The organism is Burkholderia sp. BC1 (genome assembly GCF_052683555.1).
Map to the genome: position 1 here is coordinate 1 of NZ_JBQYLP010000010.1, position 56,097 is coordinate 56,097.

The window sequence follows — 56,097 nt, forward strand, 5'->3', positions numbered from 1 at the left end:
TCGGCTACGTCTGCGATGACCGCCGAGCCGAATAAATCAGCGTTTCCCTAGTTGCCGCCGTTGCGCATATCGCTGGTGTCGCGGCTGTCGTCGCCGGTGCCCGAGCCGTTGCCGCGCGCGAGACGCCATGCGATCGCGCCGAGCATCGCAACAGCGACGATCAGCGCGCCCCACAGTACGTAGCGGCGCGTCGCGTCGGTATCGATGTCGACAGGTGCCGGCGGCGGCTCGGCCACTGGCAGCGCCGCGCCGACGCGCGCGGGCCGGACCTCCGGTGCCAGCCCGACCAGCAGCGCGTCGCGCGTCACGGCGGTCGACGCGAGCGACGCATTGCCGACGCCGAGCGTAAACGGCGGCGCGCCGCGCGCGACGAACGTCAGTACCGCCGGATGCCAGCCGACCGCGATCGTCGGCTGCCCGCCGCCGAGCCCGCCGTTGCGCATGTCGACGACGAGCCGCCATGCGCGATCGGTATTCGCGGCGAACGTCAGCGGCGGATTGCGCTGCTCGCCGCCGTTGCGCTGCAGCCGGAACAGCACGGCAGTCGCGACATCGCGCCAGGGTGCCTGCGGCGTCGCGCGGCTTTGCAGCGTCGCGCGCGCGACGGTGTTCGGCTGCGGCAGATCGATGCGCACGCGGTCGACCGGATACGCGCCGTCGGTATCGAAGCGGTACGCGCCGCGCACGTCGTCGGCCTGCACGTGCACCGCGTTGCGCCATTGGCGCGGCACCGCCGCGGCATCCGTCGCGGACGGATCGGACGGGCGCGTTTCGACGTCGATCGACGCGATCTCCGGCGCGCCGTCGAGCCAGTTGAGCCGCAGATAGCGCGGCCGCGCGCCGTCGAGCGCGATGCGCTCCTGCACGAGCAGATCCGCGCCCGTGCCGACCTTCAGCAGCTGCGTCTCGCCGAGCGGACGCCACGTCCGCAGATCGTCGCTCGTATCGACGGCGACGCGCCCCTGATAGCTGTCGTCGCGCAGATGCACGAGCAACGCATCGGGCTCGCCGTCCGCATGCGACAGATCGACCAGATCGCCGCCGCGCTTGGCGGGAGCCGGCGCCGCGACGGCCGCGCGCAGCGCACCGTCGGGGCCGACCGACACGCCGAGCGGTGCGCTGTCGCGCGCTGTGCGCGACGGCGGCAGCGCGAACCAGTGCACGGGCGCCCGCGACGGCGGCGCGGCCGGCGCCGCGGCCGCGCGTGCGTCGAGCGCATACGGGACGGGCTCGTCCGCGCCGTTGAACACGCGTACGTCGCCGAGATCGTCGCGCCGGCTCGCCGCATAGACGGCCTGCGGCACCGTGAGCTGGTAGTACGCGGCGCTGCCGTCGAGGTCGAGCGCAAACCGGTGTGCGACGCGTTCGGCGGGCGTCGCGGTGTCGGCCGTCGCGAACGACGTCGACAGACTCAGCGCAAGCAGGGCGGCGAACGGTTTCATCGCGTGTCTTCCCGATGGGCCGCGGCCTTCGGCGGCAGCGGCGAGAAATAGCCGATCAACAGCAGCAGCACGCCGATGCCGATGAACGACACGATGCGTTCGATGCCCGTCACGTGCGACAGATCGAACACGAACAGTTTGACGACCGTCAGCGCGAGCAGCGCCGCGCCGACGAACCAGAGCGGGCGCCGTCCGCGACGCGTCGCCCAGATCATCGTCGCGAGCGCGCAGAGCGTCCAGTACACGGAGACCGAGGCCTGCACGCGCATCGACTCGACCATCGGGCCGGGCGCGTAGCGCACGCCGGTCCAGTGATGCAGCGTGCGCAGCAGCAGCGCGTTGAACCACAGGAACACGGTCGCCCCGATCGCATAGTCGACGGCGCGTGAGCGCCACGCGATGCCGAGCGCCGTCAGCCGGCGCAGCCATACGGCGACGGCCGCGAACGCGACGCCTTGCGCGACGTCGAGCGGATTGAGCAGCGGCAGCCAGAACAGCGGCGCGGCGTCGCCGTCGCTCGTCACGCTCGCGATGCTCCAGAGCCACAGCAGCGCGGCGAGCGGCGTGGCGCCGCCGATCTGATACGCACGCGCAAAGGCGGCGACCGGCCAGCGCAGCCGCGCGCCGGGTCCCGCGACGAGCAGCAGCAGTGCACCGAAGCCGTATGCCCACGCGCTCCAGCTCCATGCGCCTTCGGGCACGAACGCGCGCAGGCGCCAGAACCCTTCCAGCGCGCACAGTCCGCACAGCGTCCAGAACATCAGCGTATGCAGCGGCGCGATCGCACACGTCTGCGCGCGCACGATGCGATCGGGCGCCGAGGCGGTGGCCGGATCGCCGTTCACTGCGCCGCGCGACTCGCGCCACAGCAGCACGTAGCATGCGATCACGGCGATCGGCCACGCAAGCGCGCCGATCCCGGACAGCGGCGCTTCGTACAGCGCGTACGCGTACACCGCGAGCAGCGCGAGGGCCGGCGCGAGCGCGAGTGCGGGCCACTCGGCGATCGGCCATGCGAGCCGGCGACGGAGAATATGCGCGAGCGATGCCGTGCCGGCCGCGAACAGCACGATCGCATCGACGACGAAGCGATCGCGATGCGGATCGACGAGGCGCGCGGCGTACGCGAGGATCTCATGCACGCCGCCGCCGATCCACCACAGCAGTCCCCACGCGGCCGCCGCGATGCCGATCGCCGGCATCCACGCGTGCCACGCACGCGCATCGTCGCGGCCGTGCAGCCACCAGCCGGTGAACACGCCGGCGAGCGCGATCAGCAGCATGGCGACATACACGCTGTTCAGCACGGGCAACGCAGCGGCATCGTCGCGGACGAGCAGGCCCACGCACAGCGCGCCGGCTGCCGCGAGCTGCATCAGCAAGCCGAAGGCGAACCGCACGATGCGTTTCTCGCGTACCGCGAGCCAGACGAGCGCCGCACCTTCGAGCGCCCAGGCGGAACTCGTCGTCGGGCCGGAGAACGCGAGCGGCACCGCGAGCGTCGCGAAGATCACGGCGAGCGCGAGCATCGATTCGAACAGCAGCCCGAGCCGCGCGCGCCGCGGCGCGAGCCATGCGGCAACCGCGACGTAGAACGCCGACAACGCGACGGCGCTCCACGCGAGCGCGAACGGAACGTCCGCGACGAGCGCCGCCTGCAGCGCGGTCGTGACGAGCGGCGTGCCGAACACGAGCGTGCCGTCCACGTAGTGCCGCAGCGCAAGTTCGCGCCGCACCGCATACAGCAACGCGATGCCGACATACATGAGGAAGAACAGCACGAGAAACGGCTCGGTGCTGGCGAACAGCGCGGGGCGGTACGACATCGCGCCCCATAGCGAGCCGATCGTGAACGTGAACACGAAGCCGAGCAGGTTCAGCGGACGCCACGCCTTGAACCACGCGATCGCGAAGATGCCCGCGTTCAGCAGCGCGTAGTAGCCGAACAGCGCGACATGGCTGCCGTGCCCCGTCGACAGCAGCACGGGCGCGAGAAAGCCGCCCGCGCTGCCCATCGTCGCGAGCGACATGGCGTTCTGCCGGATCGCGAGGAACGCGCTCAGCGCGCAGATCGCGACCATCAGCGCAAAGGCGGCGCCGACGGGCAACAACTCGTAGCGCTTCGTCGCGGCGAACACGGTCAGATACAGCAGGCCGACGCCGCCGCCCTGCAGCACGAGCCCGTAAGCGGCGCGGCGTGCGCGCAGCCGCCAGCCGAGCGCGAGCAGCACGGTCGCCGCGAGCGCGGTGCCGGCGAGGCGGAATTCGATCGGCAGCAGATCGTTGTCGGCCGCGTACTTGAGCAGGAACGCGACGCCGAAGAACAGCACGACGATCCCCACGCGCACGACCGTATTGCCGCCGAACAGCCAGTCGCGCGCGGCCTGAAGCGCGCGGGCGGCGAGGCCCGGTTCGCGAGGCGTCGGCGTCGCGGCGGTGCGGTCGGGCTGCGTTGCGGCACTCGCGGCACGCTCGGTAGTCAGGGCAGAGGCAGGAGCGGGTGCGTGCGCAACGGTTTGCGCGCGCGTGCTTTGCGCGGCCGCGGTGATCGGCGTTGCGGCGATGGTCGGCGACGGCGAGACGGGTGCGACGTCGTCCGCTTCGGAAGGCGATGCAGTGGACGACCCGGCCGGCGCCGCATCTTCGAAGCGCTCCAATGGCGCGCTCGCCTTCGCACCGGAAAGTTGTTCGCGCAACGACGTGAGCTCGCGCGTGAGCGTATCGACGGTGGCTTCGAGGCGCGCGACGCGCTCGGCGAGCGTCGAGGCAGGCGGTTGCGCGTGGTGCGCGCCGAAGTGCTCGGGCGCGGCGGCGGCGCGATCGTCGCGACCGCGCCGTTTCATCAGGTGACTCAGATAGAAGCCGGCGGCCGCGCCGAGCAGCGCGCCGGTTTCGAGCGACACGTTCTCGATCAGGGCGACGATGCCGCCCACGATGAAGCCGATTGCGGCAAAGGCCCAGTTCATCGCCTCGTTCCCTCTCTCATATCGTTATCGTCCTTCGATCGCTACGCATGCGGATCGAGGCGGTATGCTGCATCCGGCAGGCGAACCGGCATGCGGCGTGCTGCGTGCGCTCGTTGCGTCGCGGCGATCGCGCCGCAGCCGCGCCTGAGCGGCGCGCGTATCGCGGACGCACGCATCGCCGTACGAACGGACTTCACGGCCCGAAGCGTTCGCGCCGTCATGGCGGCCCGCGGGTTTGCCCGGAATGTATCACAGCGGCCACCCGCGATTGCCGCGCCGGCCGCGACGCGCGCGCGGCCTTTTTGCACGGTCATGCTTTTATCCGCGGATACGGCCGATCGGACGTGAAATTGTCGTAAAGCGACGTTCGGGCGAACGCGCCAGTTGCAAAACGTCGTCAGACGAATCGTGCGCTGCTGCGCACAAGCGCGTACGCGATCGCCCGTCGCTGCTGGCGCAGCGCGTTTTGCATCGCCGCATTCGGACGCCGCGCCGCCTGGCGCGAGGCCCGGCGCGGCCGCGGGCCGTGTCGTATTTGCGCAAGCGTTTGTCGTAATTCGTCGGCAGGCCCGGGTTTTTTCTGGCAACTATGTAGGCACGCTGTGACACGCGTGAGTCCCCGCTACACGAGGAGAAGGTTTCGATGGATGCCCCCAAGGTCGTAGTCGAAGGTCTGTGCAAGGTGTTTGGAAGCAACCCGCAGCAGGCGCTCGACATGCTCGCTGCCGGTGCGACGAAGGACGAGGTACTGAAGCGCACGGGCCAGGTTGTCGGCGTGCATAACGTATCGTTCGACGTGCAGGAAGGCGAAATTTTCGTGCTGATGGGCCTGTCCGGCTCCGGCAAATCCACGCTGATCCGCCTCGTGAACCGGCTGGTCGATCCGAGCGCCGGCAAGGTGCTGATCGACGGGCTCGACGTCGCGTCGGCGCGCCGCTCGGCGCTCACCGCGCTGCGCCGCAAGGACATGAGCATGGTGTTCCAGTCGTTCGCGCTGATGCCGCACCGCACCGTGCTGTCGAACGCCGCGTTCGGCCTCGAGGTCGCCGGCATGGCGAGGAAGGAGCGCGAACGGCGCGCGATGGAGGTGCTCGAGCAGGTCGGCCTCGCACCGTTCTCGCACAAGCTGCCCTCCGAGCTGTCGGGCGGGATGCAGCAGCGCGTGGGCCTTGCCCGCGCACTGGCCGTGAACCCGTCGCTGATGATCATGGACGAGGCGTTCTCCGCGCTCGATCCGCTCAAGCGCCGCGAAATGCAGGACGTGCTGCTTCAGCTGCAGAAGGAACAGCGCCGCACGATCATGTTCGTGTCGCACGATCTGGAGGAAGCGCTGCGCATCGGCAACCGCATCGCGATCATGGAAGGCGGCCGGCTCGTGCAGGTCGGCACGCCGCAGGACATCATCGCGAACCCGGCCGACGACTACGTACGCGCGTTCTTCGACGGCATCGACACGAGCCGCTACCTGACGGCCGGCGACCTGATGCAGACGGGCGCCGTGCCCCTCGTGTCGAAGTTCGACGCGGCCAACGTCGCCGCATCGCTGAACGGCAGCGCCGAATATGCATTCGTGCTCGACGCCGAACGCAAGATCCGCGGCTTCGTCACGCGCGACGCGATCGGCAGCACCACGCCGGCGCTGCGTCCGATCGAAAGCATCCGCCGCGACGCGTCGCTCGAGCACGTCGTCGCGCGCGTGGTCGCGAGCCCGAACGCATTGCCCGTCGTCGACGACGACGGCTGCTACTGCGGTTCGGTCGACCGCGCGCTCATCCTGAAGGCCATCACGCGTTCGCGAGGCTCCCATGTCTGAAATGATTCCGCTCGGTAGTTGGGTCGACCAGTCCGTTCATTACCTGCTCGACCATGATGCCGCGACGTTCGATGCGGTCGGTCGCGCGATCGAAGGGCTGGCCGCACTGATCGAGCACGGGCTGCAGGCCGTGCCGATGTGGCTGATGATGGCGTTCTTCATCGGCATCGGGCTGTGGCGCGTGGGCTGGCGCTTCGCGCTGTTCACCACCTTGTCGCTGCTGCTGATCTTCGCGACCGGCTTCTGGGATCAGACGGTGATCACGCTGGGTCTCACGCTGTCGTCGACGATCATCAGCCTCGCGCTCGGCATTCCGCTCGGCATCTGGGCCGCGAAGAGCAAGTGGGTCGCCGCCATCGTGCGTCCGATCCTCGACCTGATGCAGACGATGCCCGCCTTCGTCTACCTGATTCCGGCCGCGATGCTGTTCGGTCTCGGCCGCGTGCCGGGGATCCTCTCGACGGTGATCTTCGCGATGCCGCCGGCCGTGCGTCTGACGAGCCTCGGCATCCGCCACGTGAACCGCGAGATCGTCGAAGCCGGCCAGGCATTCGGCTGCACGCCGTGGCAGCTGCTCTACAAGGTGCAGTTCCCGAACGCGCTGCCGTCGATCATGCAGGGCGTGAACCAGACGATCATGATGGCGCTGTCGATGGTGATCATCGCGTCGATGGTCGGCGCGGGCGGCCTCGGCAACGACGTGCTCGCGAGCATTCAGCGTCTGGACATCGGCCTCGGCTTCGAAAGCGGTCTGTCGGTCGTGCTGCTCGCGATCATTCTCGACCGCATCACCGAAAGCTTCGGCCGTGCGCCGGGCGCCGCGCGGGCACCGCTGTTCGCCGGTCTCAAGCAACTGTTTCGCGTGAAGGCCGCGCCCGCGCAAGCCTGATCGCCCGGCGGCGGGCGCCTCGTCCCGCCGCCTTTCCCTCGTCCAGTTCCTGCTCCCGCGGTTCGCGCCGCGGGGCAGGTTTCGTGCAACCTCTCGATAGGAGAGCGATGTGACGTCCGCCGCCGCTGTCGCGCCCGCCGCCTGCGTTTCACCGGTTTCGTCCCTCGCACACTTCGGTTTCCTGACGCTGCCGAACTTCTCGATGATCGCGTTCTCGAGCGCGGTCGAAGTGCTGCGGATGGCGAACTACGTCGCGCGCGAGGATCACTACCGCTGGTCGATCTATTCGCTCGACGGCGCGCCCGTGCACGCGAGCAACGGCATCGCGGTGCGGCCCACGCAGGCGCTCGACTACACGCGCCTGCCCGACGTGATGATCGTGTGCGGCGGCATTCGCATCCGCGACGTCGTCGACGACGTCGCGCGCGACACGCTCGCCGCGCTCGCCGAACGCGGGCTGCCGCTCGGCGGCATCTGCACCGGCGCCTATGCGCTGATGTCGAGCGGGCTGCTCGACGGCTACCGCTGCACCGTGCACTGGGAAAACCTGTCGGCGCTGCATACCGAGTTTCCGCAGGTCGGCTTCGCGGACGAGCTGTTCGTCGTCGATCGCGACCGGCTCACCTGTACCGGCGGCACCGCGCCGCTCGACCTGATGCTGAACCTCGTCGGCATGCGTTTCGGGCAGCAGCTCGCCGCGCAGGTGTCCGAGCAGTTCATCCTCGAACGCATCCGCAGCTCGACGGATACGCAGCCGATTCCGGTCGATGCGCGCGTCGGCTTCTCGCGCGCGGAGCTGATCGAGGTCGTGCGGCTGATGGAGGCGAACATCGAGGAACCGCTGTCGCTCGAGGAGCTCGCGCGGCTCGTGCGGTTGTCGCAGCGGCATCTGCAGCGCATGTTCAAGGTGTATCTGAACGTGTCGCCGACGCACTATTACCTGACGCTGCGACTGAAGCGCGCGCGCGATCTGCTGCGCACGACCGACGCGTCGATCGCGCGCGTGACGACCGTGTGCGGCTTTCATTCGCCGTGCCACTTCAGCAAGGCCTATCGCGCGCAGTTCGGCCACGCGCCGAGCTACGAGCGCCGGCTGCCCGGCCGCTGACGGCTTCAACACCATCCGCGACGCCGCCGGGATCGCGGCGCGCAGTGTCCATCAACGATCCCGCACTCGTGCAAACAGCATCACTTTGAGGAGAAGACAGATGAAGCGCCTATTGATCGCAGCGGCATGTGGCGTCGGGATCGCCGCCGCGCCGGTATCGGCCGTCTACGCGGCCGATCCGCCGGTGTGCAAGAACGTCCGGTTCGCGGACGTCGGCTGGTCCGACATTGCGGCGACCACGGGCCTCGCGTCGACGATGCTGCAAGGTCTCGGCTACAACCCGACGAAAACGATCGCGTCGGTGCCGATCACGTTCGCGGGCATCAAGAGCAAGCAGATCGACGTGTTCCTCGGCTACTGGTCGCCGACGATGGACCCGATCATCCAGCCGTTCACGAAGGCCGGCACGATCAAGGTGCTCGCGACGCCGAACCTGACCGGCGCGAAATACACGCTCGCGGTGCCCGACTACGTCTATCAGGGCGGCCTGAAGTCGTTCCAGGACATCCAGAAATACGCGGACAAGCTGAACGGCAAGATCTACGGGATCGAGCCAGGCAACGACGGCAACGCGCTGATCAAGAAGATGATCGACACGAACCAGTTCGGCCTCGGCAAGTTCAAGCTCGTCGAGTCGAGCGAGGCGGGGATGCTCGTCGAGGTGAATCGCGCGATCCGCGACAAGCAGTGGATCGTGTTCCTCGGCTGGGAGCCGCACCCGATGAACGTGCAGATGAAGATCGACTATCTGACCGGCGGCGACGACGTGTTCGGCCCGAACTACGGCGAGGCGAAGGTGCTGACGGCCACGCCGCCCGACTATGCGCAGCGCTGCCCGAACGTCGCGAAGTTCGTGTCGAACCTGCAGTTCACGACGTCGATCGAGAACCACGTGATGGTGCCGATCATGAACAAGGAAGACCCGAACAAGGCCGCGAAGGAATGGCTGAAGGCGAATCCGCAGTCGCTCGACAAGTGGCTCGCCGGCGTGACGACGATCGACGGCAAGCCCGGCCTGCCGGCCGTGAAGGCCTATCTCGGCGTGCAGTAAGCGGCGCGCGCCGCTGCTCGGGCATCGCCGGGCAGCGGCCGTGCGATACCCCCGCGAGTATGGCGGCCGACGCCGCCTGCGCGGGGTTTTTTTCGTCGGGACAATCGCGCGCGGCGCTACGTCGTCGCCGCCGTCACGCGAACCGCACGCAATAGACCGGCGGCAAATGCGCGGACACCAGTTGCCAGCGATCGCCGCCGTCGTCGGACGTCCATAGCGCGCCGGTCGTCGACGCCATCGCGAGCCGCGTGCCCGAATCGTCGACGGCGAGCCCGTGCCGGTACACGAGGTCGTACGCGGGCGCGGGCGGCAGGCCGTTCGACAGCCGCTCGAAACTGCGGCCGCCGTCGCGCGTGCGCGTGACGACGAATTCGCCGTTCACCGGAATCCGGCACGCATCCTTGACGGCCGGCACGAACCACGCCGTGTCCGGATCGTGCGGATGCACGGCGACGGCGAAGCCGAAGCTCGACGGCTGCGCTTCGATGCGCTGCCAGCGCGCGCCGCCGTCGGTCGAGCGGAAGATCGCGCAGTGATGCTGCGCCCACAGCACGTCGGGCGCGGCCGCGCACTGGACGACGCGGTGCGGGTCCTGCACGTTCGGTTCGCCGCGCCGTTCGGGCGGCATGTAGTCGGCTTCCATCCCGTCCGCGGTGACGCGCCAGCTCGCGCCGCCATCGTCGGTCTGCCAGACGCCGCCGCACGAAATGCCGACCGTCACGTGACGGCTGTCGCGCGGGTCGACCATCACCGAATGAATGCCGGGCGCGTCGTAGCCGCCGCCGAACCATTCGGGGCGCTCGGGGCGGTCCCACAGCGCGCGGTTCAGCACCCACGAGTCGCCGCCGTCGTCGGAGCGGAACAGGCCGCCGGGAATCGTGCCGGCCCACAGCACGCCCGGTTCGTCGGCGCCGCCGGCTTCGAGCGACCAGATCTGCTGAAGCGTCCACGGCGGCTGCGGCGGCGCGGGCGATGCCGCGTCGCCGTCCGGATCGGCGGCGGCGCTCGCATGCGCATCGCCGTTCGGGCGCGGTGCGTCGGTCGGCTGCGGCGGATAGACGGGCACCGCGCATTCTTCCCATTCGGCCGCGCCAGCACGGCGACGATGCAGCTTGACGCCGAAGTGACCGAGATTGAGTGCCGCATAGAGCGTGCCGTCGCGCGGATCGGCAAGCGTCATGCCGACCGGTTCGCCGGCGAAGTGCGGATCGCCGAGCGTCCAGCGGCCGTTGCCGTCCGCATGCAGCACGAACAGGCCCTTGCGGGTCGCGACAAGCAAACGGTCGTTCATCGATGTCTCCTGTTGACCGGCGCGCGCTGCATGGCGGCGCCGCGTCGTTCGTTTCGTCGTTCGTTCTGCGCGGCGGACGTCAGCCGCCCGACAGCGCCTGCACGACGTACACGCGGCTGTCCGCGGCGAGCGCGTCGGACAGCCGCTGCCGGTCGCGGATCGGCCGGCCGTCGATGAACACCGCGAGATGCTTACGCAGCGCGCCCTGATCGTCGACGATATAGCCGCGCAGTCGCGGCTGCTCGCGGAACACCGCGTCGAGCGCTTCGCCGAGCGAACGCGCGTCGACGTCGCGCTCGGGCGTCTCGATATGCCGCTGGATCGACGCGGCGAAGAACAGATGCGCCATGACGGGACACCGGAAAGTGGGGCGGACGGCGCGACGGCTGCGCCGGTTCTGTAGTGTAGGCGATCGGTTTGGCGCGACCGCATTGCGATGCAGCATCGCACGCGGGCCGCGGGCGTACGCTTACGCGTACTTGTCGCCGACCGCGTCGCGCACCGGATGGGTGTCGTAGACGATTTTCATCCGCTCGATCAACCCCGCTTCGTCGAATTCGAATACGTCGACGCATTCGAACGTGACGACCGAGCCGTCCTTCAGTCCCCAGTCATAGACGAAATAGCCGGTCGCGCGACGGGCGCCGGTGGTGCTTACGCAGATGTCGATCGGCGTGATGCGGCTCTGCCCGGACGCCGCCGCGACCTTCTCGAAGAACGGCGCGGGCGCCATCCAGCCGAGAAAGGGCGAATAAATCTGCGCATCGGGCGCGAACAGCGCGCAGATGGCGGCGACGTCGCCGCGTTCGAGCGCTTGCAGATAGGCGCCGATCTGGCGCGCGTAGGTGGAAGCGGGCGACGGGGCCATTCGTGTTCTCCGTTGTGTGGCGACGAGTCGCGCTGCGTTCGGGGTGAAGCACGCGTGCGCACCACGATAGCGATGCGCGGATGCCGACAAAGCGGCAGATTCGCCACGCCGCTCTGCGTTTTCTGCATGGTCGTGTGGCGCTGCCGAGAAAGCATCTCACGTCGCACGACACGCTACACCGGAATCGACCCGCCACGCAGCCGTATCCCGAGCCGCACGATGCCGATCACCGCATTCGACAACCACCTCAGCATGCGCGGCATGTCGCGCCGGCGAATGTCGAGCAGCAGCACGATCCGCACCTCGTCGCTGTCGTTCCATACCTCGTGCTCGAACGTGTCGTCCCACAGCAGGAAGCGGCCTTCGTCGAGCCGGTATTCGCGGCCGTCGACCTTCAGCACGGCGGCCGGCGTGCCGTCCGCGCGACGCGGCATCGACAGCACCAGATAGCCGCGCAGGATCCCGCGAAACGGCCCGCGATGCGGCGGAATGTGCTTGCCCGGTGCGAGGAACGACAGCGACGCGGACAGCACGTCCGGCGACGTCGCGACGATCGACGCGACGGTCGGGCAGCGCGACAGGTTGCGCGGAAACGGCTGCCCGTAGGCCTGCATGATGAACATCCGCCAGTCGCGCGCATCGTTGGCCGAGATGTCGTGCTGCTCGCGCATGATCTCGTGGAAGCGCGGAATGCGCGGCAGGTCGCGCGCGACCGCGAGCGCTTCCGCGCGGATCGCGCGCCACGCGCGCACGAAACGGTCGGCGTCGGGGAAGGCCGACGCGTCGAGCACCGCGCCGCCGTCGATGTGGCGGTCGTATAGCCGGCGCAGCAGGCCGGCAGCGTAGTCGTAGGCAACGGACATGTTCGAGCGGCGCTCCACGAAGTGCCGTCAGTCTGCCCCAGACGCGCAAGGGGACGGTTACGTCAGGTTACGCCGGCTGACGAATGAATGACAGCGGCCGCGTGCCGCAGCGAAAAAACAGGATGGCACCGCATCGTGCGCGCCGAGCGTGCGGCGCGGGAATAAACGGCCACGCTCCGCCGTCGTACGGATGCAGCACGTCGTCTCGTCGACTTCTGAAGGAGCGGAACATGAACACGGATGGATGGATCGTCGCGCTCGTCGCGGCCGGTGCGATCGCGAGTGGGGTGACGCCGGCGCGCGCGCAGTCGCCGATGCGTATGCAGGTCGCGCAGCTCGCGCGCGACGCGGATGGCGTGCAATCGATGGCGCCGACCGCACGGATGCCGGAAGCGAACGGCGATACGGCGATCGGCGGCGATGCCGCGGCCGCGTCGGAAGCGGGCGGCCCTTCGGCGCTGCCGGCGGGCAAGCGGCCGGCGGCGTGTGTCGGTCCCGAAAGTTTCTGCACGCTTTACTTCGGCAGCTGATGCGGCACGTGCGCACATGAGACGCGCATTCCCGAGCGGATGCGCGTCACGCAAAACCTGAGGAGTTCACGATGAAAACCTTGATCGCTCTTTTGACGACGACGGCTACCGTCGTCGTTCAGTCCGCCTTCGCGCAGCCGACCGCGCCGTTGACGCGCGCCCAGGTGCGCGACGAATTGATACGTCTCGAAGCAGCCGGCTACGATCCGTCGAGAGGCGACGACGGCACCTATCCCGCCGATATTCAGGCGGCCGAGGCGAAGCTCGCGGTTCAGGCGCAGGCCCAGGGCGAGACGCAACGACGGATCGCCGCGTCGGCCGACGACGGTGTCGGCGCGCCCGCACGGATGACGAACTAGCGCGTTCCTGTGTGCGGGCTGCGCATCGGCCGCCCGCATGTCGCGGCCGCGCGTGCGATGTGCGTGGGCCGCGCATGCGCTTCGGGCCGTGCCGCGCACCGCGCACCACGGCGCCGAAGCGCCACACCCTCAGCGCCGTTCGTCGTCGATATAGCTGCGAATCACGTCCGCGAACGATGCATCGCCTTTCAGACCGAGCGCATGCGCGCGCGTCGTGTCCCAGCGGCCGGGCCAGCTGCCGACGATCTTCTCGACGCGTTCGTCCGGCACATGACGGATCCGCTTCACGACTTCGTCGCCGGCCACTTCGCGCAGCGCCGCGATCATCTCGTCGACCGACACCGAAATGCCGGGCAGGTTGATCACGCGCTTGTTGCCGAGTTGCGCGGCATCGAGCTCGCAACCGGCGACCAGCGCGTCGATCGCCGCGCGCGGCGACAGCAGCCACAGCCGCGTCGAGCCCGGCACCGGGCAGACGCTTTCCTCGCCGTTCAGCGGCTCGCGAATGATCCCGCTCGCAAACGACGAAGCCGCCGCGTTCGGCCGGCCGGGCCGCACGCTGATGGTCGGCAGACGCAGCACGCGGCCGTCGACGAACCCGCGTCGCGCGTAGTCGCACAGCAGCAGCTCGGCGATCGCCTTCTGCGCGCCGTACGACGATTGCGGATTCAGCGCGGTATCGTCCTGCACGACGTCCGGCAGCATGCCGCCGTACACGGCGACCGAGCTCGTGAACACGAGACGCGGCCGATGCCCGCGCGCGCGGCACACTTCGAGCAACGTGCGCGACGCATCGAGGTTGATGCGCATGCCGAGATCGAAGTCGGCTTCGGCTTGCCCGCTGACGATCGCCGCGAGATGGAAGATCGCGCCCGTTTGTGTGTCGATCGCGCGCTCGAGCACGGCGCGATCGGCGATGTCGCCGACGATCGCGCTCACGCGCGCGTCGCCGAAGTCGCTGCCGGCGACGACGTCGAGCAGCACCAGCTCGTCGAGCTTTTCCGGCCGGCCGTCGGGGCCGGTCAGTTCGCCGCGCTCGAGCAGCTTGCGCGCGAGCCGCTGGCCGAGAAAGCCGGCGCCGCCGGTGATCAGTACTTTCATGTTGGTTGCCCTCGCAGGAATACGTGAGATACGCGAATTACAGGTACGGTTCGAGCCAGCCGAGGCCGGCCGACGTGCCGGCCTTCGGCCGATACTCGCAGCCGATCCAGCCGTCGTAGCCGAGCGCGTCGATCAGCTCGAACAGATACGGGTAGTTCAGTTCGCCGAGATCGGGTTCGTGCCGCTCGGGCACGCCCGCGATCTGGATGTGGCCGATACCCGCGAAGTCGCGCTTGAGCTTCATCGCGAGATCGCCTTCGACGATCTGGCAGTGGTAGCAGTCGAACTGCACCTTCAGGTTCGGTGCGCCGACTTCCGAGCAGATCGCGTGCGCATCGTCCTGGCGGCTCAGGAAATAGCCGGGCATGTCGCGCTGGTTGATCGGCTCGATCAGCACCGTGATGCCGTGCGCGGCCGCCGCCTGCGCCGCGTGACGCAGATTGGCGACGTACGTGTCGCGATGGCGCGCCCGATCGGCGCCGGGCGCGACGAGGCCGGCCATCACGTGCAGCTTCTTGTTGCCGAGCACGCGCGCGTAGTCGAGCGCACGGTCGATGCTGCGCCGGAACTCGTCCTCGCGGCCCGGCAGCGATGCGATGCCGCGCTCGCCGGCCGCCCAGTCGCCGGGCGGCGCGTTGAACAGCGCCTGCTCGAGGCCGTGCGCGTCGAGGCGCGCGCGGATGTCCTCGGCCGCGAAGTCGTACGGGAACAGGTACTCGACGGCCTTGAAGCCGTCGTACGCGGCGGCGGCGAAGCGTTCGAGGAACGCGTGCTCGTTGTACATCATCGAGAGGTTGGCGGCGAAGCGTGGCATGGCAGCGGATCCTGTGAATGAATGGGGCGGGGCGCGACGCCCCGCATCGAACGGTGGCCGATCAGCGGTTCACGAGTTTCGCGGGCGTGAGCCACACGGCGAACGCGCCGATCACGAGCATCGCGGCGAGCACGTACATGCCCGACGACGTGCTGTGCGTGAGGTCCTTCAGATAGCCGATCACGTACGGGCTCGCGAAGCCGGCGAGGTTGCCGACCGAGTTGATGATCGCGATGCCGGCGGCGGCCGCGCTGCCCGCGAGGAACGCGGTGGGCAGCGACCAGAACAGCGGTGCGCAGGTCAGCACGCCGCCCGCCGCGATCGACAGGAACACGATCGACACCGCCGTATTGTGCGAGTACGACGCGGCGACCGCAAAGCCGACGGCGCCCATCAGCGCCGGCACGATCAGGTGCCAGCGGCGCTCGCGGCGCTTGTCCGCGCTGTGGCCGAACAGGTTCATCACGACGATCGCGACGACGAACGGAATCGCGGACAGCAGGCCGACCTGCAGCGTGTCCGTGATGCCGGTGGACTTGACGAGCGTCGGCATCCAGAACGTGAGCCCGTACTGGCCGGTGACGAACGCGAAGTAGATCAGCGACATCCACCACATGCGCGGGTCGGCGAACACGGCCTTCAGCGAATGGCCGTGCTTCTGCTGTTCCTGCGGCTGCGCGGCGATCTCGTCTTCGAGGAGCTGCTTTTCGCGCTCGTTCAGCCACTTCGCGCTGCGAATGTTGTTGTCGAGATAGAGGATCGTCACGATGCCGACCAGCACGGCCGGCACGGCTTCGATCATGAACATCCACTGCCAGCCGTGGAAGCCCGAGCCGCCGTGAAACGCCTCCATGATCCAGCCCGACAGCGGGTTGCCGAAGATGCCCGACACCGGAATCGCCGACATGAACACCGCGATGATCTTCGCGCGGCGATGCGACGGGAACCAGTACGTCAGATAGAGGATCACGCCCGGATAGAAGCCCGCTTCGGCGAGACCGAGCAGGAAGCGCAGCACGTAGAACTGCGTCGGCGTCTTCACGAACGCGAACATGGCGGACAGCAGCCCCCACGTGATCATGATCCGCGCGATCCAGATGCGCGCGCCGATCCGGTGCATCAACATGTTGCTCGGCAGCTCGAACAGGAAGTAGCCGAGGAAGAAGATGCCGGCGCCGAGGCCGAACACCGTCTCGCTGAAGGCGAGGTCCTGCGACATCTGCAGCTTCGCGAAGCCGACGTTGACGCGGTCGAGATACGCGACCACGTAGCAGAGCATCAGGAACGGCACGATGCGCCAGAACACTTTCTTGTAGGTCAGGTCGAGTTCGGCCGGGCTGGCGGCCGCGGCGGGCGAGCGGCCCGCAGCCGCGTCGAGTGCAGTCATCGTCGTCTCCAAAGGTGGCAAGTGCCGGCGGCGCGTACGCTGCCGGTCGTAGGTGTGTGCTGACGGAAGGGCCCGCGCACACGGCGGGCATGCGATTCGCGTGCTACCAGCGCGCGCCGAACGCGGCGCGCAGTTCGTCGAGCGCCGCATCGGGCAGCGGCTCGGGCTTCGGGTTCGTCATGAGCCACAGCCGTGCGGTTTCCTCGAGCTCTTCGAGCGCGTACGACGCGTGCGACACCGACGGCCCCCACATCACCGGGCCGAGGCGATCGAGCAGGACGCCGCGCACGCGGTCGGCGAGCGCCGCGACTTCGGCCGCGACGTCGGGGTCGCCCGGGCGGCGGTAGCGGATCAGCGGAATGTGGCCGACCTTCATCACGTAGTACGGCGTGATCGGCGGCAGCACGTCGGTGTCGCGCCACACGCCCGCGAGCGTCAGCGCGACGAGGTGCGTCGAATGCGTGTGGACGATGCCGTTCGCTTCGGCGTTGCGCGCATAGATGCCGCGATGCAGCGTCAGCGTCTTCGACGGCTTGCCGCCCGACACGGCCTGCCCGTTCGCATCGACCTTCGCGATATCGTTCGGATCGAGCCGGCCGAGACACGCATCGGTCGGCGTGATGAGCCAGCCGTCGGGCAGCCGCGCACTGATGTTGCCCGCACTGCCGACCGCATGACCGCGCGCGTACAGGCTCGCGCCGACCACGCAGATTTCTTCGCGCAGCTTCGCTTCGATGCTCATCATGCGGCTCCGTCGAGCGCGCGCAGCGCCTTATCGAAAAAGTCCACCGCGCCGAAATTGCCGGACTTCAGCGCGAGGCCGAGCGGCTCGATGTCGATGGTCGCCGTTGCCGGCACGCCCGGATCGATCTGCGCGCCGATCTGCAGCGATTTCACGCCGAGCGCCTGCACGACCGCGCCGGACGTCTCGCCGCCCGCGACGACGAACTTGCGCACGCCGAGTGCGCGCAGGCCGTGCGCGATCGCGGCGAGCGTGCGCTCGACGAGTTCGCCGGCCGCTTCGACGCCGAGCGCCTGCTGCACGGCCTTCACTTCGTCGGGCGTCGCGGTCGCGTAGATCAGCACCGGTTCCGGCAGATGCGAACGCGCGAACGCGAGCGCCTGCTCGACGACCGGCTCGCCGCGCGCGGCCGCGAGCGGATCGATGCGGAAGCTCGGCCGCGTGGCGCGCCATGCGGCGACCTGCGCGTTGGTCGCCTTCGATGCGCTGCCGGCGAGCACCGTCGACGTGCCGTCGATGCGCGGCAGCGATGCCGCGTTGTCGCGCGCGGCGAGCTCAGCGGCACGGCGGAAGTTCTCGGGCAGCCCGAGCGCGATGCCGGAGCCGCCGGTGACGAGCGGCAGCGCTGTGCAGGCTTCGCCGAGCACGTGCAGATCGCGGTCCGACAGCGCGTCGGCGATCGCGATGCGCACGCCGTCGGCGCGCAGCTGCGCGATGCAGGCGCGCACGTCGGCGGCACCGCGCGCGATCGTGTCGTAGCGGATCAGGCCGACCTTCGACGGCGTCTGCCGCTGCAGCACACGCACGAGATTCGCATCCTTCATCGGCGTGAGCGGATGGTTCTCCATGCCCGATTCGTTGAGCAGCACGTCGCCGACGAATAGGTGGCCGCGATAGATCGTGCGGCCGTTTTCCGGAAACGCGGGGCAGGCGATCGTGAAGCCGCCGCCGGCCGCGTCGAGCAGCGCATCGGCGACGGGGCCGATGTTGCCGGCGTCGGTCGAGTCGAACGTCGAGCAGTATTTGAAGAAGAACTGGCGACACCCTTGCGCGCGCAACCATTCGTAGGCGGCGAGCGACTGCGCGACGGCGTCGGCGGCCGGAATCGTGCGCGACTTCAGCGCGACGACGATCGCATCGGCGTCGATCGGCGCGCCGTCGGCCGGCACGCCGATCGTCTGTACGGTACGCATGCCGCTCTTGACGAGCATGTTCGCGAGATCGGTCGCGCCGGTGAAATCGTCGGCAATGCAGCCGAGCAGGGGACGGGAAGCGGAAGCGTTCATGGCAAGGCGTGGTTCGAATCAGCGGGCGGGCGGCAGCGTGATGCCGGGAAAAGTCTTGATCACGGCGGAATCGTCCTCGCCGCCGTGACCGGCGCTCGACGCGCTCATGAACATCTGGTGCGCGGTCGCCGACAGCGGCAGCGGGAATTTGCTGCGGCGCGCGGTGTCGAGCACGAGGCCGAGATCCTTCACGAAGATGTCGACGGCCGACAGCGGCGTGTAGTCGCCGTTCAGGATGTGCGGCACGCGGTTCTCGAACATCCACGAATTGCCGGCACTGTGCGTGATCACGTCGTACAGCGCGTCGGGATCGACGCCTTCGCGCAGGCCGAGCGCCATCGCTTCGGCGGCGGCCGCGATATGCACGCCGGCCAGCAGCTGGTTGATGATCTTGACCTTCGAGCCGACACCGTGCGTATCGCCGAGACGGTAGACCTTGCCCGCCATCGCGGCGAGCACGTCTTCGCACGCGGCGTAAGCGGCGGCGGGGCCGGACGTCATCATCGTCATCTCGCCGGACGCCGCGCGCGCGGCGCCGCCCGACACCGGCGCGTCGAGCATCTGCAGGCCGGCGGCCTCGATGCGCGCGCCGAGCGAGACCGCGAATTCGGGCGCGACGGTCGCGCTCGCGATCACGACGCCGCCCGGCTTCATCGACGCGACCGCGCCGTGTTCGCCGAACAGCACCGTTTCCGTCTGCGCGGCATTGACGACGAGCGTGACGACGACGTCGCACTGCGCGCCGAGTTCGGCCGGCGTCGCGCAGGCGATGCCGCCTTCGGCCGCGAACGCGTGCAGCACGGCTTCACGGACGTCGCATGCGTGCACGCGAAAGCCCGCGCGCAGCAGCGAACGCGCGACGCCGAGGCCCATCGCACCGAGGCCGATGACTCCAACATTTCGTGACATGGTCAACCTTGATCGATTCGGAACGGATTCGGGAATGCGCCGCGGCGTCAGCAGATGCCGGCTTCCGCGAGACGGCGCGCCGCGTTGTACATATGCGTGCGCGCCGCGTTGCGCGCAGCCATCGGATCGCGCGAGCGGATCGCGTCGGCGATCGCCGCATGTTCTTCGCGCACCTGCCGCGAGAAGTCCTCGCGCGTCGCTTCGTTGCGGCGCGTGACCTTCACGCCCGCTTCGAGATACTGGTTCAGGAACTGCAGCGTCTTGAGGAAATACGGGTTGCCCGTGACGGCCGCGATCGTGCGATGGAACGCGACATCCTCGGCGACGCCGTCGCGACCCTCGGCGACCGCTTCGTCGATCTTGCGCAGCGCGTCGTCGATGTCGGCCATGTCTTCGTCGCTGTGACGCAGCGCGGCTTCGGCCGCGACTTCGGCTTCGATCGCGCGGCGCACCGCGAGCAGATGCGGCAGCGAGCTCGCCTCGACCGCTTCCGCGTAGTCGATGCGCAGCGGCCGGATCGCGCCGTGCTGGTTCACGTACACGCCGCTGCCCTGACGCGGCTCGACGACGCCTTCGTTCTTCAGCCGCGAGATCGCTTCACGGATCACGGTGCGGCTCACGCCGAATTCCTGCGCGAGCACCGCTTCGGTCGGCAGCTTGCCGGTCGCCACGAAGCTGCCGGCTTCGATCTGCTTCAGCAGTTGCTGCGCGACGTGGTCGCTCATCGCACGGGCAGGGATTTTTTCGAACATGACGCGATAGTTTGTAAGGTGATGTGGTCATCATACAAATTTGATCGCAGTGAAGCATCCGGGAATACCCTCGGTCAAAAGGCGCGAACGTCGGCGAAATTGACTGGAACCGGTTCCATTTCGATGCGAACGGCGTGCAATGTGATGGCGCGGCGGCACCGCTCGGCCGCGAGCGGCAGGGAGCGCCGCGCGGCTCGATTCGAGTAGGGAGAACCGGGAGAAGGGCCGCGGTGGGTCAGTCTGTAGCTGTAGCGACTCTGCTGGCGCTCGAGCCGGGGCGCCGTCGCACGCACGGCATGAGCGTCCGGTTTTCGCGCCGACGCAGGCCGATCGTCACGCGCCGTCGGCCTGCCCGCTCACTCGACTTCGTCGTGAAGCGCGTCGTCCGTCACGCTCGCGGCGGCTGCCGCTTCGTCGCCGCCGCGCTCGCGATACGCGGCCGGCGGCACGCCGAACTGCTTGCGGAACTCGCGCCCGAGGTGCGACGCGTCGGCGAATCCGCAGCTCGACGCGATGTCGGCGACGGTGCGGTCCGAACTCGTCAACAGCCAGGCGGCGGTGCGCAGCCGCACCTGCTTCGCGAAGGCCTGCGGGCTCTTGCCGGTTTCGGCCTTGAACAGGCGCTCGAGCTGCCGCGTCGACAGGTCGAGCTTGCACGCGAGTTCCTCGAGCGGCAGCGCGCGCCCGACGTGCTGTTCCATCAGAAGAATCGCGCGTTTGACCTTCGGATGCGTCGCGGGCTCGAGGCCCGGCGGATGCGGCTGCGGCGCATTGCCCTTCTGCATCTCGCCGACGAGCAGGATGCGCAGCGCCTTCTGCACGGTCGCGTGCTCGAAGTGGCGCAGCAGGATCGCGGCGGCGACGTCGATCGACGCGCGCCCGCCCGAGCAGGTGATGCGCCGCCGGTCGATCACGAACAGCCGGTCGGCGATCAGCAGATCGGGATCGGCGCTCGGAAAGCGTTCGATGAAATCCCAGTAATGGAACCAGCTCACGCAGGTGCGGTAGCCGTCGAGCACGCCGGCACGCATCAGCGTAAACACGCCCGTGCAGATCCCGACGATCGTCGCGCCGCGCGCGGCCGCGCGACGGATGAACTCGAGCGTTTCGGGGCCGGCTTGCGGCCCCGAGTGCAGCAGCCCGCCGACGACGACCACGTAATCGAACGGCTCGGCCGCATCGAACGTTTCCCACGGCGTGATCTGGATCCCGCAGCTCGCGCGCACCGGCGCGAGCGTATCGCCGATCACACTCCACGCGCAGCGCACGGGCTTGCTGTAGTCGCCGTCGTCGGCGGACAGCCGCAGCATGTCGACGAACCCGGAGAACGCGGTGAGCGTGAAGTTCGGCAGCAGCACGATGCCGAAGCGGATGCGCTGCGGCGCCGGTTCGGCGAGAGGGGAAGCGGGTACGTCGGGTGTCATTGCGGCAAATCTCGTTACGCCGGGCGGGCGGTCTCACGCTGTTCAGGATACGGCAACCGGCGCGCGGCCGCGCGATGCGGACGCGGCCGGACTTGTGGTTTTTCGTCGCGAACCATCGCCAAAACGCACTTTCGGGCCGGGCGGCCGGGCGCTTGGCGGCGCTATCCCACGCCGATGCCGTTTTTGTTCTATCGGCGGATTTTACGCTTTGATGTACTGGCGTCCAACGTCACTTGCAGTGCCATCCAGAGGAAGCCAGATGAACGTCAGCGTTTTCGACCTGTTCAAGATCGGCATCGGACCGTCCAGTTCGCATACGGTTGGACCGATGATCGCGGCGTGCCGCTTCGCGTCGCACGTGGAGGACGCGAACCTGCTCGGCTTCGTGCGCCGCGTGCGCGTCGAGCTGTACGGCTCGCTCGGCGCGACGGGCAAGGGCCACGGCACCGACAAGGCCGTGCTGCTCGGCCTCGAGGGCCATCTGCCGGACACGATCGATCCGGATCTGATCGAGCCGCGTCTCGCCGCGATCCGCGCCGAGAAGTCGCTGTCGTTGCTCGGCAAGCAGACGATCCGCTTCGACGAGAAGGAGCACATCGGCTTCTACCGGAAGCTGATGACGGGCACGAGCATCGTGCACCCGAACGGCATGCGCTTCCAGGCGTTCGACGAACACGGTCAGCTGCTCGTCGAGAAGGAGTATTACTCGATCGGCGGCGGTTTCGTCGTGAACCGCGACGGCGACCGCGTCAACGGCGTACGCGCGGCGGCCGAGGTGCCGTATCCGTTTCGCACCGGCGACGATCTGATGCGCCAGTGCCGCGAGCACGGGCTGTCCATCGCCGAGCTGATGATGCGCAACGAATGCGCGCTGCGTCCGGAAGACGAAGTGCGTGCGGGGCTGCTCGCGATCTGGCGCACGATGGCCGCCTGCGTCGAGCGCGGCTGCAAGGTCGAGGGCGATCTGCCGGGCCCGATGCGCGTCAAGCGCCGCGCGGCCGAACTGAATGCGCGGCTGCGTGCGCGTTCCGAGGAATCGCTGCGCGACCCGCTGTCGATGCTCGACTGGGTCAACCTCTATGCGATGGCCGTCAACGAGGAGAACGCGGCGGGCGGGCGCGTCGTCACCGCACCGACCAACGGCGCGGCAGGCGTGATTCCGGCCGTGCTGCACTACTACGTGAAGTTCGTGCCGGGCTCGAACGAGGCAGGCATCGTCGAATTCCTGCTGACCGCCGCGGCGATCGGAATCATCTACAAGGAAACCGCGTCGATCTCCGGCGCGGAAGTCGGTTGCCAGGGCGAAGTCGGCGTCGCGTGCTCGATGGCCGCGGCCGCGCTCGCGGCCGTGATGGGCGGCACGCCGGACCAGGTCGAGAACGCCGCCGAAATCGGCATGGAACACAACCTCGGCATGACCTGCGACCCGGTCGGCGGGCTCGTGCAGATCCCGTGCATCGAGCGCAACGCGATGGGCGCGATCAAGGCGCTGAACGCATCGCGCATGGCGCTGAAGGGCAACGGTCAGCACTACGTGTCGCTCGATTCCGTCATCAAGACGATGCGCGAGACGGGCGCCGACATGAAGACGAAATACAAGGAAACGTCGCGCGGCGGTCTGGCCGTGAACGTCATCGAATGCTAACGAAGGACCATCAACATGAGCCGCTACTCGATATTCAGCCTGTTCCGCAACGGCCTCTCGTATCACGAGAACTGGGAGAAGCAATGGAAGAGCCCCGAGCCCAAGCGTGAGTACGACGTCGTGATCGTCGGCGGCGGCGGGCACGGGCTCGCGACCGCGTACTACCTCGCGAAGGAGCACGGGATCACGAACGTCGCGATTCTCGAGAAAGGCTGGATCGGCGGCGGCAATACCGCGCGCAACACGACGATCGTGCGCTCGAACTATCTGTGGGACGAATCGGCCGCGCTGTACGAGAAGGCGATGAAGCTCTGGGAAGGGCTGTCGCAGGACCTCAACTACAACGTGATGTTCAGCCAGCGCGGCGTGATGAACCTCGCGCATACGCTGCAGGACGTGCGCGACACCGAGCGCCGCGTGAACGCGAACCGGCTCAACGGCGTCGATGCGGAATTCCTGACGCCCGCGCAGGTGAAGGAAATCGAGCCGACGATCAACCTGAACAGCCGCTATCCGGTGCTCGGCGCATCGATCCAGCGTCGCGCGGGCGTCGCGCGTCACGACGCGGTCGCATGGGGCTTCGCGCGCGGTGCGGACCGCGCGGGCGTCGACATCATCCAGAACTGCCAGGTCACCGGCATTCGCCGCGAAGGCGGCGCGGTGGTCGGCGTCGATACCGTGAAGGGCTTCATCAAGGCGAAAAAGGTCGCGGTGGTCGCGGCCGGCAACACGACGACGCTCGCCGACATGGCCGGCGTGCGGCTGCCGATCGAAAGCCATCCGCTGCAGGCGCTGGTGTCCGAGCCGATCAAGCCCGTCGTCAACTCGGTGATCATGTCGAACGCCGTGCACGCGTACATCAGCCAGTCCGACAAGGGCGACCTCGTGATCGGCGCGGGCATCGACCAATACACGGGCTTCGGCCAGCGCGGCAGCTTCCACATCATCGAAGGCACGCTGCAGGCGATCGTCGAAATGTTCCCGGTGTTCTCGCGCGTGCGCATGAACCGTCAGTGGGGCGGCATCGTCGACGTGTCGCCGGACGCCTGCCCGATCATCAGCAAGACCGACGTGAAGGGGCTGTATTTCAACTGCGGCTGGGGGACGGGCGGCTTCAAGGCGACGCCGGGCTCGGGCTGGGTGTTCGCCCATACGATCGCTCGCGACGAACCGCATCCGCTGAACGCGCCGTTCTCGCTCGACCGCTTCTACACCGGCCACCTGATCGACGAACACGGCGCCGCCGCCGTCGCGCACTGAACGAGGAGAAACCAACATGTTGCTGATCGAATGTCCGTGGTGCGGGCCGCGCGCCGAATCCGAGTTCACGTGCGGCGGCGAAGCCGACATCGTGCGCCCGGTCGCGAATGAAACGATGACCGACCGCGAGTGGGGCGAGTACGTGTTCATGCGCGAGAACAAGCGCGGGCTCCACAAGGAGCAATGGCTGCACACGCAGGGCTGCCGCCGCTGGTTCAAGGTCACGCGCGACACCGTCACGTACGAAATCAAGAGCTACGAGAAGTTCGGCGGGGCGACCGCCGGCAACGCACACGAAGAGGGCACGAGCAAATGAGCCAGAAAGACCGCCTCGGCACCGGTGGCCGCATCAATCGCGCGATTCCGCTGACGTTCACGTTCAACGGACGCACGTATCAGGGCTTCCAGGGCGACACGCTCGCGTCCGCACTGCTCGCGAACGGCGTGCACTTCGTTGCGCGCAGCTTCAAGTATCACCGTCCGCGCGGGATCGTGACGGCCGGCGTCGAGGAACCGAACGCCGTCGTGCAGCTCGAGTCGGGCCCGTACACGGTGCCGAACGCACGCGCGACCGAGATCGAGCTGTATCAGGGGCTCGTCGCGACGAGCGTGAATGCGGAGCCGTCGCTCGAGAACGACAAGTACGCGATCAACCAGAAGCTGTCGCGTTTCCTGCCCGCCGGTTTCTACTACAAGACCTTCATGTGGCCGCGCAAGATGTGGCCGAAGTATGAAGAGAAGATCCGCGAGGCGGCCGGCCTCGGCAAGGCGCCCGACACGCTCGACGCCGATCGCTACGACAAGTGCTACGCGCATTGCGACGTGCTCGTGGTCGGCGGTGGCCCGTCGGGTCTCGCCGCTGCGCACGCGGCCGCGACGGCCGGCGCGCGCGTCATTCTCGTCGACGATCAGCGCGAGCTCGGCGGCAGCCTGCTGTCGTGCCGTGCGGAGATCGACGGCAAGCCGGCGCTGCAATGGGTCGAGAAGATCGAGGCCGAGCTGCGCAAGCTGCCGGACGTGACGATCCTGTCGCGCAGCACCGCGTTCGGCTATCAGGATCACAACCTCGTGACGATCACGCAGCGCCTGACCGATCATCTGCCGGTGTCGATGCGCAAGGGCACGCGCGAACTGCTGTGGAAGGTGCGTGCGAAGCGCGTGATTCTCGCGACCGGCGCGCACGAGCGGCCGATCGTATTCGGCAACAACGATCTGCCCGGCGTGATGCTGGCCGGCGCGGTGTCGACCTACATTCATCGCTTCGGCGTGCTGCCGGGGCGCAACGCGGTCGTGTTCACGAACAACGACCGTGCGTACCAGACCGCGCTCGATCTGAAGGCCTGCGGCGCGAAGGTGACGGTCGTCGATTCGCGCGCGTCGTCGAACGGCGCGCTGCCGGCCGCGGCGAAGCGGCAGGGCGTGACGGTGATGAGCGGAACGGTCGTAACGGCTGCATCGGGCAAATGGCGCGTATCGTCGGTCGACGTCGCGTCCTATACGAACGGCCAGACCGGCGGCAAGCTGCAGACGCTGCCGTGCGACCTCCTCGCGATGTCGGGCGGCTTCAGCCCCGTGCTGCACCTGTTCGCGCAGTCGGGCGGCAAGGCATGCTGGAGCGACGAGAAGGCGTGCTTCCTGCCCGGCAAGCCGGTGCAGGCCGAGGCGAGCGTCGGCGCGGCCGCCGGCGAGTTCGGGCTGGCGCGCGCACTGCGCCTCGCGCTCGACGCCGGTGCGGAAGCCGCGAAGGCGGCCGGCTTCACGGCCGCGCAGCGCCCGGTGGCGCCGCAGGTTGCCGAAACGGTCGAAGGCGCACTGCAGCCGCTCTGGCTCGTCGGCAGCCGCGAGGCCGCCGCGCGCGGGCCGAAGCAGTTCGTCGACTTCCAGAACGACGTGTCGGCGGCGGACATCCTGCTTGCCGCACGCGAAGGCTTCGAGTCGATCGAGCACGTGAAGCGCTATACCGCGATGGGCTTCGGCACCGATCAGGGCAAGCTCGGCAACATCAACGGGATGGCGATTCTCGCGCAGGCGCTCGGCAAGACGATTCCGGAAACGGGCACGACGACGTTCCGCCCGAACTACACGCCGGTATCGTTCGGCACGTTCGCGGGCCGCGAGCTCGGCGACTTCCTCGATCCGATCCGCAAGACCTGCGTGCACGAATGGCACGTCGAGCACGGCGCGATGTTCGAGGACGTCGGCAACTGGAAGCGCCCGTGGTACTTCCCGAAGAAGGGCGAGGACCTGCATGCGGCCGTGAAGCGCGAATGCCTGGCGGTACGCAACAGCGTCGGCATTCTCGATGCCTCGACGCTCGGCAAGATCGACATCCAGGGCCCCGATGCGGTGAAGCTGCTGAACTGGATGTACACGAACCCGTGGAACAAGCTCGAGGTCGGTAAGTGCCGCTACGGGCTGATGCTCGACGAAAACGGCATGGTGTTCGACGACGGCGTGACGGTGCGCCTCGCCGATCAGCATTTCATGATGACGACGACGACGGGCGGCGCGGCACGCGTGCTGACCTGGCTCGAGCGCTGGCTGCAGACGGAATGGCCCGACATGAAGGTGCGCCTCGCGTCGGTCACCGATCACTGGGCGACGTTCGCGGTGGTCGGCCCGAAGAGCCGCAAGGTCGTGCAGAAGGTCTGCCAGGACATCGATTTCGGCAACGAAGCGTTCCCGTTCATGAGCTACCGGAACGGCACCGTCGCGGGCGTGAAGGCGCGCGTGATGCGGATCAGCTTCTCGGGCGAGCTCGCTTACGAAGTCAACGTGCCGGCCAATGCGGGCCGCGCGGTGTGGGAAGCGTTGATGGCGGCGGGCGCCGAGTTCGACATCACGCCGTACGGCACCGAGACGATGCACGTGCTGCGCGCGGAGAAGGGCTACATCATCGTCGGTCAGGACACCGACGGCTCGGTCACGCCGTACGACCTCGGGATGGGCGGCCTCGTCGCGAAGTCGAAGGACTTCCTCGGCAAGCGTTCGCTGTCGCGTTCGGACACCGCGAAGGAAGGCCGCAAGCAGTTCGTCGGCCTGCTGACCGAGGACGAGCAGTTCGTGCTGCCGGAAGGCGCGCAGATCGTCGCGAAGGACACGCAGATTTCGACGGTCGAACCGACGCCGATGATCGGCCATGTGACGTCGAGCTACTACAGCCCGATCCTCAAGCGCTCGATCGCGCTGGCAGTCGTGAAGGGCGGGTTGAACAAGATGGGCGAGAGCGTCGTGATTCCGCTGGCCAACGGCAAGCGCGTCACCGCGAAGATCTCGAGCCCGGTTTTCTACGATACGGAAGGGGTGCGCCAGCATGTGGAATGAGACCAGAAACCAGACGCCGGTGGCGGGCACGGGCAGCGTGCGGCTCGAGTCGCCGTTCGTCGGCGCGGCCGACCTGCTGAAAACGCATCAGGCGCGCGCCTCGAAGAAGTTCACGCTGCGCGAGCGGCCGTTCCTCGATCTCGTGAACGTGCGCGGTGAGCTGAGCGATCCGGCGTTCGTCAGCGCGTTCGAACGCGTGGTCGGCTGCCGGCCGCCGGCCGAGCCGAACACCGTCGCGCGCAGCGCCGATTACGACGTGCTGTGGCTCGGCCCCGACGAATGGCTCGTGCGCTCGAACGGGCCCGTGCAGGCCGGCGTGCTCGAAGCGCAGCTCGCCGAGGCCGTGCAGGGCTCGTATGCAGCGGCGGTCGACGTCGGCAGCGGCTACACGGTCGTCGAGATCAGCGGCGAGCGCGTGCGCGACGTGCTCGCACGCGGCTGCCCGCTCGATCTGCATCCGCGCGTGCTGAAGCCGGGCCAGTGCGCGCAGTCGCACTACTTCAAGGCCTCGATCGTGCTGATCCCGACCGGCGACGAATCGTACGAGCTCGTCGTGCGCCGCAGCTTCGCCGACTATTTCGTGCGCATCATGCTCGACGCCGCGGCGCCGCTCGCATCATGAAGCCGTTCGACGAACCGTTCGCGGCGATCGACGGACCGCGCCTGCGCGGGCGCGGCTGGAGCGTGTTCGTCGACGAACTGAAGGTGCCCGCGCGCGTCGGCATTCATGCGCACGAGCACGAAGCGCCGCAGCCGATCGTGATCGATGCGCGGCTCGAGTATCGCTGCGAGCCGAGCGAGCAAGGCGAGTGGATCGATTACGACGGCTACTGCGCGCGCATCGCGTCGTATCTCGCGCACAAGCCGCATACGCGCTTGCTCGAGACGCTCGTCGCCGATATCGCGGCGCTGTCGTTTCGCGAATGGCCCGCGCTCGAATCGCTGACGCTGTCGGTGCACAAGCCGAAGATCCGGCCCGGCACGAAGCGCGTCGGCGTGTCGCTCGACTGGACGCGCGGCGATTATCTGCGGTGGACGGGCGCGGCCGGGCAGATCTGAGCGCTGGCGGTGCGGGCGGGATTATTCCTGGAATATCGGAATAATCGATGCGACCGGCGAGAAACGGCCCATTGTTCCTGAAATATCGGAACAATGGGCCGTTTTGCATTGGCGCGCCTATAGCTCCGATATTTTCTTGACTATGCTGTTCCGTCGCGGCGACAACGCTTTATGCTTGCCTGCCTGCTCCGAGATCCGCGCGGCGCCCGCTTACGGCTTGCGCGGCGCCGGCGACGAATCGCTGACCGGCACCATGCGCGCCTTCGCATCACTGGCGGCTTTCGCCTCGTCGGCCGGTTCCAGCACGAAGCGGAACGAGTCGACGCGCTGCAGTACCTTGGCCGCATACGCATTCGATCCGCCGTAACTCTTCAGCGCGGCCTGTACGTTGCCGCCGGCCGCCTTCACATACCCGGACAGGATGGCCGAGCCGGCCTCGACGTTCGCGTTCGGTTCGGTCAGATCCTTCACGTTGCGCAGCAGCCCGCGATGCGCGGCCGGCACGACCTGCATCAGCCCGGTCGCGCCATGCTGGCCGCGCGCCTTTTCCTGGAAGCGCGATTCGATCGAGATGATCGCGTAGACGAGCGCCGGCGGCAGCGAATATTTCGTCGCCGTCGCGCTGACGATGTCCGCGAGCTTGATCGCCTTTTCCTTCGCGACGCCGAACTTCTTCGTCAGATACGCCGTAATCCGCCGATTGGCTTCGTTCGGCTGATCGGCGGCGGCGAGCGGATCGGACGCGGGCAGCGCGATCGATGCGGCCGCAACGTCCGCGGCAGCGGGCGCGGCCGGCGCCGATGCCGATTGCGCCGACGCCTGGTGCGCGACGCCGAACGAAAGCACGATCAGCCAGAGTAACCGTCGCATGGGCGAATGAGGGAGAACGGAAGGCGCACAGTATATCGGCCAATTCCGCCGCGCATTCGAAGCGGCGCTCGAACGAAAGCGATCTGTAGGTGTGTGACGGGCGGCGCCGAAGCGGTTGCATGAACACGCAACGGCGTCCTGACGAACGCTCGCGTCGCGGCACGCGTTAGGCGCTATGCGCGTCGCGCGGCCGCGATGCGCGCGACCGCGCCGATCGCATCGCTGACGAGCACCGCGAGCAGCCCGACGATCACGCCGCCTTGCAGCACGAACGCGGTGTTCGACGTCTGCAGGCCGGCGATGATCACGTCGCCGAGCCCGCGCGCCGCGACGGTCGAGCCGATCGTCGCGGTGCCGAGATTGATCACGACCGCGAGCCGGATGCCGTTGACGATCACCGGGAACGCGAGCGGCAGCTCGACCGACATCAGCCGCTGCCAGCCGCTCATCCCCATCCCGCGCGCGGCTTCGACGACGTCGCGCGGCACGTCCTCGAGCCCTGCGATCGTGCTTTCGAACACGGGCAGCAGCCCGTACAGCACGAGCGCGATCAGCACGGGCTTCAATCCGAAGCCGACGGCCGGCACGGCAAGCGCGAGCACGGCGACCGGCGGAAACGTCTGACCGATGTCGACGATGCTGCGTGCGACGGGCAGGAAATCCGCGCCGAACGGCCGTGTGACGGCGATGCCGGCCGCGACCGCGATCAGCGTGCCGATCGCGCTCGACAGCGCGACCGTACCGAGATGCGCGAGCGTGAGATCGAGCAGGCTTGCGCGATCGTAGATCACCGGCGCGCCGTTGTCGGCGAACGGCGCGAAGCAGCCGTGCAGCCAGGCCGGGCGCAGCAGCAGCACGAGCAGCAGCGCGAGCGCGGCCGCGCGCGCCGCGGGCGCGACGAGCCGGCGCGCCGCGAACGGCCGCGACGCCGACGCTGTGCCGTGCAGCGCATCGCGCGCACTCATGCGGGCTTCCTCGCATGCGCGCGGATCGCGTCGAGCGTGATGCGGCGCGACGGACGGCCGTGGCCGTCGTCGACCGGCAGTGCGTCGACGCCGCGCCACAGCAGCTCGGAGATCGCATCGCGCAGCGTGCGCGCGGCCTCGATCGGCGCGCCGTCCGCGTGGCCCGCTTCGGCGACGGCGTCGACCGGTGTCAGCGCGAGCAGGCGCAACGGGCGGTCGACGCCCGCGACGAGCTGCTCGACGACGCCCGCGGCCGGATTGCCGAGTATGTCGGCCGGTGTCGCGACCTGCAGCAGGCGGCCGCCGTCCATCACGGCGATCGTGTCGCCGAGCTTCAGCGCTTCCTCGATGTCGTGCGTGACGATCACGACCGTGATGCCGAGGCGCCGCTGCAACGCGAGCAGATCGTCCTGCGCCTTGTTGCGGATGATCGGATCGAGCGCGCCGAACGGTTCGTCCATCAGCAGCATCGCGGGCTCGGCCGCGAGCGCACGCGCGACGCCGACGCGCTGTTGCTGGCCGCCCGACAGTTCGTGCGGCAGCTTGTCGGCGAACTCGGCCGGCGCGAGATGGAACAGCTCGAGCAGTTCGGCGACGCGCGCGCGGATGCGGTCGGGGCGCCAGCCGAGCAGGCGCGGCACCGTCGCGATGTTGCGCGCGACGCTCCAGTGCGGAAACAGGCCGTGCCCCTGGATCACGTAGCCGATGCGCCGCCGCAGCTGCTCGGGCGGCACGCCGGCCGTGTCGGTGCCGTCGATGCGGATCGTGCCGCTCGTCGGTGCGATCAGCCGGTTGATCATCCGCAGCAGCGTCGACTTGCCGCTGCCCGATGCGCCGACGAGCGCGGTGATGGTGCCTTGCTTCATCGTCAGCGAGACGTCGTCGACGGCGACGATGTCGCCGAAACGCTTGCCGACGCGATCGATCTCGATCATCCGGACCGTCCTTTCGCGAGCGACGTCGCGGCTTCGAAGACGACCGCGGCCGCGAGCGCGAGCGCGATCGTCGGAATCGCGCCGAGCAGCACGAGGTCGGCCGCCGATTGCCCGATTCCCTGGAAGATGAAGGTGCCGAACCCGCCGCCGCCGATCAGCGCGGCGACCGCGGTCAGCCCGATGTTCTGCACGAGCACGACGCGCACGCCGCTCAGGATCACCGGCAGCGCAAGCACGAGGTCGACGCGGAACAGCCGCTGCGCGCGCGTCATGCCCATCGCGCGCGCCGCTTCGGTCACATGCGGCGGCACCTGCGCGAGCCCGACCGCGACGCTCGACGCGATCGGCAGCAGCGAGTAGAGGAACAGCGCGAGCACGGCCGGCGCGACGCCGATGCCGCGCACGCCGAGCGCCGCCGCGAGCGGCACGTGCGCGGCGAGCAGGCCGAGCGGCGCCATCATCAGGCCGTACATCGCGATGCTCGGAATCGTCTGAACGATATTGAGCACCGGCATCACGATTGCACGCACCGGCGCCGCGCGCGCGCATGCGATGCCGAGCGGCAGCCCCGCGACGAGCGCGGCCGCGACGGAGCCGCCCGCGAGCGACAGATGACGGCTCGCCTCGCGCCAGAAGTCGTCGCTGCGCACCGCGTATTCGCGCATCACGGAGAGCCCGTCCCACCAGCCGGTCGCGAGCGGCACCGACACCGCCGCGATCGCGACGACGAGCGCGGCGAGCCGCCGCCACGGACCGAACGCGAGCCGCGCGAGCGCGTCCGCGACGAGCACGGCCCAGGCGAACAGCAGTACCCACACGCCGGCTGCCGGCGACACGCGCGCGAGCATGTCGTCGGGTGCGACCGCGTGCGACGTGGCGGCGCCGAGCGCATACGCGAGCGTCGCGAGCCAGGTGCAGCCGGCCGCGAGCCGCCACGTCGGGCGGCTCGCCGTCATCGCCCACAGGGCGCCGACGATCCACAGCGTCGCGAGCGCCGCACCCTGCGCGACCGGCAGCGCCGCGAACACCGACAGCCCGGTGCCGGCCGCGATACGATTCGGCCGCAGCACGACGAACGGCATGCCGAGCACGGCGACGATCGTCAGCACGCCGATCAGGATGCCGACCTTGTCCGGTGTCACGCGCCGCGCGCAGGCCGCCGCGCGCATCGTCATTTCACGAAGCCCTTCGATTTCAGATAGCTCTTGGCGACGCCGGCCGCCGGCTCGCCGTTGATCTGGATGCGTGCGTTGAGCATCTGCAGCGTCTTCAGATCGAGGCTCGCGAACACGGGCTTCAGATAGTCGGCGATCTGCGGATGCGCTTTCAGCACCGCTTCGCGGATCACCGGCGCCGGTGCATAGACGGGCTGCACGTGCTTGTCGTCGTCGAGCACCGTGAGCCCGCTCGATGCGATCCCGCCGTCGGTGCCGTACACCATCGCGGCGTTCACGCCGTCGGTCTGGTTCGCGGCCGCCTTGATCGTCGCGGCCGTGTCGCCGCCGGACAGCACGACGAGCTGATCGGGCTTCAGCTTGAAGCCGTACGCCTTCTCGAACGACGGCAGCGCCGATGCGCTGTTGACGAATTCCGCCGATGCCGCGAGCTTCACGTTGCCGCCGCCCGCGACCCATTTGCCGAAATCGCTGAAGGTCTTCAGATGCCGCGCCTGCGCGACCGACGACAGCACGGCGACGCCCCACGTGTTGTTGGCGGGCGCCGGCGCGAGCCACACGAGGTGGTTCGCCGCATAGTCGAGCTGCTTCGCGGTGTCGTAGCCCTGGCTCGCGTTCTTCCAGACCGGATCGTCAGCCTTGTTGAAGAAGAAGGCGGCGTTGCCGGTGTATTCGGGGTAGATGTCGATCTCGCCGCTCGTCAGCGCCTTGCGTACGATCGGCGTCGCGCCGAGCGCGATCTTTTCGGTGACGGGAATGCCGTGCGCCTTCAGCACCTGCGCGATCACGTTGCCGAGCAGGTTGCCTTCGGTGTCGATCTTCGACGATACGACGACGGGCGCATCCGCGTGTGCACCGGGTGCGACGACGGATGCGGCGAGTGCGAGGCCCAGGATCCGGGCGGGCAGGGCGAGCTTCATCGTGGCCAATCTCCAGGACGGGGGCGTACGCCGAAACTTACTTGACTGAGCCCGCTTTGGCAAACCGCGTGCGGCCGCGTGGCCCCTACGCGCGTGGGGACAACCGGCGGCCGGCGCGCGGCCTTGCTACACTGCAAGCCGTTCCCGCCCTGCGGACATCTGCTGCCATGAAACCGGAACTGCTGGTCCTCATTGCGCTGCGCGACGACGCGCAGCGCCGCATTGCCGCGTCGTTCGAGGTGCGCTACGCACCGACGGCCGAGCTGCGCGCACGCACGATCGCCAAGCACGGCGGCACGATCCGCGCGGTGCTGACCAACGGCAGCACGGGGCTCGCCGCGCACGAGATCGATGCACTGCCGCAGGTCACGCTCGTCGGCGCGCTCGGCGCCGGCTACGAGCAGATCGACGTCGCGCATGCCAAGGCGCGCGGGATCGCGGTCGTCACCGGCGCCGGCACCAACGACGACTGCGTCGCCGATCATGCGTTCGCACTGCTGCTCGCCGCGGTACGCGGCATCGTGCGGCTCGATGCGGCGACGCGCGCGGGCGTCTGGCGCGACGCGCTGCCGATGCCGCCGAACGTGTCGGGCAAGCGGCTCGGCATCGTCGGGCTCGGCCGGATCGGCGAGAAATGCGCGCGGCGCGCGGCGGGCTTCGACATCGAGATCGGCTATCACAACCGCGCGGCGAAGCAGGTTCCGTACCGCTACTTCGAACGGCTCGACGCGCTCGCGCAGTGGGCCGATTTTCTGATCGTCGCGACGCCGGGCGGTGCGGGCACGCGCCATCTGATCGACCGCACGGTGCTCGATGCGCTCGGCCCGCACGGGTTTCTCGTCAACGTTTCGCGCGGCAGCGTCGTCGATACCGCTGCCTTGGCAGACGCGCTGCGCGAACGGCGCCTCGCGGGCGCGGCGCTCGACGTGTACGAAGGCGAACCCGAACCGCCGCGCGCGCTGACCGCGCTCGACAACGTCGTGCTGACGCCGCACCTCGGCGGCTGGTCGCCCGAGGCGCTCGATCGTTCGGTGCAGCAGTTTCTCGACAACGCCGCGCGGCATTTCGCGGGCGAGCCGCTGCTCACGCCGCTGTGAGTGCGGCCGCCGCCGCGCACATCACGCATCTTTTTCTTCTACGAAGGAATTCCGATGTTGACGTACATCGCTGAAGTGGAATGGCAGGCCGCCCCCGACGACAAGTTCGTCGACAACCGCTACAGCCGCCGGCACGAATGGCGTTTCGACGGCGGCGTGACGGTGCCTGCGTCGAGTTCGCCGCACGTCGTGCGCGTGCCGTTCTCCGATCCGGCCGCGGTCGACCCGGAAGAGGCGTTCGTCGCCGCGCTGTCGAGCTGTCACATGCTGTGGTTTCTGTCGATCGCCGCGCAGCGGCGCTTCGTCGTGACGCGCTATCGCGACGCGGCCGAAGGCACGATGGCGAAGAACGACGCCGGCAAGGAAGTCGTGACGCGCATCGTGCTGAAGCCGGCCGTCACGTTCGGCGGCGAGCGTGCGCCGACCGACGACGAAGTCGCGGCGCTGCATCACGCCGCGCACGACGCCTGCTTTCTCGCGAATTCGGTGCGCACGACGATCGACGTCGAAGGGACGTGGGAACATCGCGCGCAATGAGTGCACCGTAGACGCGCACGCACGACCGCTCGCGCGATCGTGCGTGCTGCGCCGGTCCTGCCGTGTGTTACACGCGATGGCCGATCGACTGCGTCAGATAGCGCGCGAGTTCGTCGCGCGTAAACGTCGGCTCCTCGATGCCGCTGCCCTGTAGTGCCGCCTGCACGCGGTCGCAGCGCCACCGGTACGTGTCCTGATAGAGCTCGACGGTGGAGCGTCCGTCGTACATCACGTCGCGGAACAGGCTCAGCAGCGGATAGAGCGGCGCGGCCGTGTCGTGCTGCCAGCCGTCGAGCCATTGACGGAACGGCACGGTCTCGAAGCGCAATCCGAAATGCCGTTCGAGGCGCTCGAAGAATTGCCGGAGCGTCAGGTTGTTGTCGTCGGTATGCACGAGGTTGTACTTGTGGCCGAGCGCCGACGGATTGCGCGAAATATGCGCGATCGCGCGCGTCATGTAGTCGACGGTCGTCAGCCCTTCGCGCAGATTGCGCAGATCGGGAATCTGCTGCTGATCGATGCAGGTGCGCACGAGCCGCCCCCACCACTGATAGTTCGCGCTGAGCCCCGTGTCGCGATGGAACGTCGCGTAGCCGAGGCGGAACGTCATCAGCGGCAACCCGCGCGACGCCGCGAGATCGGCCACTTTCTCCATCACCCACTTGCTGCGCACGTAGCCGATATCCGTCATCACGGCCGGCAGGTTCTGATCGATGTCGTCGTCTTCGGACACCGTCGTCTTGCCGGTGTGCAGATGGCCCCAGCTGTAGACCGAAATCGTCGACAGCAGCATGAGCGCCTTCGGCTGGCCGTCCGCCGCGAACGCGAGCACGCGCTTGAGCCCGTCGACGTTGTCGGTGCGCATGTACGAATACGGCTGAATGAAGTTGACCGCGCTCGCCGAGTGATAGATCACGTCGACGCAGCCCGCCAGCGTGCGGTAATCGGCATCGCTCATGCCGAGCCGCGGCAGCGACAGGTCCGCCGCATGTGCGACCCAGCGCGACGAATCGGGCAGCGCGACGCGATAGCGCTGCGCCTGTTCGACGATCCGCGCGCGGGCGGATGTGCCATCGGCCGCGCGCACCGTACAGTGCACGACCGCGTCGGTGCGCTCGAGCAGATCGGCCAGCAGATGCACGCCGACGAAGCCCGTCGCGCCCGTCAGCAAAATATGTGCGGGCCGTTCGAGCCGGCGCGTATCGAACGGGCGGAACGAAGCGATGCCGTCCGGCAGCGCGATGTCGTCGCGCAGCGCGCGCGCCGGCTCCGCATCGAGCAGCGACTGCCGCTCGTGGAGCCGCGCTTCGAGGCGCTCGCGCAGCGCGGCGCCCGTCGGACACTCGTACACGTCGCGCACGTAGACCTTCATCCGCAACGTTTCGCCGAGGCGGCGCACGAACTCGGCGATCAGCAGCGAGTGGCCGCCGATGTCGAAGAAATTGTCGGCCGGCCCGAAATCGGTATGACCGAGGATCGGTGCGAGCGTCCGCGCGATCGCGGTGTCGATGCTGTCGTCGCGCCAGCCCGCTTGCGATGCACGCGCCGCGCTGCCGTCGTCGAGTTCGCGCAGCGCGGCCTTGTCGACCTTGCCGTTTAGCGTGACGGGAAGCTCGGGCAGCACGACGTAGCGGCGCGGACGCATGTAGTGCGGCAGGCACGCGCGGATCCGCGTGCGGATCGAGCCGATCACGTCGCCGTTCGCGTGCTCGGCGTCGGGCACGACGAACGCGACGATTTCCTTCGCATTCGACGCGTCCTCGACGGCAATCACCGCGCACTTGCGGATGCCGGGCTGCGTCGACAGCACCGACGCGATCTCGCCGAGCTCGACACGGTGGCCGCGGATCTTCAATTGATCGTCCATGCGCCCGAGATACTGGATCGTGCCGTCGGGCAACCGGCGTCCGAGATCGCCCGTGCGGTACAGCCGCTGCGAGCGATCGTGCGGCAGCGCGACGAACTTGTCGTGCGTGAGCGACGGGTCGTTCAGATAGCCGCGCGCGACGCACGGGCCCGCGATGCAGAGCTCGCCGACCTGGCCGTCGGGCAGCGGCGCGAGTTGAGCGTCGAGCACATGGATCGTCGCGCCGGGCACCGGATGACCGATCGACGAAGGGCGGCCGAGCGTCGCGCTCGGCACGCGATGCATCGTCGCGAAGATCGTCGTCTCGGTCGGTCCGTAGAAGTCGATCAGCGTGTACGTCGTGCCGTCGGTGTCGACCGGCTGCAGCTTTTCGCCGGCCGTGAACAGGTAGCGCAGCGCCAGATCGCTGCCGCGCGAGGCGCGCACGAAGTCGGGCACCATCACGGTCGGGACGAACGCGTGCGTGGTCGCATGGTCGCGATGAAACGCGACCAGCGCATCGGCGTCGGGGCGGATCTCTTCGTCGGGCAACAGCAGCGTCGCGCCGGCCGTCAGTGCCGACCAGATCTCCCACTGCGAGATGTCGAAACTCAGCCCTGCCATTAGCGGCATCCGGCTCGCGGCCGTCACGCCGAACTGCCGGTTGTGCCAGTCGACTAGCCGCGCGACCGCATGATGCTCGATTTCGACGCCCTTCGGCCGGCCGGTCGTGCCCGACGTGAAAATCACGTAGAGCAGATCGTGCGGCGCCGGTGTGCGCAACTCGCCGTCGGGCGCATCGTCGCCGATCAGCGACGCGACCGCGAGCGGCGCGACGCCCGCGCTCGACGGTTCGGCGGCCGCATTGGCGCGCGCGTGGAGCGCGACGGTCGCACCGCTTTGTTCGTAGATGTGGCGTTTGCGCTCCGCCGGATACGCATCGTCGATCGGAATGTAGGCGGCGCCGGCCTTCAGCACGCCGAGCAGCGCCACGAGGAAATCGGCGGAGCGCACGGCTTCGACCGGGACGAGGCTGCCCGGCGCGACGCCGCGCGCGATCAGCGCCCGCGCGACGCGATTGCTGCGCGCGTCCAGTTCGCCGTAGGTCAGCGATGCATCGCGCGAGAGAACCGCGATGCGATTCGGCGCTTCTGCTGCGCGTGCAGCAAAGGCGTGCAGAACGGTCGACTCGACTGTTTCAATTCCCATGAAAATCCTCCTTTGATACTGCGGTGAGCGAGTTTCAAATACGGATCAAAAATCGTTGGGTAAATAGCGGGCAAATGATCGTCCAATAGACGATCACTGCATTTCGCGCGATTTTTTTTCGATGGCGACGACGGCTTTTTCCGCCGCGATCGCGCGTACCTCTGCGCGCGGCGCGCAAGCGGCCGCACCCGGACGAGCAGGCGAGACAACGGCTTGACGGGATGAATCGAAAAAGACGCGGCGGTCTTGATGGCGGACAACGAGCGCGACTAACTCATGTGCGTGGCCCCGAGGCGTGTACTTGGTCGGTGTCGTTTTGAAGCGGATGGCGCACAGGCTTTATATGCCGGTTTCCATAAAAATGCAAACGTAATTCCACTTTTAATTTTTCTTGAATTAAGCGGAGTTTCGTTTCGCTTTTTTATGGCGCGCCAATGAAAAACGGGCGGCGGCGAATTGCGTTCGCCACCGCCCGTTTCGTTTCGTCTGCCGACGCCTCGTGTGCGCGTTTGCGTCCACGCTCGCGCGCCGTCAGCCGTCGTCGGCCTTCGCCTGCAGATCCTTCAAGCCCTGAATCACGACCAGCAGCGCACGCCCGTGCTCGTCGGAGCCGTCCCAGGCGTCGACGATCGCGTCGCGCAGCAGATCGTTGTAGCGGCGCCGCGCAGGAGCGGTATCGAGGCCGTAGAAACTGCATAGCTTATTGAATGGCGCGCTGCGCCGCAGCCGCTGCCCTTTCGACAGCCGCAGACGCGACACCGTGGGCTGGCTGACGCCCGAAAGCCGCGCGATTTCGCTGGACGAGCGCGTATCCGCCAACAGATGGCGCAACAGGTCTTGAACAGGAAAATCATTGTCCGGGGCTTCCATGCGATGCATTATACCTATACAGTTACGGTTGTTGAATGGGCTTGCTGTCTGCAGCGAGCGGCTGTATCCGAGAAAGTCGATGACACTGAAACACCTCCCTCCCACGTTCTGCTGGACGAAGATCGGTACCGAGTCCGGCGACGAACTGCCGACCGTCGTGCTCCGCAAGGAATGGGAGCGCAGGCTCGGCGGCGGGCGCTTTCTGTGGGGCATCAACCAGCCGCTCGGCAGCAGCGCGCAAGTCGCCGCGCATCGCACCGGTTCGCTGCTCGCGCTGTTTTCGCCGGTCGCGTCGCGCTCGCGCAGCGGCGAGCGCAAGCGCGAGGACGCATTGCTGTGGAATGCGTGGATCGATGCGAGCGGGCAAGTGCGGCAGCTGCCGCCGCATGCGTTCATCGCGAGCCGTGCAACGCTGCCGTCGGGGCGCCGTCGCGAGCAGCACTACGCGCTCGTCTGCATGTCGTCCACCGCGCTGACGGTCGGCACGCAGCTGCGCGTGTTCCCCGAGCATCTGCGCAGCGTGAGCACCGGCAAGCCGCTCGGCGCCGCGAAAGGCGCGGCCGTCGTCGACTGCGTCGGGCGTGCGAAGGAGCAAACGGGCAAGAGCTATCCGCTCGCGTTGTCGGTCGAACTCGAGGCGCCGTATTTCGTGCGGCTCGCGCAGCCGAGCGTGCTGAAGGCGCGCGATCTCGCGGAGGTCAACAAGGCGACGCGCGCGGGCGACTTCGAGCGTTTCGTCGAGCTCGTCGTGCGCTTGCGCGGCCGTTCGTCGACGGATGCGGTGCGCGGCTTCACACGCGATCTGTTCGACGTGCCGCCGATCGAAACAGCCGCTGCGTATGTCGCGCCCGCGCATGTCGCGCGTTTGCGCACGCGGCCCGTGGCCGACCATGCGCGCGGGTTCACCGGCGATCTGTTCGATCTGTCGCCCGGCGAGGCGGCGGCGTTCGGCGCGCTCGCGCATCCGCGCGTCGGGCGCGCGTGACGTGCGCGTCGTCGGTGTTGCCGGCGCAAGAATTTGTTGCAATCTCGCCGTGGCGAATCGGCGAGCGCGGAGAGACAATCGGGTCGAAGCGCGCCGCGCGGCGGTCGATGCGTCGGCATGCAGCCGCCTATCGGGCGCCGGCCCGCTTCGTCACGCAACCTGAGGGAGAAGTGTCGATGTCGACCCACATCTGTTCACGAGAAGCCCGGGCCGCGCAACGCTTCGTCGAAGCGACGCGCAATGTCGATCAGGCGTTTCGCGCAGTGCGCGGCGAGGGCGATGACGAACGCGCGTCCACCGAATACGCGGCCGCGATGTCGCGCCTCGACCGTGCACTCGACGAACTCGCGCGTGCGCAGGCGTTCTTCGATCACGTCGTCAGCGCGGATGCTGCGCGACGCAATTGAGGCGCGTGTTTTTGCGGTCGTCCGTACGGCGTGATGCTGTGCGCTCTCGCATATCGGCGCCGCGTTCGAATTGCGCGTGAGTCGCGCGTTTTCAGCGATGAAGTCCGTTCGATTTCGTGCGTATGAAACGAAGCTGCGTTGCCTCGTCGTTTCGCAAGCGCTCGTGGCCGCATGCTACGCGGTCGGACGATGCGCTGACGATGCCTTTCCCCGTCTGAACTGAATCGCGCGCCGCGAACGCCGCCGTGCGTTCGACCGGTCATTGCCGCATGGTCGGTGCTTTATTCATTCAGTTATCTCCCGATCGAAATCGACAATCCACGCGTGCGACGCCCGCACCGCGCGCGCAGTTCACGATCGCAGGCGAGGCGCTGTTCCCGTTTGCGAAGTCGAGCCTCGATTCGATGCTGCCGGGCGGGCGCGCCGAGCTCGACGACGCGATCGCGAAAATCCGCGCGGAACGCGGCACGACGCGCATTGAAGTGGTCGGTCACACCGATCGCATCGGCTCGGATCAAAGCAACCGCGCACTGTCGCGTGCGCGGGCCGAAACGGTCAAGCGCTATCTGGTCGCGCACGGGCTCGACGCCGCACGCATCCGCACCGAAGGCGCAGGATCGTCGCAGCCCGTGTCGCATTGTCCGCCCGGCGAATCGCCGGCCGTCATCGCCTGCCTGCAGAAGGACCGGCGCGTGACGATCACCGTGTACGGCCAGGACTGACGCTCGCACCGGCATGCGCGCCCGCGCATGCCGGCGACGATCGATCGCGCGAACCTGTCGCGCAGGCGGCCGTGCGCTACGCGAGCCGCAAACCCCACATCGCGTCGAGCACGTGTTGCGTCGCACGCTCGACGTGTCCGGCACGATGCGCGATGCCGAGCCGTCGCCACAGGCCGGGCCGCAGCGGACGCATCACGATGCGCGCGTCGGCTAGCGGCGTCGCAGCCTCATGCGGCAGCAGCGCCGCACCGTAACCGGCCGCCACCAGACTCTTGATCGCGTCGTTGTAATTCAGCTGAATGCGCGGCGCCGGATGGTGTCCGGCCGCCGCGAACCATTCGGCCGTCAGCCGCGACAGATGCGTGCTCGCATCGTTGAGAACGAGCGGTCGCGTAGCGAGCCATGCGGGCGTCACGCGCGCCGGACAGCGCCAATGCGCCGGCACGAACGCCATCACGGGGTCGCGCCGCCACGGCTTGATCACGAGTCCGGCCACCGGCGGCTGCGGCAGTGCGACGAGCCCGACGTCGAGCGTGCCATCCACGAGCCGCGACAGCGTTTCCTGCGAAGTCAGCACGGCGATCTGAACGTCGATGGCGGGATGGGGCGCGCGCAGCGCGTCGAGCGCCTGCGGCAGCAGATGCGCGATCACGCCCGTCGACGCGCCGAGGCGCACGCGTCCTTCGAGCCCCGCGACCTGACGCTGAACGTCGTCGAGCGCCTGCTCGGCGTCGGCGAGCAGGCGACGCGCACGCTCGACCAGCACCGCGCCGATCGAGGTCGGCCCGACGTGCCCGCGCTTGCGCGACAGCAGCGGCGCGCCGATGCGCGCTTCGAGTTCGGCGATATGGAGGCTGACCGTCGGCGGCGCGAGGTGCAGCGCACGCGCCGCATCGGCGAACGAGCCGCGCTCGGCCACGACGACCAACGTGCGCAGGCGGTCCAGGCTGATCTCACGCATGGCGATGTCCCGATTCAGAAAAGTTGAATGTGTAGGTCATGAAATTCAACTTTTCCTATTCTAGACGTCCGCGCAACATGGGGGCTCGTTTTCAACTGTCACGACCCATAGTCAGCGGAGTCATCCACCATGAGCACGCCCGTAGTCTTCATCGACGGCGACCAAGGCACGACCGGCCTGCAGATTCACGACCGGCTGCGCGGCCGGACCGACATTCGCGTCTTCACGCTGCCCGCTGCGGAGCGCAAGGATCCGCGGCGCCGCGCGGAGGCGATCAACGGCTGCGACATCGCGATCCTCTGTCTGCCGGATGACGCCGCGCGCGAGGCCGTGAGCGCCATCGTCAATCCCGCCGTGCGCGTGATCGATGCGAGCTCCGCGCATCGCACGCAGCCGGGCTGGACGTACGGGTTTCCCGAAATGGCGCCGGCGCAGGCCGAGCAGATCGCGACCGCGCGGCGCGTCAGCAATCCGGGCTGCTATCCGACCGGCGCGGTCGGCCTGCTGCGTCCGCTCGTGGAAGCGCGGCTCATTCCTGCCGATTACCCGATCGCGATTCATGCGGTATCCGGCTACTCGGGACGCGGACGCGCGGGCGTGGAGGAACACGAAGGGCCATGCGCCGCGAACGCGCGTGCCTATCAGGTGTACGGGCTGGCACTCGCGCACAAGCACGCACCGGAGATTCAGCGGCACGCGACGCTGGCGCAGCGCCCGATCTTCGTGCCCGCATACGGCGCGTTCCGCCAGGGCATCGTGCTGACGGTGCCGATCGCCGTGCGCCTGCTGGCGCCCGGCGTCGACGGCCCCGCGTTGCACGCGTGCCTCGCACGTCACTATGCGCAGGCCGCGCACGTGCGCGTGCTGCCGCTGGAGGCATCGCGTGCGTCGACCCATCTGGACCCGCAGGCGCTGAACGGCACGAACGACATGCAGTTGAGCGTCTTTCACGACGCGGCGCAGGAGCAGGTGCTGCTCGCCGCGGTGTTCGACAATCTCGGCAAGGGCGCATCGGGCGCCGCGGTTCAGAACCTCGACCTGATGCTCGCGCGGCAATAGCCGGCGGCCGGGCGTCTAGCGATCGGCGCGCGACGGAGCGGCCGGCGTGCTGTCCGGATAGGCGGCCGCGCAGACGGCGCGCACTTCGTCGCGCAGCCAGCGGTGCGCCGGATCGTGATCGAGCCGCGGATGCCAGATCGCCGAGATGTTGAACGCGGGCAACGGCAGCGGCAGGGCGAACGACTGCACGCCATTCTCGGCCGCGTAGTCGGGCATGAAGGCATTGCCGAGACAGGAGTGCGGGACGACGGCGAGCAGATCCGAATGACGGACGAGCTGCATCGCGCCGGTATAGGAGGGCACGACGATCGGCACGTTGCGCGGCACGCCTGTCGATTCGAGCTGGGCGTCGATCGGATTGTCGGCCTCGCCGGTACGCGAGATCGTCACGTGGTCGTACGCGAGCCATCGCTGCATGTCGATCTCGCCCGCAGCGAGCAGCGGATGGCCGATCCGGCACAGGCCGACGTAGCGGTCCGTGAACAGCACACGCGTGCGGATTTCGGGCGCTTCGGTTTTCACGACGCCGATTTCCAGATCGACGAGCCCGTCCCGCAACGCCTGCGCATTCCAGTCCGGCTTCGGCACGAAGCGCAGCTGTACGCCGGGCGCCGCGCGGCGGACGCGGTTCGCCAACGCGGCGCCGAGCAGATCGACGAAGCCTTCACCCGCGCGCAACGTGAAGCGCTGCGCGAGCGTCGCGCTGTCGAACCGGTACGCGGCGCGGCTCAGGACCGATTCCGCTTCGCGCGCGAGGGCGGGAATGCGCCGGCTCAACTGCTCCGCGTAGGGCGTCAGCACGAGCGTTCGGCCTGCCTGCAGCAACAGGCGATCGCCCGTCAGCGCGCGCAGGCGAGCGAGCGTGCGGCTCGTCGCCGATACGCTCAGGTTCAGGCGGCGCGCCGCGCCGGTGACGCTGCGTTCGGTCAGCAACGCATCCAGCGCGGTCAGCAGGTTCAGGTCGACGCGTGACATGCGGCGAGCATAATCGAAAACGCCGTACGGTTGGCGTGCGATGCAATCGACGATTGCACGCGGCGCGTCTGGCGCAAACCGGACGCGATCCCGACAATGCATGGTGCCGCTGTCGAAAAGGAGAAGCCCATGCCCGATACCTCTGACCCTCGTCCCACGATCCTGCTCGTCGGCGCGTCGCGCGGCCTCGGTCACGCAATGGCGGCCGAGTTCCTGAAGCGCGGCTGGGACGTCGTGGGCACCGTGCGCGCGGATCGCGGACGCACGCCGCTGCACGCGCTCGCCGAGGCGTACCCGGACCGGCTGCGGATCGAAACGCTCGACATCACGCAGCCCGAGCAGATCCGCGCACTGGCCGCGCGCCTGTCCGGACGCGTGTTCGACATCCTGTTCGTCAATGCCGGGACGACGAATCCGGATCCGACGCAGACCATCGGCGAGGTATCGACCGACGATTTCGTCGACCTGATGATCACGAACGCACTGAGCCCGATGCGCGTGGTCGAGACGCTGGCCGGCCTCGTGCCGCGCGACGGGCTGATCGGCATCATGTCGTCGGGGCAGGGCAGCATCGCCGACAACGAATCGGGCCAGCGCGAGCTCTATCGCGGCAGCAAGGCCGCGCTGAACCAGTTCATGCGCAGCTTCGCGGCGCGTCACGCGCAGACGCCGCTCGCGATGGTGCTGATCGCGCCCGGCTGGGTGCGCACCGAGCTCGGCGGGCCGGATGCGCGGCTGTCGATCGACGAGAGCGTGCCGGGCGTTGTCGATGTGCTGCTCGCCAAGCGCGGCCGCGCGGGGCTCGAATATCTCGACTATCGCGGTCGAACCGTGCGGTGGTGAGCGGCACGGTTTGCGCAACGCGGGTCGGGCACGCGTCGTCCGCAGCGACTGCGCTGCCCGTCATGCAGCTGCCGTGCACGGCCCCGCGATCGACGCCGTGCATCGCGCCGCGCGCATCACGAGCGCCGCACGGCACCCGCCGACGGATGCGCGTGCATCGCATACCGGCCGCGCTCGAACGACGTCGCGAAGAAGCGCATCTGATAGCGGATCGCCTGCGCCCAGTAGTCCCACGTGTGGCCGCCTGCGCGCTCCGCATAGTCGTGCGGCACGCCGAGCGCGACGAGCCGTTCGTGCAGCGTGTGGTTCGAGCCGATGAATGCGTCGTCGCGGCCGCAGTCGATCGTCAGGTCGACATGCGTGTGCACGAATGCGCGGGCGCTTTCGACGATCGCGTTGCGGCTCCAGAACGACGGATGACGGACGGGATCGCCGAACACGTGGTCGATGCCCGGCTCGTCCTCGCAGTTGCGCGGGTCGACGGCGCCGCTGATGCTGCCGGCCGCGCCGAACGTGTCGGGCCGGTCGAGCGCGATGCGCAGTGCGCCGAAGCCGCCCATGCTGAGGCCCGTGATCGCCCGCGTGCGCCGCGTCGCGAGCGTGCGGAAATGCGCGTCGACGTAGGACACGACTTCGTCGCCGACGAAGGTTTCGTAGCGGCTGCCCAAATCGAACGGGCTGTCGATGTACCAGCTTTCGTGTCCGCCGTCGGGCATCACCAGAATCACGCGATAGCGGTCGGCGAGTTCGCCGATGCGCGTGTTCGCGGTCCAGTCGGTGTGGTCGCCGCCCGAGCCGTGCAGCAGATAGACGACCGGATAGCGTTCGACGCGGTGCGCACCGCCGCGCAGATAGTCGTCGGGCAGGACGACGGTCGCCGCGAGCGTCGCGCGCATCGCGGCGCTCGGAATCGCGACGGTACGCGTATGAAACGCGCGTGCGGGGCCGGCCGCCGCGAGCAGCAGAAGCAGCCAGCACACGCGCATCAGCTTCATCGATCGTCGGACTCGTCGCACTTGTCGCATTCGTCGCGTTCACCGGAAAAGCGGGCATTCGGCATCCCGTGCCGAGCGACTCTAGCAACCGGGCCTTTCAACCGAATTTCGGCGAAACATACGGGTTGTCAGGTGCCGGCGAGCGACGTCGGCGGCATGCCGCCGAGGCCGCCTCCTACGGCTTGTCGCGCGCGGCGATCTCGTCGCGCAGCCGCGCTTCCTGCGCCTGCAGCTCGGGCGTGAGCGCCGCGCCGAAGTCTTCCGCCTCGAATATCGGGCGGATCTCGATTTCCGATTCGCCGGGCATCGGGTTCGGGCAGCGCTTCACCCATTCGACGGCTTCGTCCATCGATTTCACCTGCCACAGCCAGAACCCGGCGACGAGCTCCTTGGTTTCGGCGAACGGACCGTCGATCACGGTCCGGCTTTCGCCGGCAAAGCGCACGCGCTTGCCGCGCGAGCTCGGATGGAGCCCTTCGCCGGCGAGCATCACGCCGGCCTTCACGAGTTCCTCGTTGAACCGTCCCATCGCGGTCAGCAGTTCGGTATCGGGCAGCGCCCCCGTTTCCGAATCGGCCGTGGCCTTCACGATCACCATGACGCGCATTGTCGTTTCTCCTTCGATAAGAATGTGGATCGCATGCCGGCCGCGCGTGACGGCGGCTGCGGGCTTGCAATCACACGACGCACGACGCGCCCGGAAATCGACATCGACGCACAAAAAGGCGTGCACATCGGGCGCGCGCCCGGAACTGGTATGCTGACCGCCATTACGTCACGCCGGAGGGTGTCATGGCTGCGAAGGTAGTGTCGAAGAAGAAATATCTGAAGATTCTGAACAAGCGTCTGCGCGCGGCGCCCGATGCGCCGGCCGGCGCGTCTTTCGTGTTCTATCCGCCCGGCGCGAAGGCGAAGCACGCGACGGGCGTCGTCTCGAGCGAGCCATGTGCCGCGCATGAACTCGAGACGATGGCGGCGATTCAGCGCAAGGCGGCCGAGGAATTCATCGTCGCCGACGCGTGAGCGATGGCGGGGCGCCGCGTACCGAGCGTATTGCGGGTGCTCGGCGCCGGTCGCCCGGCAGCCGTTGCGCGGCACGCGTTGCACGCCAGTCGGCGCTGCTCGCCCGTCGTACTTCGCCCGTACACGTCGTCCGTTGCACGTCACTCGCTGCGCGCGCCCGTTGCACGTCGCCCGTTGCACGGCGCCCCCAAATCAACGCATGGCGCGGCGTCCGCACGCCACACGCCGATCACGACACCTTGTCGGCCGTCGCCGGATACCGGCCGCCGGCACCGCCCTCGTCGCCCGACGCCAGCTCCTCGAGCGCGAGCCCCTTCGTTTCGATGCCGAGCGTCCAGACGGCGAGCGCCGCGGCGGCAAACGACAGCGCACCGAGTGTAAACACGCCGCCCTGCCCGAACACGGGCAGCACGACGCCGACGACGTACGGGCCGATCAGCGAGCCGATCCGGCCGATCGCCGAGGCGAAACCGGACCCCGTCGCGCGCGCGCCGGTGCCGTACAGCTCGGGCGTATACGTGTACAGCGCGGCCCACATCCCGAACAGGAAGAACTGCATCGCGAGCCCGGTGCCGATCAGCAGCGCCATGCTGCCGCCGTACAGCGCGCTTTGCCCGTACGCATACGCCATGATGCCGCCGCCAACGAGCGACGCGATGCAGGTCGGCTTGCGTCCCCAGCGCTCGACGAGCCACGCGGCGCAGAGAAAGCCCGGCACGCCGCCGAGCGAGATCAGCACCGTATAGAACACCGATTTCGTGACTTCGAAGCCGGCCTGCTGCAGCAGCGCGCCGAGCCACGACGTGAGCCCGTAGAAGCCGAGCAGTGCGAAGAACCACAGCAGCCACACCATCGTCGTGCGACGACGGTAGGCGCCGCTCCAGATCTCGCGCAGCGCGCCGCGCCCGCGCGCGGCGACCGGCTCGGCGAGCCGCGACGGCGGCGGCAGCGTCGCGACGCCGGCCGAGCGCATCACCTTCGCCTCGATCGTGCGCAGCACGGCGTCGGCTGCCGCGTGACGGCCCGCATGCTCGAGCCAGCGCGGCGATTCGGGCACGATGCGGCGCACGACGAGCACGAACACCGCCGGAATCGCGAGCAGCGCGAAGACGGTGCGCCAGCCGAACTGCGGTAGCACGAAGTAGGCGACGATGCCGGCCGTGATGAAGCCGAGCGGCCAGAAGCCGTCCATCAGTGCGATCAGGCGGCCGCGCTTCTCGGTCGGCACGAATTCGGACAGCAGCGTCTGCGCGACCGGAAACTCCATGCCCATGCCGATCCCGAGCAGCACGCGATAGACGATCAGCGCGTCGACGCTCTGCGCGGTCGAGCACAGATACGACGCGGCGCCCCACAGCACCATGCTCCACTGGAACACGGGCCGGCGGCCGAAGCGATCGGCGAGCAGGCCGGCGACGGCCGCCCCGAGCACCATCCCGACGAAGCTCGCGCTCGCGACGACACCGGCGGCGGCCGTCGACAGCCCGAACTCCTTGCGGATCGAGCCGAGCACGAAGGTCATCGTGCCGAGGTCGACCGAATCGAAGAAGAACGCGATCGCGATGATGAAGAAGATCCGCTTGTGATAGCCGGAAAACGGCAGGCGTTCGAGCCGGGCGGCAGCGGAGGCGGAGGCAGTGGCGGCGGGCATGGCGTCCTCTGAAAGAAAGGAAGCCTCGAAGCGACGCGCTTCAAGGCTTCGAGCTTTCAGTAGACGCGACCACAAAAGGCCGCATTGGAGGAAAAGCGTCGTCGGCTTGAACAAATGCGTCATCGCCGGCGACGCATGCGCGCTCAGTTCTTCAGCTTGTAGCCCGTGCGGAACATCCACGCGACGATCGCGAGCAGGATCACGAGGAACAGCGAAGTCGCGGCGAGGCTGATGCCGACGTGTACGTCCGCGAGCCCGTAGAACGACCAGCGAAAACCGCTGACGAGATAGACGATCGGATTGAACAGCGTGATCACGCGCCACGCGGGCGGCAGCATGTCGACCGAATAGAAGCTGCCGCCGAGGAACGTGAGCGGCGTGATGATCAGCAACGGCACGAGCTGCAGCTTCTCGAAGCTGTCTGCCCAGATGCCGATCACGAAGCCGAACAGGCTGAACGTGACGGAGGTGAGCACGAGAAACAGCACCATCCAGAACGGATGCAGGATGTGCAGCGGCACGAACAGCGCGGCGGTCGCGAGGATGATCAGCCCGAGCAGGATCGACTTCGACGCGGCCGCGCCGACGTAGGCGGTCACGATTTCCCAATGCGAGACGGGCGCCGACAGCACCTCGTAGATCGTGCCCGTGAAGCGCGGGAAGTAGATGCCGAACGACGCGTTCGAGATGCTCTGCGACAGCAGCGACAGCATCACGAGGCCCGGCACGATGAACGAGCCGTAGCCGATACCGTTCACGTCGCTGATCCGCGAGCCGATCGCCGACCCGAACACGACGAAGTAGAGCGACGTCGAGATCACCGGCGCGATGATGCTCTGCATCAGCGTGCGGCGCGTGCGCGCCATTTCGGCGCGATAGATCGCGCGGATCGCGTGGAAGTTCATGTGCGCCATGGTGGTTATGCCCGTTGTGCGCCGTTGCGGCGGTTGTCGATCAGGCTGACGAAGATGTCCTCGAGCGAGCTCTGCGTCGTGTGCAGGTCGCGAAACCCGATGCCGGCCGCGCCGAGCGCGGCGATCAGCGTCGCGATGCTCGCGTCGTCGCGCTGCGAATCGTACGTGTATACGAGCGCGGCGCCGCCTTCCGCGAGCTCGAGCCCGAACGGTGCCAGCGCATCCGGCACGCTCGCGAGCGGATGCTCGAGCTGCACGGTCAGCTGCTTCTTGCCGAGCTTGCGCATCAGCTCGCGCTTCTCCTCGACGAGCACGAGTTCGCCGCCGAGGATGATGCCGATCCGGTCGGCCATTTCCTCGGCTTCCTCGATGTAGTGCGTGGTCAGCACGATTGTCACGCCGTCTTCGCGCAGCGTATCGACGAGCTTCCACATGTCGCGGCGCAGTTCGACGTCGACGCCGGCCGTCGGCTCGTCGAGGAACAGGATCCGCGGCTCGTGCGACAGCGCCTTCGCGATCATCACGCGACGCTTCATCCCGCCCGACAGCGTGATCAGCTTGTTATTGCGCTTGTCCCACAGCGAGAGCGCCTTCAGCGTCTTCTCGATGTGCGCGGGGTCGGGCGCCTTGCCGAACAGGCCGCGGCTGAACGACACGGTCGCCCAGACGGTCTCGAACGCGTCGGTCGTCAGTTCCTGCGGCACGAGGCCGATCAGCTCGCGCGCGGCGCGATACGCGTCGCGGATGTCGTGGCCGCCGACGGTCACGCGGCCTTCGGTCGGCGTGACGATCCCGCAGACCGAGCCGATCAGCGTCGTCTTGCCGGCGCCGTTCGGACCCAGCAGCGCGAAGATTTCGCCGGGGCGGATGTCGAGCGTCACGTGCTTCAGTGCCTGGAAGCCGGACGCGTAGGTTTTCGAGAGGTCGGAAATCGAGAGGATCGGTTGCATGCTCGCGGATGGCAGGCGGATCGCAGCGACGGCACGCGCGGCGCGTTCGGCCCGCGGCCGGCACGAGGCAGCCGAACGCGGGCACGACGCGGCACACATGCGCGATGTCGATCGCACGGGGTGCGGAATCGCAGGACCGCCATCTTAGCAATCGGCAGATGTAAATGCATTTCCGTGGAAAGGGCGCCGCGGTTGCGTCGGCGATTGGCGCGAAAGGTGCGCGCTGCGCGACATGTCCGGTCCATTTATTCGGAATGAACGAACAATGGGCGGAGATTTCGGCCGATCGGGCCAGGTAAGGCGCGCCGCGCGCCGGAATCGGCAGCACGCGGCGGAAGCGCGGGAAGTGTAGAAAACGCGGGAAGCGAACAACGGGACGCGCACCGCAAGCCGCGGTGCGCGTCCGCCGACTCAGACCGTTTCCGGCTGACGCACGGCCTTCGCGACATTGCGCGCCGGCGCGCCGTTCGCGACGAAGTACGGCACGTTCGCGCGCTCGAGCGGCTTGCGGCCGCGGATCTTGTCGGCGATCTTCTCGGCGATCATGATCGTCGGCGCGTTCAGGTTGCCGGTCGTGATGATCGGCATGATCGACGCATCGACGACGCGCAGCCCCTCGAGCCCGTGCACGCGCCCTTCGTTGTCGACCACCGCCATGTCGTCGTAGCCCATCTTGCACGAGCACGACGGATGGAACGCGGTTTCGGCGCGGGCGCGCACGAACGCGTCGAGCTCCTTGTCGGTCTTGCACTCGGCGCCCGGATTGAGCTCGCGGCCGCGATAGCGGTCGAGCGCGGGCTGCCGCATGATCTCGCGCGTCGCGCGGATCGCGTCGCGGAATTCGCGCCAGTCGAGCGCTTCGGCCATGTAGTTGAACAGGATGCTCGGATGCGCGTTCGGATCGCGCGAGCGCAGCTTCACGCGGCCGCGGCTCGGCGAACGCATCGAACCGACGTGCGCCTGGAAGCCGTGCATCTCGATCGCGTTCGAGCCGTTGTAGTTGATCGCAACGGGCAGAAAGTGATACTGGATGTTCGGCCAGGGATCGTCGTCGCGCGTGCGGATGAAGCCGCCTGCCTCGAAGTGGTTGCTCGCGCCGAGGCCGGTGCCGTTCAGCATCCATTCGAGACCGATCTTCGGCTGGTTCCACCACTTCAGCGCGGGATAGAGCGACACCGGCTCCTTGCATTCGTACTGGATGTACATCTCCAGATGGTCCTGCAGGTTCCGGCCGACGCCCGGCAGATCGAGCACGATCGGAATGTCGAGTTCCTTCAGCCACGCGCCGGGGCCGACGCCCGAGCGCTGCAGCAGCTGCGGCGACGCGATCGCACCGCTGCACACGAGCACTTCGCGGCGTGCATGCGCGGTCGCGCGCTCGTTGCCGCGCAGATACGTGACGCCCGATGCGCGCTTGCCGTCGAACAGGATGCGATCGGCGAGCGCGTGCGTGACGATCTCGAGATTCGGCCGCGTCTTCGCCTGATCGAGGTAGCCGCGCGCGGTGCTCGCGCGGCGGCCCTTCGGCGTGACGGTGCGATCCATCGGGCCGAAGCCTTCCTGCTGATAGCCGTTCAGATCCTCCGTGCGCGGATAGCCGGCCTGCACGCCGGCCTCGACCATCGCCTCGAACAGCGGATTCACGCCCGGCTTGCTCGTCGTCACCGACACGGGACCGTCGCCGCCGTGATAGTCGTTCGGCCCGATGTCGCGCGTCTCGGCCTTCTTGAAGTACGGCAGGCAGTCGAGATACGTCCAGTTCTCGAGGCCCTGGTGCGTCGCCCAGTTGTCGTAGTCGAGCGCGTTGCCGCGGATGTAGCACATCCCGTTGATCAGCGACGAGCCGCCGAGCCCCTTGCCGCGCCCGCACTCCATCCGGCGGTCGTCCATGTGCGGCTCGGGATCGGTTTCGTACGCCCAGTTGTAGCGGCGGCCCTGCAGCGGATAGGCGAGCGCCGCCGGCATCTGCGTGCGGAAGTCGAAGCGGTAGTCGGGGCCGCCTGCTTCGAGCAGCAGCACCGTCACATTCGGATCTTCCGTCAGGCGCGTCGCGAGCACGTTGCCCGCGGAGCCCGCGCCGCAGATGATGTAGTCGTATTCGCGTGTCGTCATGACGGTTGAACTCCTTGAGGACTCAAAATACCGGGTTGTAGCGGCCGAGCTCGACCTGCACCGACTTGATCCGAGTGTAGTGTTCGAGCGTCGTGATGCCGTTCTCGCGTCCGACACCGGATTGCTTGTAACCGCCAACCGGCATTTCGGCCGGCGATTCGCCCCACGTGTTGATCCAGCAGATGCCGGCTTCGAGGCGGTGGATCGTGCGGTGCGCGCGCGACAGGTTCTCGGTCACGACGCCGGCCGCGAGCCCGTAGTGCGTGTCGTTGGCACGCGCGATCACTTCGTCCTCCGATTCGAATTCGAGGATGCTCATCACGGGCCCGAAGATCTCTTCGCGGACGATCTTCATGTCGTCGCGGCAGTCGCCGAACACGGTCGGCGCGACGTACTGGCCGTTCGCGAAATGGCCCTCGGTCAGCCGCGTGCCGCCCGCGAGCAGCTTCGCGCCCTCGGCCTTGCCGCTTTCGATGAAGCCGAGCACCTTGTCGAGCTGCGCGGCCGACACGAGCGGGCCGAAATTCGTATCGGCATCGGTCGGCTTGCCGACGCGGATGCGCTTCACGCGTTCCAGCACCTTCTGCGTGAAGGCGTCCTTGATCGAGCGGTGCACGAATACGCGCGTGCCGTTCGTGCAGACCTGCCCCGAGCTGAAGAAATTCGCGGTGACGGCGATGTCGGCCGCGCGGTCGAGATCGGCGTCGTCGAACACGATCAGCGGCGACTTGCCGCCGAGCTCCATCGTCACTTCCTTCAGCGACGATGCGCCGGCCAGCGACATCACCTTCTTTCCCGTTTCGACGCCGCCGGTGAACGACACCTTCGCGATGTCCGGATGGCCGGTCAGCAGCGCGCCGACCGCGCCGTCGCCCTGCACGACGTTGAACACGCCGGCCGGCACGCCGGCTTCCGTGTAGATCTCGGCGAGCTTCAGCGCGCTCAGCGGCGTGACTTCGCTCGGCTTGAACACCATCGCATTGCCGGCCGCGAGCGCGGGCGCCGTCTTCCAGCAGGCGATCTGGATCGGGTAGTTCCATGCGCCGATGCCTGCGCAGACGCCGAGCGGTTCGCGGCGCGTGTAGACGAACGAATCGGCGCGCAGCGGCACCTGCAGTCCTTCGATCGCGGTCGCGAGGCCCGCGTAGTATTCGATCACGTCCGCGCCGGTGACGATGTCGACCGCGAGCGTCTCGGCGATCGGCTTGCCGGTGTCGCGCGTTTCGAGCGCCGCGAGTTCGTCGTTGCGTTCGCGCAGCAGCTCGACCGCGCGGCGCAGGATCCGCGAGCGCTGCATCGCCGTCATCGCGGCCCATTCGCGCTGGCCTTCGCGTGCGGACGCGACCGCGCGATCGACGTCGGCAGCGCTCGCCTGCTGGACCTGCGCGAGTTGTTCGCCGGTCGCCGGATCGAACGTGTCGAAAGTCTTGCCGCTCGTCGCGTCGACGTAACCGCCGCCGATGTAGAGCCGCTGCAAACCGTATACGGACATGAGGATCTCCTTGAAGGCGCCTGCCGTGCGTCAGTCGGACGCGAGCAGCAGGTCGATGTAGTCGTGGGCCAGCTTCAGCGCCGCCCGGGTGTCGATCGGGCCGCCGGCGAGCGCGCCGCGCAGCCACAGGCCGTCGATCAGCGCGGCCAGGCCGCTGGCCGCCTCGCGCGCCTTCGCGCGCGGCAGCGCTTTCGCGAACTCGGCGCACAGGTTCGAATGCAGACGCCGCGTGTTCACGTGCTGCAGGCGCTTGAGCATCGGGTCGTGCATGCTCTGCGACCAGAACGCGAGCCAGGTCTTCATGACCGGCGCGGCGATCTGCGTGTCGTCGAAGTTCGCGGCGACGATCGCGCGCAGCCGCGAGCGCGGATCCTTGCGCGCGGCCGTGCGGCGGCGCGTGGTGGCCGACCACAGGTCGCGCAGCACGTGCCGCATCGTCGCTTCGAGCAGCCCGTCCTTGTCGCCGAAGTAGTGGCTGACGATGCCGGTCGAGATGTTCGCGCGCTGCGCGACCGATGCGAGCGTCGTGCCGGGCAGCCCCGCCTCGTCGATCGAGCGCAGCGTCGCGTCGATCAACTGCGCACGGCGGATCTCCCGCATTCCGACTTTCGGCATCGTGACTCCTGTCGCCCAGGGCGGGCCGTCGATGAAAGTCCGCAGCTTAGCGGTTTTTTATTGAACGTTCAATCAACAAAAAACCGGGGTCGGGAGCAACGACCGGCGCGGTGGGCGCGCATTCGTGCCGCGCGGTCCTGCGTTTCGCGGCCCGACTTTCGCGTTTCCGTCATCGATGTCGGCGGCGATCAAACGCATGTCGCGTTTGAGACATCGGCGCCCCGGCCTCCCGGACTACTCTCGGACAGCACGTCGCGCGTGTTCGGCAACCGCCGCCGCGCAGCGGCGCCATCCAACGAGACATGGAGACAATACGATGAGCAGCAATCGAGGTGTCGTCTATCTTGGGCCGGGCAAGGTCGAGGTGCAGAAGATCGATTATCCGAAGATGGTCGACCCGAGCGGCCGCGCAATCGGACACGGCGTGATCCTGAAGGTCGTCAGCACGAACATCTGCGGCTCGGACCAGCACATGGTGCGCGGCCGCACGACGGCGCCGGTCGGTCTCGTGCTCGGTCACGAGATCACGGGCGAGGTCGTCGAGGTCGGTCGCGACGTCGAGACGCTGAAGATCGGCGATCTCGTGTCGGTGCCGTTCAACGTCGCGTGCGGCCGCTGCGCGATGTGCAAGGAAACGCATACGGGCGTGTGCCTGAACGTGAACCCGTCGCGCGCGGGCGGCGCGTACGGCTACGTCGACATGGGCGGCTGGATCGGCGGCCAGGCCGAATACGTGCTCGTGCCGTATGCCGACTTCAACCTGCTGAAATTCCCGGACCGCGATCAGGCGATGGCGAAGATCCGCGATCTGACCTGCCTGTCCGACATTCTGCCGACCGGTTATCACGGCGCGGTCAGCGCCGGCGTGAAGCCGGGCTCGACGGTCTACATCGCGGGCGCGGGCCCGGTCGGGATGGCGGCGGCCGCCTCGGCGCGCCTGCTCGGCGCGGCCGTGACGATCGTCGGCGACATGAACGCCGAACGCCTCGCGCATGCGAAGGCGATGGGCTTCGAGACGGTCGACCTGTCGAAGGACGCGACGCTCGGCGAACAGATCGCGCAGATCCTCGGCAAGCCGGAGATCGA

51 protein-coding genes and 2 pseudogenes (1 of these 53 only partly in view) are annotated in these 56,097 nt (G+C 68.1%); 21 read left to right on the forward strand and 32 right to left on the reverse strand.

Annotated elements, in window-relative coordinates; all coding sequences use genetic code 11:
• Positions 1-47 precede the first annotated feature (47 nt).
• From ACSHSS_RS06955 to ACSHSS_RS06965, 3 genes are read right to left on the reverse strand one after another with little or no spacing between them, the layout of a single operon-like run.
• Positions 48-1,442, reverse strand: coding sequence for a DUF3999 domain-containing protein (locus ACSHSS_RS06955; RefSeq protein WP_105855551.1), 1,395 nt, complete (start codon positions 1,440-1,442; stop codon positions 48-50).
• Positions 1,439-4,408 (reverse strand): DUF2339 domain-containing protein, encoded by a 2,970-nt coding sequence (locus ACSHSS_RS06960; RefSeq protein WP_105855550.1) that lies wholly within the window; start codon positions 4,406-4,408, stop codon positions 1,439-1,441. The genes ACSHSS_RS06955 and ACSHSS_RS06960 overlap by 4 nt, the downstream gene beginning before the upstream one ends.
• 41 nt (positions 4,409-4,449) lie before the next feature.
• Complete coding sequence (locus ACSHSS_RS06965; protein WP_181146829.1) at positions 4,450-4,722, reverse strand: hypothetical protein; 273 nt, start codon at positions 4,720-4,722, stop codon at positions 4,450-4,452.
• 213 nt (positions 4,723-4,935) lie between these two features.
• Here ACSHSS_RS06965 and ACSHSS_RS06970 point away from each other — a divergent pair.
• From ACSHSS_RS06970 to ACSHSS_RS06985, 4 genes and pseudogenes are all read left to right on the forward strand, one after another.
• A pseudogene (locus tag ACSHSS_RS06970) lies at positions 4,936-6,221 on the forward strand (quaternary amine ABC transporter ATP-binding protein); the annotation flags it as partial.
• On the forward strand, positions 6,214-7,110 hold the full coding sequence (gene choW / locus ACSHSS_RS06975) for a choline ABC transporter permease subunit (RefSeq protein ID WP_006413022.1): 897 nt from the start codon (positions 6,214-6,216) through the stop codon (positions 7,108-7,110). The pseudogene ACSHSS_RS06970 and the gene choW, both read left to right, overlap by 8 nt.
• Before the next feature lie 109 nt (positions 7,111-7,219).
• On the forward strand, positions 7,220-8,218 hold the full coding sequence (locus ACSHSS_RS06980) for a GlxA family transcriptional regulator (protein ID WP_006396291.1): 999 nt from the start codon (positions 7,220-7,222) through the stop codon (positions 8,216-8,218).
• A 100-nt stretch (positions 8,219-8,318) separates the two neighbouring features.
• Positions 8,319-9,269 carry a choline ABC transporter substrate-binding protein gene (locus ACSHSS_RS06985; protein WP_006409742.1) on the forward strand — a complete coding sequence of 317 codons (951 nt, stop codon included), beginning with the start codon at positions 8,319-8,321 and terminating at the stop codon, positions 9,267-9,269.
• 133 nt (positions 9,270-9,402) lie between these two features.
• Here the strand turns inward: ACSHSS_RS06985 and ACSHSS_RS06990 are convergent, their stop codons facing one another.
• The 4 genes from ACSHSS_RS06990 to ACSHSS_RS07005 form a co-directional block, all read right to left on the reverse strand.
• Entirely contained in the window at positions 9,403-10,560 is a 1,158-nt protein-coding gene (locus tag ACSHSS_RS06990) for a WD40/YVTN/BNR-like repeat-containing protein (RefSeq protein ID WP_175795041.1), read from the reverse strand.
• A gap of 79 nt (positions 10,561-10,639) precedes the next feature.
• A complete protein-coding gene (locus ACSHSS_RS06995) occupies positions 10,640-10,909 on the reverse strand; it encodes a MoaD/ThiS family protein (protein WP_012216427.1) in 270 nt (89 codons plus the stop codon).
• Between the two features lie 120 nt (positions 10,910-11,029).
• Positions 11,030-11,428, reverse strand: a complete 399-nt coding sequence (locus ACSHSS_RS07000; protein ID WP_105855548.1) for a nuclear transport factor 2 family protein — start codon at positions 11,426-11,428, stop codon at positions 11,030-11,032.
• A gap of 173 nt (positions 11,429-11,601) precedes the next feature.
• Positions 11,602-12,291 carry an aspartyl/asparaginyl beta-hydroxylase domain-containing protein gene (locus ACSHSS_RS07005; RefSeq protein ID WP_012216429.1) on the reverse strand — a complete coding sequence of 230 codons (690 nt, stop codon included), beginning with the start codon at positions 12,289-12,291 and terminating at the stop codon, positions 11,602-11,604.
• Between the two features lie 230 nt (positions 12,292-12,521).
• On the opposite strand from ACSHSS_RS07005, the gene ACSHSS_RS07010 reads away from it, so the two are divergent.
• Positions 12,522-12,821: a hypothetical protein gene (locus ACSHSS_RS07010; RefSeq protein ID WP_105784526.1), complete on the forward strand. Its 300-nt coding sequence runs from the start codon at positions 12,522-12,524 to the stop codon at positions 12,819-12,821.
• A gap of 71 nt (positions 12,822-12,892) precedes the next feature.
• Positions 12,893-13,180 (forward strand): DUF4148 domain-containing protein, encoded by a 288-nt coding sequence (locus tag ACSHSS_RS07015; protein ID WP_175795043.1) that lies wholly within the window; start codon positions 12,893-12,895, stop codon positions 13,178-13,180.
• A 129-nt stretch (positions 13,181-13,309) separates the two neighbouring features.
• On the opposite strand, the gene denD is transcribed toward ACSHSS_RS07015, so the two are convergent.
• The 8 genes from denD to ACSHSS_RS07055 all read right to left on the reverse strand — a co-directional run bounded on the left by denD (position 13,310) and on the right by ACSHSS_RS07055 (position 21,595).
• A complete protein-coding gene (gene denD / locus ACSHSS_RS07020) occupies positions 13,310-14,281 on the reverse strand; it encodes a D-erythronate dehydrogenase (protein ID WP_105855546.1) in 972 nt (323 codons plus the stop codon).
• A gap of 37 nt (positions 14,282-14,318) precedes the next feature.
• Positions 14,319-15,095 carry a 2-oxo-tetronate isomerase gene (otnI, locus tag ACSHSS_RS07025; protein WP_105855545.1) on the reverse strand — a complete coding sequence of 259 codons (777 nt, stop codon included), beginning with the start codon at positions 15,093-15,095 and terminating at the stop codon, positions 14,319-14,321.
• A 61-nt stretch (positions 15,096-15,156) separates the two neighbouring features.
• Positions 15,157-16,482: an MFS transporter gene (locus ACSHSS_RS07030; RefSeq protein WP_105855579.1), complete on the reverse strand. Its 1,326-nt coding sequence runs from the start codon at positions 16,480-16,482 to the stop codon at positions 15,157-15,159.
• A 103-nt stretch (positions 16,483-16,585) separates the two neighbouring features.
• Positions 16,586-17,227 (reverse strand): 3-oxo-tetronate 4-phosphate decarboxylase, encoded by a 642-nt coding sequence (otnC, locus tag ACSHSS_RS07035; protein WP_006405978.1) that lies wholly within the window; start codon positions 17,225-17,227, stop codon positions 16,586-16,588.
• Positions 17,224-18,510: a 3-oxo-tetronate kinase gene (gene otnK, locus ACSHSS_RS07040; RefSeq protein ID WP_105855544.1), complete on the reverse strand. Its 1,287-nt coding sequence runs from the start codon at positions 18,508-18,510 to the stop codon at positions 17,224-17,226. Before otnK ends, otnC begins: the two co-directional genes overlap by 4 nt.
• Before the next feature lie 18 nt (positions 18,511-18,528).
• Positions 18,529-19,419 (reverse strand): L-threonate dehydrogenase, encoded by an 891-nt coding sequence (gene ltnD, locus ACSHSS_RS07045; RefSeq protein ID WP_105855543.1) that lies wholly within the window; start codon positions 19,417-19,419, stop codon positions 18,529-18,531.
• Between the two features lie 47 nt (positions 19,420-19,466).
• Positions 19,467-20,171, reverse strand: coding sequence for a FadR/GntR family transcriptional regulator (locus ACSHSS_RS07050; protein WP_006396307.1), 705 nt, complete (start codon positions 20,169-20,171; stop codon positions 19,467-19,469).
• A 356-nt stretch (positions 20,172-20,527) separates the two neighbouring features.
• Entirely contained in the window at positions 20,528-21,595 is a 1,068-nt protein-coding gene (locus ACSHSS_RS07055) for a GlxA family transcriptional regulator (RefSeq protein WP_006413021.1), read from the reverse strand.
• 259 nt (positions 21,596-21,854) lie between these two features.
• Here ACSHSS_RS07055 and ACSHSS_RS07060 point away from each other — a divergent pair, with 259 nt between their 5' ends.
• Genes ACSHSS_RS07060 through ACSHSS_RS07085 form a run of 6 tightly spaced genes read left to right on the forward strand, consistent with a single transcriptional unit; the run spans position 21,855 to position 28,883 of the window.
• On the forward strand, positions 21,855-23,240 hold the full coding sequence (locus tag ACSHSS_RS07060) for an L-serine ammonia-lyase (RefSeq protein ID WP_006396309.1): 1,386 nt from the start codon (positions 21,855-21,857) through the stop codon (positions 23,238-23,240).
• A 15-nt stretch (positions 23,241-23,255) separates the two neighbouring features.
• Positions 23,256-24,500: a sarcosine oxidase subunit beta family protein gene (locus ACSHSS_RS07065; protein WP_006396310.1), complete on the forward strand. Its 1,245-nt coding sequence runs from the start codon at positions 23,256-23,258 to the stop codon at positions 24,498-24,500.
• Positions 24,501-24,516: 16 nt separating this feature from the next.
• The gene (locus tag ACSHSS_RS07070) at positions 24,517-24,816 is read left to right on the forward strand and encodes a sarcosine oxidase subunit delta (RefSeq protein ID WP_006396311.1); all 300 of its coding nucleotides are present in this window, start codon (positions 24,517-24,519) and stop codon (positions 24,814-24,816) included.
• Positions 24,813-27,824 (forward strand): sarcosine oxidase subunit alpha family protein, encoded by a 3,012-nt coding sequence (locus tag ACSHSS_RS07075; protein ID WP_012216439.1) that lies wholly within the window; start codon positions 24,813-24,815, stop codon positions 27,822-27,824. The genes ACSHSS_RS07070 and ACSHSS_RS07075 overlap by 4 nt, the downstream gene beginning before the upstream one ends.
• The gene (locus ACSHSS_RS07080) at positions 27,814-28,446 is read left to right on the forward strand and encodes a sarcosine oxidase subunit gamma (RefSeq protein WP_035955596.1); all 633 of its coding nucleotides are present in this window, start codon (positions 27,814-27,816) and stop codon (positions 28,444-28,446) included. Before ACSHSS_RS07075 ends, ACSHSS_RS07080 begins: the two co-directional genes overlap by 11 nt.
• Positions 28,443-28,883, forward strand: a complete 441-nt coding sequence (locus tag ACSHSS_RS07085; RefSeq protein ID WP_006396314.1) for a dihydroneopterin aldolase — start codon at positions 28,443-28,445, stop codon at positions 28,881-28,883. Before ACSHSS_RS07080 ends, ACSHSS_RS07085 begins: the two co-directional genes overlap by 4 nt.
• A 210-nt stretch (positions 28,884-29,093) precedes the next feature.
• Here ACSHSS_RS07085 and ACSHSS_RS07090 read toward each other — a convergent pair whose 3' ends face one another.
• The 5 genes from ACSHSS_RS07090 to osmF all read right to left on the reverse strand — a co-directional run bounded on the left by ACSHSS_RS07090 (position 29,094) and on the right by osmF (position 33,748).
• Positions 29,094-29,753: a lytic transglycosylase domain-containing protein gene (locus ACSHSS_RS07090; RefSeq protein WP_105855540.1), complete on the reverse strand. Its 660-nt coding sequence runs from the start codon at positions 29,751-29,753 to the stop codon at positions 29,094-29,096.
• A 173-nt stretch (positions 29,754-29,926) separates the two neighbouring features.
• Positions 29,927-30,718: an ABC transporter permease gene (locus ACSHSS_RS07095; protein WP_060095357.1), complete on the reverse strand. Its 792-nt coding sequence runs from the start codon at positions 30,716-30,718 to the stop codon at positions 29,927-29,929.
• A complete protein-coding gene (locus ACSHSS_RS07100) occupies positions 30,715-31,653 on the reverse strand; it encodes an ABC transporter ATP-binding protein (RefSeq protein WP_006415829.1) in 939 nt (312 codons plus the stop codon). The genes ACSHSS_RS07095 and ACSHSS_RS07100 overlap by 4 nt, the downstream gene beginning before the upstream one ends.
• Positions 31,650-32,828: an ABC transporter permease gene (locus ACSHSS_RS07105; RefSeq protein WP_006415840.1), complete on the reverse strand. Its 1,179-nt coding sequence runs from the start codon at positions 32,826-32,828 to the stop codon at positions 31,650-31,652. The genes ACSHSS_RS07100 and ACSHSS_RS07105 overlap by 4 nt, the downstream gene beginning before the upstream one ends.
• The gene (osmF, locus tag ACSHSS_RS07110) at positions 32,825-33,748 is read right to left on the reverse strand and encodes a glycine betaine ABC transporter substrate-binding protein OsmF (protein ID WP_006411484.1); all 924 of its coding nucleotides are present in this window, start codon (positions 33,746-33,748) and stop codon (positions 32,825-32,827) included. Before osmF ends, ACSHSS_RS07105 begins: the two co-directional genes overlap by 4 nt.
• Positions 33,749-33,915: 167 nt before the next feature.
• Here osmF and ACSHSS_RS07115 point away from each other — a divergent pair, with 167 nt between their 5' ends.
• Together ACSHSS_RS07115 and ACSHSS_RS07120 are read left to right on the forward strand one after the other, a co-directional pair.
• The gene (locus tag ACSHSS_RS07115) at positions 33,916-34,845 is read left to right on the forward strand and encodes a 2-hydroxyacid dehydrogenase (protein ID WP_105823115.1); all 930 of its coding nucleotides are present in this window, start codon (positions 33,916-33,918) and stop codon (positions 34,843-34,845) included.
• A gap of 54 nt (positions 34,846-34,899) precedes the next feature.
• The gene (locus tag ACSHSS_RS07120; protein WP_445544772.1) at positions 34,900-35,382 is read left to right on the forward strand and encodes an OsmC family protein; all 483 of its coding nucleotides are present in this window, start codon (positions 34,900-34,902) and stop codon (positions 35,380-35,382) included.
• Positions 35,383-35,449: 67 nt separating this feature from the next.
• On the opposite strand, the gene ACSHSS_RS07125 is transcribed toward ACSHSS_RS07120, so the two are convergent.
• Both ACSHSS_RS07125 and ACSHSS_RS07130 read right to left on the reverse strand, forming a co-directional pair.
• The gene (locus ACSHSS_RS07125) at positions 35,450-38,437 is read right to left on the reverse strand and encodes an amino acid adenylation domain-containing protein (protein ID WP_175795045.1); all 2,988 of its coding nucleotides are present in this window, start codon (positions 38,435-38,437) and stop codon (positions 35,450-35,452) included.
• A 531-nt stretch (positions 38,438-38,968) separates the two neighbouring features.
• Positions 38,969-39,307, reverse strand: a complete 339-nt coding sequence (locus tag ACSHSS_RS07130) for a helix-turn-helix domain-containing protein (protein WP_006396323.1) — start codon at positions 39,305-39,307, stop codon at positions 38,969-38,971.
• 79 nt (positions 39,308-39,386) lie between these two features.
• On the opposite strand from ACSHSS_RS07130, the gene ACSHSS_RS07135 reads away from it, so the two are divergent.
• From ACSHSS_RS07135 to ACSHSS_RS07145, 3 genes and pseudogenes are all read left to right on the forward strand, one after another.
• A complete protein-coding gene (locus tag ACSHSS_RS07135) occupies positions 39,387-40,292 on the forward strand; it encodes a hypothetical protein (RefSeq protein ID WP_105855538.1) in 906 nt (301 codons plus the stop codon).
• 176 nt (positions 40,293-40,468) lie between these two features.
• Positions 40,469-40,699 carry a hypothetical protein gene (locus ACSHSS_RS07140; RefSeq protein ID WP_006405996.1) on the forward strand — a complete coding sequence of 77 codons (231 nt, stop codon included), beginning with the start codon at positions 40,469-40,471 and terminating at the stop codon, positions 40,697-40,699.
• 326 nt (positions 40,700-41,025) lie between these two features.
• A pseudogene (locus ACSHSS_RS07145) lies at positions 41,026-41,421 on the forward strand (OmpA family protein); the annotation flags it as partial.
• Between the two features lie 76 nt (positions 41,422-41,497).
• On the opposite strand, the gene ACSHSS_RS07150 reads toward ACSHSS_RS07145, so the two are convergent.
• The gene (locus tag ACSHSS_RS07150; protein WP_105855537.1) at positions 41,498-42,382 is read right to left on the reverse strand and encodes a LysR family transcriptional regulator; all 885 of its coding nucleotides are present in this window, start codon (positions 42,380-42,382) and stop codon (positions 41,498-41,500) included.
• A 129-nt stretch (positions 42,383-42,511) separates the two neighbouring features.
• Between ACSHSS_RS07150 and argC the strand changes: the two genes are divergently transcribed.
• A complete protein-coding gene (gene argC / locus ACSHSS_RS07155) occupies positions 42,512-43,441 on the forward strand; it encodes an N-acetyl-gamma-glutamyl-phosphate reductase (protein ID WP_105855536.1) in 930 nt (309 codons plus the stop codon).
• A 15-nt stretch (positions 43,442-43,456) separates the two neighbouring features.
• Here argC and ACSHSS_RS07160 read toward each other — a convergent pair whose 3' ends face one another.
• Positions 43,457-44,416, reverse strand: coding sequence for a LysR family transcriptional regulator (locus tag ACSHSS_RS07160; protein WP_105855535.1), 960 nt, complete (start codon positions 44,414-44,416; stop codon positions 43,457-43,459).
• Between the two features lie 129 nt (positions 44,417-44,545).
• Here ACSHSS_RS07160 and ACSHSS_RS07165 point away from each other — a divergent pair, with 129 nt between their 5' ends.
• Positions 44,546-45,259, forward strand: coding sequence for an SDR family NAD(P)-dependent oxidoreductase (locus ACSHSS_RS07165; protein WP_012216457.1), 714 nt, complete (start codon positions 44,546-44,548; stop codon positions 45,257-45,259).
• A gap of 116 nt (positions 45,260-45,375) precedes the next feature.
• On the opposite strand, the gene ACSHSS_RS07170 is transcribed toward ACSHSS_RS07165, so the two are convergent.
• Both ACSHSS_RS07170 and ACSHSS_RS07175 read right to left on the reverse strand, forming a co-directional pair.
• Complete coding sequence (locus tag ACSHSS_RS07170) at positions 45,376-46,254, reverse strand: alpha/beta hydrolase (RefSeq protein WP_105855534.1); 879 nt, start codon at positions 46,252-46,254, stop codon at positions 45,376-45,378.
• Positions 46,255-46,429: 175 nt separating this feature from the next.
• Positions 46,430-46,861: a YciI family protein gene (locus ACSHSS_RS07175; RefSeq protein WP_006415825.1), complete on the reverse strand. Its 432-nt coding sequence runs from the start codon at positions 46,859-46,861 to the stop codon at positions 46,430-46,432.
• Positions 46,862-47,046: 185 nt separating this feature from the next.
• Here ACSHSS_RS07175 and ACSHSS_RS07180 point away from each other — a divergent pair, with 185 nt between their 5' ends.
• The gene (locus ACSHSS_RS07180) at positions 47,047-47,277 is read left to right on the forward strand and encodes a hypothetical protein (RefSeq protein ID WP_006396340.1); all 231 of its coding nucleotides are present in this window, start codon (positions 47,047-47,049) and stop codon (positions 47,275-47,277) included.
• A gap of 229 nt (positions 47,278-47,506) precedes the next feature.
• On the opposite strand, the gene ACSHSS_RS07185 is transcribed toward ACSHSS_RS07180, so the two are convergent.
• The 6 genes from ACSHSS_RS07185 to betI all read right to left on the reverse strand — a co-directional run bounded on the left by ACSHSS_RS07185 (position 47,507) and on the right by betI (position 55,011).
• Positions 47,507-48,928: an MFS transporter gene (locus ACSHSS_RS07185; protein WP_035955573.1), complete on the reverse strand. Its 1,422-nt coding sequence runs from the start codon at positions 48,926-48,928 to the stop codon at positions 47,507-47,509.
• A 143-nt stretch (positions 48,929-49,071) separates the two neighbouring features.
• Positions 49,072-49,842 carry an ABC transporter permease gene (locus tag ACSHSS_RS07190; RefSeq protein WP_006396342.1) on the reverse strand — a complete coding sequence of 257 codons (771 nt, stop codon included), beginning with the start codon at positions 49,840-49,842 and terminating at the stop codon, positions 49,072-49,074.
• Between the two features lie 5 nt (positions 49,843-49,847).
• A complete protein-coding gene (locus ACSHSS_RS07195) occupies positions 49,848-50,792 on the reverse strand; it encodes an ABC transporter ATP-binding protein (protein ID WP_006406013.1) in 945 nt (314 codons plus the stop codon).
• Positions 50,793-51,203: 411 nt separating this feature from the next.
• The gene (gene betA, locus ACSHSS_RS07200; RefSeq protein ID WP_105855532.1) at positions 51,204-52,904 is read right to left on the reverse strand and encodes a choline dehydrogenase; all 1,701 of its coding nucleotides are present in this window, start codon (positions 52,902-52,904) and stop codon (positions 51,204-51,206) included.
• Positions 52,905-52,926: 22 nt separating this feature from the next.
• The gene (betB, locus tag ACSHSS_RS07205; RefSeq protein WP_105779671.1) at positions 52,927-54,396 is read right to left on the reverse strand and encodes a betaine-aldehyde dehydrogenase; all 1,470 of its coding nucleotides are present in this window, start codon (positions 54,394-54,396) and stop codon (positions 52,927-52,929) included.
• Positions 54,397-54,426: 30 nt separating this feature from the next.
• The gene (betI, locus tag ACSHSS_RS07210) at positions 54,427-55,011 is read right to left on the reverse strand and encodes a transcriptional regulator BetI (RefSeq protein ID WP_006396347.1); all 585 of its coding nucleotides are present in this window, start codon (positions 55,009-55,011) and stop codon (positions 54,427-54,429) included.
• 316 nt (positions 55,012-55,327) lie between these two features.
• Here betI and fdhA point away from each other — a divergent pair, with 316 nt between their 5' ends.
• Positions 55,328-56,097, forward strand: partial view of a formaldehyde dehydrogenase, glutathione-independent gene (gene fdhA, locus ACSHSS_RS07215; RefSeq protein WP_006396349.1) — the 5' portion only. The gene runs 427 nt beyond the window's last position; only the first 770 of its 1,197 coding nucleotides appear in the window; the start codon lies at positions 55,328-55,330; its stop codon lies off the right edge, out of view.

Coding starts and splice junctions, on each gene's coding strand:
- ACSHSS_RS07005 (WP_012216429.1), bottom strand. CDS start 12,291: ATGTCCGTTGCCTACGACTACGCTGCCGGCCTGCTGCGCCGGCTATAC.
- ACSHSS_RS07135 (WP_105855538.1), top strand. CDS start 39,387: ATGACACTGAAACACCTCCCTCCCACGTTCTGCTGGACGAAGATCGGT.
- ACSHSS_RS07010 (WP_105784526.1), top strand. CDS start 12,522: ATGAACACGGATGGATGGATCGTCGCGCTCGTCGCGGCCGGTGCGATC.
- ACSHSS_RS07140 (WP_006405996.1), top strand. CDS start 40,469: ATGTCGACCCACATCTGTTCACGAGAAGCCCGGGCCGCGCAACGCTTC.
- osmF (WP_006411484.1), bottom strand. CDS start 33,748: ATGAAGCTCGCCCTGCCCGCCCGGATCCTGGGCCTCGCACTCGCCGCA.
- ACSHSS_RS07115 (WP_105823115.1), top strand. CDS start 33,916: ATGAAACCGGAACTGCTGGTCCTCATTGCGCTGCGCGACGACGCGCAG.
- ACSHSS_RS07065 (WP_006396310.1), top strand. CDS start 23,256: ATGAGCCGCTACTCGATATTCAGCCTGTTCCGCAACGGCCTCTCGTAT.
- ACSHSS_RS07190 (WP_006396342.1), bottom strand. CDS start 49,842: ATGGCGCACATGAACTTCCACGCGATCCGCGCGATCTATCGCGCCGAA.
- ACSHSS_RS07085 (WP_006396314.1), top strand. CDS start 28,443: ATGAAGCCGTTCGACGAACCGTTCGCGGCGATCGACGGACCGCGCCTG.
- ACSHSS_RS07060 (WP_006396309.1), top strand. CDS start 21,855: ATGAACGTCAGCGTTTTCGACCTGTTCAAGATCGGCATCGGACCGTCC.
- ACSHSS_RS07055 (WP_006413021.1), bottom strand. CDS start 21,595: ATGACACCCGACGTACCCGCTTCCCCTCTCGCCGAACCGGCGCCGCAG.
- ACSHSS_RS07120 (WP_445544772.1), top strand. CDS start 34,900: ATGTTGACGTACATCGCTGAAGTGGAATGGCAGGCCGCCCCCGACGAC.
- argC (WP_105855536.1), top strand. CDS start 42,512: ATGAGCACGCCCGTAGTCTTCATCGACGGCGACCAAGGCACGACCGGC.
- ACSHSS_RS07180 (WP_006396340.1), top strand. CDS start 47,047: ATGGCTGCGAAGGTAGTGTCGAAGAAGAAATATCTGAAGATTCTGAAC.
- ACSHSS_RS06965 (WP_181146829.1), bottom strand. CDS start 4,722: ATGACCGTGCAAAAAGGCCGCGCGCGCGTCGCGGCCGGCGCGGCAATC.
- ACSHSS_RS07030 (WP_105855579.1), bottom strand. CDS start 16,482: ATGACTGCACTCGACGCGGCTGCGGGCCGCTCGCCCGCCGCGGCCGCC.
- ACSHSS_RS07095 (WP_060095357.1), bottom strand. CDS start 30,718: ATGAGTGCGCGCGATGCGCTGCACGGCACAGCGTCGGCGTCGCGGCCG.
- ACSHSS_RS07080 (WP_035955596.1), top strand. CDS start 27,814: ATGTGGAATGAGACCAGAAACCAGACGCCGGTGGCGGGCACGGGCAGC.
- ACSHSS_RS07170 (WP_105855534.1), bottom strand. CDS start 46,254: ATGAAGCTGATGCGCGTGTGCTGGCTGCTTCTGCTGCTCGCGGCGGCC.
- betA (WP_105855532.1), bottom strand. CDS start 52,904: ATGACGACACGCGAATACGACTACATCATCTGCGGCGCGGGCTCCGCG.
- ACSHSS_RS06995 (WP_012216427.1), bottom strand. CDS start 10,909: ATGGCGCATCTGTTCTTCGCCGCGTCGATCCAGCGGCATATCGAGACG.
- ACSHSS_RS07090 (WP_105855540.1), bottom strand. CDS start 29,753: ATGCGACGGTTACTCTGGCTGATCGTGCTTTCGTTCGGCGTCGCGCAC.
- ACSHSS_RS07000 (WP_105855548.1), bottom strand. CDS start 11,428: ATGGCCCCGTCGCCCGCTTCCACCTACGCGCGCCAGATCGGCGCCTAT.
- otnI (WP_105855545.1), bottom strand. CDS start 15,095: ATGCCACGCTTCGCCGCCAACCTCTCGATGATGTACAACGAGCACGCG.
- otnK (WP_105855544.1), bottom strand. CDS start 18,510: ATGAACGCTTCCGCTTCCCGTCCCCTGCTCGGCTGCATTGCCGACGAT.
- ACSHSS_RS07130 (WP_006396323.1), bottom strand. CDS start 39,307: ATGGAAGCCCCGGACAATGATTTTCCTGTTCAAGACCTGTTGCGCCAT.
- ACSHSS_RS07160 (WP_105855535.1), bottom strand. CDS start 44,416: ATGTCACGCGTCGACCTGAACCTGCTGACCGCGCTGGATGCGTTGCTG.
- ACSHSS_RS07100 (WP_006415829.1), bottom strand. CDS start 31,653: ATGATCGAGATCGATCGCGTCGGCAAGCGTTTCGGCGACATCGTCGCC.
- ACSHSS_RS07185 (WP_035955573.1), bottom strand. CDS start 48,928: ATGCCCGCCGCCACTGCCTCCGCCTCCGCTGCCGCCCGGCTCGAACGC.
- ACSHSS_RS07075 (WP_012216439.1), top strand. CDS start 24,813: ATGAGCCAGAAAGACCGCCTCGGCACCGGTGGCCGCATCAATCGCGCG.
- ltnD (WP_105855543.1), bottom strand. CDS start 19,419: ATGTCACGAAATGTTGGAGTCATCGGCCTCGGTGCGATGGGCCTCGGC.
- ACSHSS_RS06985 (WP_006409742.1), top strand. CDS start 8,319: ATGAAGCGCCTATTGATCGCAGCGGCATGTGGCGTCGGGATCGCCGCC.
- ACSHSS_RS06955 (WP_105855551.1), bottom strand. CDS start 1,442: ATGAAACCGTTCGCCGCCCTGCTTGCGCTGAGTCTGTCGACGTCGTTC.
- ACSHSS_RS07015 (WP_175795043.1), top strand. CDS start 12,893: ATGAAAACCTTGATCGCTCTTTTGACGACGACGGCTACCGTCGTCGTT.
- ACSHSS_RS07070 (WP_006396311.1), top strand. CDS start 24,517: ATGTTGCTGATCGAATGTCCGTGGTGCGGGCCGCGCGCCGAATCCGAG.
- betI (WP_006396347.1), bottom strand. CDS start 55,011: ATGCCGAAAGTCGGAATGCGGGAGATCCGCCGTGCGCAGTTGATCGAC.
- ACSHSS_RS07175 (WP_006415825.1), bottom strand. CDS start 46,861: ATGCGCGTCATGGTGATCGTGAAGGCCACGGCCGATTCGGAAACGGGG.
- ACSHSS_RS06960 (WP_105855550.1), bottom strand. CDS start 4,408: ATGAACTGGGCCTTTGCCGCAATCGGCTTCATCGTGGGCGGCATCGTC.
- ACSHSS_RS06990 (WP_175795041.1), bottom strand. CDS start 10,560: ATGAACGACCGTTTGCTTGTCGCGACCCGCAAGGGCCTGTTCGTGCTG.
- ACSHSS_RS07125 (WP_175795045.1), bottom strand. CDS start 38,437: ATGGGAATTGAAACAGTCGAGTCGACCGTTCTGCACGCCTTTGCTGCA.
- denD (WP_105855546.1), bottom strand. CDS start 14,281: ATGAAAGTACTGATCACCGGCGGCGCCGGCTTTCTCGGCCAGCGGCTC.
- ACSHSS_RS07150 (WP_105855537.1), bottom strand. CDS start 42,382: ATGCGTGAGATCAGCCTGGACCGCCTGCGCACGTTGGTCGTCGTGGCC.
- ACSHSS_RS07165 (WP_012216457.1), top strand. CDS start 44,546: ATGCCCGATACCTCTGACCCTCGTCCCACGATCCTGCTCGTCGGCGCG.
- ACSHSS_RS07050 (WP_006396307.1), bottom strand. CDS start 20,171: ATGTTCGAAAAAATCCCTGCCCGTGCGATGAGCGACCACGTCGCGCAG.
- ACSHSS_RS07105 (WP_006415840.1), bottom strand. CDS start 32,828: ATGACGATGCGCGCGGCGGCCTGCGCGCGGCGCGTGACACCGGACAAG.
- ACSHSS_RS07195 (WP_006406013.1), bottom strand. CDS start 50,792: ATGCAACCGATCCTCTCGATTTCCGACCTCTCGAAAACCTACGCGTCC.
- otnC (WP_006405978.1), bottom strand. CDS start 17,227: ATGATGAGCATCGAAGCGAAGCTGCGCGAAGAAATCTGCGTGGTCGGC.
- choW (WP_006413022.1), top strand. CDS start 6,214: ATGTCTGAAATGATTCCGCTCGGTAGTTGGGTCGACCAGTCCGTTCAT.
- betB (WP_105779671.1), bottom strand. CDS start 54,396: ATGTCCGTATACGGTTTGCAGCGGCTCTACATCGGCGGCGGTTACGTC.